Annotated in this window: 42 protein-coding genes; 17 read left to right on the top strand and 25 right to left on the bottom strand. The window is 73.0% G+C overall.

The annotated features are described in order from the left end of the window. Positions 1-62: 62 nt before the first annotated feature. Both BIV04_RS08995 and BIV04_RS08990 read right to left on the bottom strand, forming a co-directional pair. Positions 63-608, bottom strand: coding sequence for a cysteine hydrolase family protein (locus BIV04_RS08995; RefSeq protein ID WP_071255920.1), 546 nt, complete (start codon positions 606-608; stop codon positions 63-65). Between the two features lie 99 nt (positions 609-707). Continuing rightward, a complete protein-coding gene (locus BIV04_RS08990) occupies positions 708-2,012 on the bottom strand; it encodes a PP2C family protein-serine/threonine phosphatase (protein ID WP_071255918.1) in 1,305 nt (434 codons plus the stop codon). A gap of 212 nt (positions 2,013-2,224) precedes the next feature. Here BIV04_RS08990 and BIV04_RS08985 point away from each other — a divergent pair, with 212 nt between their 5' ends. Beyond that, the gene (locus BIV04_RS08985; protein ID WP_071255916.1) at positions 2,225-2,854 is read left to right on the top strand and encodes a bifunctional 4-hydroxy-2-oxoglutarate aldolase/2-dehydro-3-deoxy-phosphogluconate aldolase; all 630 of its coding nucleotides are present in this window, start codon (positions 2,225-2,227) and stop codon (positions 2,852-2,854) included. Further along, entirely contained in the window at positions 2,851-3,900 is a 1,050-nt protein-coding gene (locus BIV04_RS08980; RefSeq protein ID WP_071255915.1) for a sugar kinase, read from the top strand. Before BIV04_RS08985 ends, BIV04_RS08980 begins: the two co-directional genes overlap by 4 nt. 72 nt (positions 3,901-3,972) lie before the next feature. Here BIV04_RS08980 and BIV04_RS08975 read toward each other — a convergent pair whose 3' ends face one another. The 3 genes from BIV04_RS08975 to BIV04_RS08965 form a co-directional block, all read right to left on the bottom strand. After that, complete coding sequence (locus BIV04_RS08975; RefSeq protein ID WP_071255914.1) at positions 3,973-5,064, bottom strand: nuclease-related domain-containing protein; 1,092 nt, start codon at positions 5,062-5,064, stop codon at positions 3,973-3,975. Positions 5,065-5,128: 64 nt separating this feature from the next. Further along, complete coding sequence (chrA, locus tag BIV04_RS08970; RefSeq protein ID WP_071255951.1) at positions 5,129-6,310, bottom strand: chromate efflux transporter; 1,182 nt, start codon at positions 6,308-6,310, stop codon at positions 5,129-5,131. Positions 6,311-6,525: 215 nt separating this feature from the next. Next, positions 6,526-7,164: a GNAT family N-acetyltransferase gene (locus BIV04_RS08965; protein WP_177174797.1), complete on the bottom strand. Its 639-nt coding sequence runs from the start codon at positions 7,162-7,164 to the stop codon at positions 6,526-6,528. A gap of 118 nt (positions 7,165-7,282) precedes the next feature. Here BIV04_RS08965 and BIV04_RS08960 point away from each other — a divergent pair, with 118 nt between their 5' ends. Further along, positions 7,283-8,593, top strand: a complete 1,311-nt coding sequence (locus tag BIV04_RS08960; protein WP_083396310.1) for an amidohydrolase — start codon at positions 7,283-7,285, stop codon at positions 8,591-8,593. 358 nt (positions 8,594-8,951) lie between these two features. Continuing rightward, on the top strand, positions 8,952-9,572 hold the full coding sequence (locus BIV04_RS08955; protein WP_143048639.1) for a hypothetical protein: 621 nt from the start codon (positions 8,952-8,954) through the stop codon (positions 9,570-9,572). Positions 9,573-9,670: 98 nt separating this feature from the next. Here BIV04_RS08955 and BIV04_RS08950 read toward each other — a convergent pair whose 3' ends face one another. Continuing rightward, positions 9,671-10,171 (bottom strand): MarR family winged helix-turn-helix transcriptional regulator, encoded by a 501-nt coding sequence (locus tag BIV04_RS08950; RefSeq protein ID WP_143048638.1) that lies wholly within the window; start codon positions 10,169-10,171, stop codon positions 9,671-9,673. Positions 10,172-10,231: 60 nt separating this feature from the next. On the opposite strand from BIV04_RS08950, the gene BIV04_RS08945 reads away from it, so the two are divergent. Beyond that, complete coding sequence (locus BIV04_RS08945; RefSeq protein ID WP_255364228.1) at positions 10,232-11,587, top strand: FAD-dependent monooxygenase; 1,356 nt, start codon at positions 10,232-10,234, stop codon at positions 11,585-11,587. A 275-nt stretch (positions 11,588-11,862) separates the two neighbouring features. Here BIV04_RS08945 and BIV04_RS08940 read toward each other — a convergent pair whose 3' ends face one another. From BIV04_RS08940 to BIV04_RS08925, 4 genes are all read right to left on the bottom strand, one after another. After that, positions 11,863-13,314, bottom strand: a complete 1,452-nt coding sequence (locus BIV04_RS08940) for a PTS ascorbate transporter subunit IIC (protein ID WP_369825305.1) — start codon at positions 13,312-13,314, stop codon at positions 11,863-11,865. Between the two features lie 8 nt (positions 13,315-13,322). Beyond that, entirely contained in the window at positions 13,323-13,625 is a 303-nt protein-coding gene (locus BIV04_RS08935) for a PTS sugar transporter subunit IIB (protein ID WP_043596598.1), read from the bottom strand. Then, positions 13,622-14,077, bottom strand: a complete 456-nt coding sequence (locus BIV04_RS08930; protein ID WP_143048637.1) for a PTS sugar transporter subunit IIA — start codon at positions 14,075-14,077, stop codon at positions 13,622-13,624. Before BIV04_RS08930 ends, BIV04_RS08935 begins: the two co-directional genes overlap by 4 nt. Before the next feature lie 109 nt (positions 14,078-14,186). Beyond that, positions 14,187-14,918: a GntR family transcriptional regulator gene (locus BIV04_RS08925; RefSeq protein WP_071255908.1), complete on the bottom strand. Its 732-nt coding sequence runs from the start codon at positions 14,916-14,918 to the stop codon at positions 14,187-14,189. A 234-nt stretch (positions 14,919-15,152) separates the two neighbouring features. Between BIV04_RS08925 and BIV04_RS08920 the strand changes: the two genes are divergently transcribed. Further along, positions 15,153-17,219, top strand: a complete 2,067-nt coding sequence (locus BIV04_RS08920; RefSeq protein WP_071255906.1) for a transketolase — start codon at positions 15,153-15,155, stop codon at positions 17,217-17,219. 123 nt (positions 17,220-17,342) lie between these two features. Here the strand turns inward: BIV04_RS08920 and BIV04_RS08915 are convergent, their stop codons facing one another. After that, positions 17,343-18,560 (bottom strand): BMP family protein, encoded by a 1,218-nt coding sequence (locus BIV04_RS08915; RefSeq protein WP_143048636.1) that lies wholly within the window; start codon positions 18,558-18,560, stop codon positions 17,343-17,345. Positions 18,561-19,126: 566 nt separating this feature from the next. Continuing rightward, complete coding sequence (locus BIV04_RS08910) at positions 19,127-20,767, bottom strand: ATP-binding cassette domain-containing protein (protein WP_071255942.1); 1,641 nt, start codon at positions 20,765-20,767, stop codon at positions 19,127-19,129. Between the two features lie 520 nt (positions 20,768-21,287). Here BIV04_RS08910 and BIV04_RS08905 point away from each other — a divergent pair. Next, on the top strand, positions 21,288-21,779 hold the full coding sequence (locus BIV04_RS08905; protein ID WP_071255905.1) for a hypothetical protein: 492 nt from the start codon (positions 21,288-21,290) through the stop codon (positions 21,777-21,779). A gap of 131 nt (positions 21,780-21,910) precedes the next feature. Here the strand turns inward: BIV04_RS08905 and BIV04_RS08900 are convergent, their stop codons facing one another. Next, positions 21,911-22,327: a hypothetical protein gene (locus tag BIV04_RS08900; RefSeq protein WP_071255902.1), complete on the bottom strand. Its 417-nt coding sequence runs from the start codon at positions 22,325-22,327 to the stop codon at positions 21,911-21,913. Between the two features lie 204 nt (positions 22,328-22,531). On the opposite strand from BIV04_RS08900, the gene BIV04_RS08895 reads away from it, so the two are divergent. Further along, a complete protein-coding gene (locus tag BIV04_RS08895; protein ID WP_071255899.1) occupies positions 22,532-23,185 on the top strand; it encodes a DUF1992 domain-containing protein in 654 nt (217 codons plus the stop codon). A gap of 105 nt (positions 23,186-23,290) precedes the next feature. Then, positions 23,291-24,442, top strand: a complete 1,152-nt coding sequence (locus tag BIV04_RS08885; RefSeq protein ID WP_143048635.1) for a C40 family peptidase — start codon at positions 23,291-23,293, stop codon at positions 24,440-24,442. A 509-nt stretch (positions 24,443-24,951) separates the two neighbouring features. Here the strand turns inward: BIV04_RS08885 and BIV04_RS08880 are convergent. Beyond that, on the bottom strand, positions 24,952-26,571 hold the full coding sequence (locus tag BIV04_RS08880; protein ID WP_083396307.1) for a SulP family inorganic anion transporter: 1,620 nt from the start codon (positions 26,569-26,571) through the stop codon (positions 24,952-24,954). 100 nt (positions 26,572-26,671) lie between these two features. Here BIV04_RS08880 and BIV04_RS08875 point away from each other — a divergent pair, with 100 nt between their 5' ends. Further along, entirely contained in the window at positions 26,672-27,106 is a 435-nt protein-coding gene (locus BIV04_RS08875) for a MerR family transcriptional regulator (protein ID WP_143048634.1), read from the top strand. Between the two features lie 10 nt (positions 27,107-27,116). Here the strand turns inward: BIV04_RS08875 and BIV04_RS08870 are convergent, their stop codons facing one another. Beyond that, a complete protein-coding gene (locus BIV04_RS08870) occupies positions 27,117-28,181 on the bottom strand; it encodes a glycoside hydrolase family 6 protein (RefSeq protein ID WP_071255893.1) in 1,065 nt (354 codons plus the stop codon). 372 nt (positions 28,182-28,553) lie between these two features. Between BIV04_RS08870 and BIV04_RS08865 the strand changes: the two genes are divergently transcribed. Further along, positions 28,554-29,852 (top strand): M23 family metallopeptidase, encoded by a 1,299-nt coding sequence (locus BIV04_RS08865; protein ID WP_083396306.1) that lies wholly within the window; start codon positions 28,554-28,556, stop codon positions 29,850-29,852. A gap of 10 nt (positions 29,853-29,862) precedes the next feature. Here the strand turns inward: BIV04_RS08865 and BIV04_RS08860 are convergent, their stop codons facing one another. The 3 genes from BIV04_RS08860 to BIV04_RS08850 form a co-directional block, all read right to left on the bottom strand. Beyond that, entirely contained in the window at positions 29,863-30,123 is a 261-nt protein-coding gene (locus tag BIV04_RS08860) for a Txe/YoeB family addiction module toxin (protein ID WP_071255892.1), read from the bottom strand. Then, a complete protein-coding gene (locus BIV04_RS08855; RefSeq protein ID WP_071255891.1) occupies positions 30,120-30,371 on the bottom strand; it encodes a type II toxin-antitoxin system Phd/YefM family antitoxin in 252 nt (83 codons plus the stop codon). The genes BIV04_RS08860 and BIV04_RS08855 overlap by 4 nt, the downstream gene beginning before the upstream one ends. 89 nt (positions 30,372-30,460) lie before the next feature. Further along, positions 30,461-31,360: a LysR family transcriptional regulator gene (locus BIV04_RS08850; protein WP_071255890.1), complete on the bottom strand. Its 900-nt coding sequence runs from the start codon at positions 31,358-31,360 to the stop codon at positions 30,461-30,463. A 71-nt stretch (positions 31,361-31,431) separates the two neighbouring features. Between BIV04_RS08850 and BIV04_RS08845 the strand changes: the two genes are divergently transcribed. Continuing rightward, complete coding sequence (locus BIV04_RS08845) at positions 31,432-32,403, top strand: EamA family transporter (RefSeq protein ID WP_071255889.1); 972 nt, start codon at positions 31,432-31,434, stop codon at positions 32,401-32,403. Here BIV04_RS08845 and BIV04_RS08840 read toward each other — a convergent pair. Next, a complete protein-coding gene (locus BIV04_RS08840) occupies positions 32,393-32,869 on the bottom strand; it encodes an N-acetyltransferase (protein WP_071255887.1) in 477 nt (158 codons plus the stop codon). The two genes, BIV04_RS08845 and BIV04_RS08840, sit on opposite strands and share 11 nt — an antisense overlap. A gap of 269 nt (positions 32,870-33,138) precedes the next feature. Between BIV04_RS08840 and BIV04_RS08835 the strand changes: the two genes are divergently transcribed. Then, positions 33,139-33,816 carry a ScbR family autoregulator-binding transcription factor gene (locus tag BIV04_RS08835; protein WP_071255885.1) on the top strand — a complete coding sequence of 226 codons (678 nt, stop codon included), beginning with the start codon at positions 33,139-33,141 and terminating at the stop codon, positions 33,814-33,816. A gap of 48 nt (positions 33,817-33,864) precedes the next feature. On the opposite strand, the gene BIV04_RS08830 is transcribed toward BIV04_RS08835, so the two are convergent. The 4 genes from BIV04_RS08830 to BIV04_RS08815 form a co-directional block, all read right to left on the bottom strand. Continuing rightward, the gene (locus tag BIV04_RS08830) at positions 33,865-34,827 is read right to left on the bottom strand and encodes a hypothetical protein (RefSeq protein WP_143048633.1); all 963 of its coding nucleotides are present in this window, start codon (positions 34,825-34,827) and stop codon (positions 33,865-33,867) included. Further along, positions 34,824-35,561 carry a response regulator transcription factor gene (locus BIV04_RS08825; protein ID WP_071255883.1) on the bottom strand — a complete coding sequence of 246 codons (738 nt, stop codon included), beginning with the start codon at positions 35,559-35,561 and terminating at the stop codon, positions 34,824-34,826. The genes BIV04_RS08830 and BIV04_RS08825 overlap by 4 nt, the downstream gene beginning before the upstream one ends. Continuing rightward, positions 35,558-36,817: a sensor histidine kinase gene (locus BIV04_RS08820; RefSeq protein ID WP_071255882.1), complete on the bottom strand. Its 1,260-nt coding sequence runs from the start codon at positions 36,815-36,817 to the stop codon at positions 35,558-35,560. The genes BIV04_RS08825 and BIV04_RS08820 overlap by 4 nt, the downstream gene beginning before the upstream one ends. Before the next feature lie 168 nt (positions 36,818-36,985). Then, positions 36,986-37,606 carry a superoxide dismutase gene (locus tag BIV04_RS08815; protein ID WP_055976080.1) on the bottom strand — a complete coding sequence of 207 codons (621 nt, stop codon included), beginning with the start codon at positions 37,604-37,606 and terminating at the stop codon, positions 36,986-36,988. Positions 37,607-37,781: 175 nt separating this feature from the next. On the opposite strand from BIV04_RS08815, the gene BIV04_RS08810 reads away from it, so the two are divergent. Both BIV04_RS08810 and BIV04_RS08805 read left to right on the top strand, forming a co-directional pair. Next, on the top strand, positions 37,782-38,360 hold the full coding sequence (locus BIV04_RS08810; protein WP_071255881.1) for a molybdopterin-dependent oxidoreductase: 579 nt from the start codon (positions 37,782-37,784) through the stop codon (positions 38,358-38,360). Next, positions 38,357-39,268, top strand: coding sequence for an FAD-binding oxidoreductase (locus BIV04_RS08805; protein ID WP_255364226.1), 912 nt, complete (start codon positions 38,357-38,359; stop codon positions 39,266-39,268). Before BIV04_RS08810 ends, BIV04_RS08805 begins: the two co-directional genes overlap by 4 nt. Positions 39,269-39,507: 239 nt before the next feature. Here BIV04_RS08805 and BIV04_RS08800 read toward each other — a convergent pair whose 3' ends face one another. Together BIV04_RS08800 and BIV04_RS08795 are read right to left on the bottom strand one after the other, a co-directional pair. Continuing rightward, on the bottom strand, positions 39,508-40,185 hold the full coding sequence (locus BIV04_RS08800; protein WP_056044369.1) for an SDR family NAD(P)-dependent oxidoreductase: 678 nt from the start codon (positions 40,183-40,185) through the stop codon (positions 39,508-39,510). Further along, positions 40,182-40,442: a hypothetical protein gene (locus BIV04_RS08795; protein ID WP_071255879.1), complete on the bottom strand. Its 261-nt coding sequence runs from the start codon at positions 40,440-40,442 to the stop codon at positions 40,182-40,184. The genes BIV04_RS08800 and BIV04_RS08795 overlap by 4 nt, the downstream gene beginning before the upstream one ends. Positions 40,443-40,479: 37 nt before the next feature. On the opposite strand from BIV04_RS08795, the gene BIV04_RS08790 reads away from it, so the two are divergent. Both BIV04_RS08790 and BIV04_RS08785 read left to right on the top strand, forming a co-directional pair. After that, positions 40,480-40,941 carry a DUF3817 domain-containing protein gene (locus tag BIV04_RS08790; protein ID WP_255364225.1) on the top strand — a complete coding sequence of 154 codons (462 nt, stop codon included), beginning with the start codon at positions 40,480-40,482 and terminating at the stop codon, positions 40,939-40,941. A gap of 103 nt (positions 40,942-41,044) precedes the next feature. Continuing rightward, on the top strand, positions 41,045-41,890 hold the full coding sequence (locus BIV04_RS08785; RefSeq protein WP_071255876.1) for a TspO/MBR family protein: 846 nt from the start codon (positions 41,045-41,047) through the stop codon (positions 41,888-41,890). Positions 41,891-42,073: the final 183 nt, after the last annotated feature.

Raw genomic sequence — 42,073 nt, 5'->3', positions numbered from 1 at the left:
CATGTTCACTTCGTGGCGGGAAGAGGCGGAGCCAACGTGACGCAGCCCTGCGCGCCGAGCGGTCAGGCCGCGAGCAAGGACTCGCTCGTGACGACGGTCGCGAAGCTGCCGTCGAGGGCGGCCATGAACGCCGCGTGGACGTCGCGGCCGGCGACGGTCGTCCCGGCGTGCACGAGGTCGGGGGCCGCGCAGGCGTCGGCGACGACGGTGCAGGTGAAGCCGAGCTCGTGTGCGGCCCGCGTGGTCGAGTCGACGCACATGCTGCTCATCATCCCGACGATCACGAGGTCGGTCACGTCGCGCTCGCGGAGGCTCGCCTCGAGTCCCGTGCCCACGAAACTGTTCGGCACGTGCTTCTCGACGACCAGCTCGCCGTCACGGGGTTCGACGGACGGGTGGAAGGCGAGGCCGGCCGTCCCCGGTCGGAAGAACGTCGCGCCGGCGCCGGTCGAGACGTGGAAGACGTGCACCACGGGTTCGCCTGACGCCCGGAACGCCTCGAGCACCTCGCCGGCGGCGGCTGCTGCCGCCTCGGGCTCGACGAGGGGGAACGCACCCCCGGGGAAGTAGTCCAGCTGGATGTCGACGATGAGCAGCGCGCGGGTCATCGGGCAAGCATGGCAGGCACCGCGCCCAGGGCGGGGACGAGGAGGCGCGGTGTGCGTCCGACGGGCACCGCGCCTCCCGCGATCCGGTCGCCGCCCGGCTCAGGGGCGCACCGGCACCGAGGTCGGCACGAGCGTCGTCGCGACGACCGTCACGTCGTCGCTGCGCTCGCGCTCGCGGGCCAGACCCTCGACGACCTCGACGATGCGGGCCGGTTCGGGGGTCGCGGCGAGCAGCTGCTCGAGGTCGTACAGCGCCTCGAGCTCGACGGGGAACAGGTCGAGCACCCCGTCGCTGACGCAGACGAACACGTCGCCCTCGTTCAGCTGCGAGCGGTGCCGATGCCAGGCGGTGCCCACGCCGATCGGCAGGTCGGCCGAGTTGAGACGGTCGACGCCGCCCGCCGCGCGCCGGATGAACGCCAGCCCGTGCCCCGCGTCGGCCCAGAGCACGCCGCCGTCGGCGTCGATGCGGGCGTGGAAGGACGTCGTGAACTGCGTCTCGGTGTCGTAGGCGCTCGTCGTCAACCCCACGGAGGCGCGGTGGAAGGCCTCGGCCGGGTCGCCGTCGTCGACGCTGCTGCGGATCACCGAGCGCACCGCGGCCGCGATCATGCCCGCGCCGACGCCCTTGCCCATCACGTCGCCCACGGTCACGGCGATGCCGGATGAGGTCGGGTACCAGTCGAAGAAGTCGCCGCCGACCTCGCGGGCCGGCACGCAGGCCCCGAACACCGCGAACGCGTCGGGCAGGGTCGAGGCGTCCGGAGGCAGCAGCGACTGCTGCACCACGGCCGCCCGATTCAGTTCGCGCTCGACGGCGTGCTGCTGGGCCCGCGCCCGTTCGAGGCGCGCCTTCGCCTGGCGGGCCAGCTCGTTGACCGCCGCGGCCACCGTCGCGTAGACGATCAGGGCGAACGCCAGGCGGATCAGTTCGCTCGGGCCACGACCCTCCGAACTGAACAGGTACGGCAGCAGCAAGGTGACACACGTTCCGACCAGGGGCAGCAGCACGTTGCGCCGGCCGGGCCAGGACGCGACCCAGATGACCGCCAGCAGCACGATCGGCAGGAAGACCGACCGCTGGTCGCCCGTGCCGTAGCGCAGCAGCCCCACGGCGACGAAGTCGGCGGCGGGGACGAGCATCTCCCACCGGCGCAACTCGGCGTGGCGGGCCATCAGGGCGGCGAACACCAGCGCGGCGACGGCGACCGCGACGCCGAGCCACATCGTGATCGCGTCGGTGACGATCAGCCAGGGCAGGGTCGCACTGAGCACCGCGGCCAGCACGATCAGCAGGGCGATGAACGACTGTCGGAACAGCGGCACCTTCTCGAGAGGCACGCGCCGCAGGGCCGTGTTGAGTGCTCGCCCGACCGCGTCGGCACCCTCCGTCACGCGTCCCATGCCGATCCCCTCGCCCCTGGATGGTCCGTCGACCACAGGTGTCGTCTTGCCTCGTCGTCCCCCTGACGCTACAGGGTGCGGCCGACGGAACCGAGGACCCGAGGAGGCGCGGTGAGGGCACGACGCGCACCGCGCCTCCTGGGGGCGAGGCGTCGTCCACAGGCCACGCGGGGTCGTTGTGTGGTGTGGGCGGGCGATGGTTGGGTGGTGGCATGAGCGCCGTCGACGTCCTCATCCGCCTCTCCGAGATCCACGTGCTGCCCGTGGTCGTGATCGACGACCCGGGGCAGGCCGTTCCGCTCGCCCGTGCCCTCGTCGCGGGCGGCGTGCCGTGCGCCGAGGTGACCCTCCGCACCCCGGACGCGATCGAGGCGCTCCGGGCCATGGCGGGGGTGCCCGACTTCGTCGTCGGGTGCGGCACGGCGCTGTCGGCCGAGCAGGTCGACGCGTCCGTCGATGCCGGGGCGACGTTCGTGATCAGCCCCGGGCTCGACGAGTCGGTGGCCGATCGGTGCCGGGCGCTCGGGGTGCCGCACGTCCCGGGCGTGGCCACGGCCACCGAGGTGATGCGGGCACGCGCGGCGGGGTTCACGGTGCAGAAGTTCTTCCCGGCGGCCCAGCTCGGTGGCGCTGCGGCGATCTCGGCGCTCGCCGGGCCGTTCCCCGACCTCCGGTTCGTGCCGAGCGGAGGGGTGGGCCTCGCCGAGGCCGCGTCCTATCGCGGGGACGCCGTGCACTCGATCAGCACGAGCTGGATCACCCCGCGCGACGCCGTCGCCGCCGGCCGCTTCGACCTGGTCACCGACCGTGCCCGGGCGTTCCGTGAGGAGGTGTCGGCGTGAGCGGCGTCCCGAGCGGGTTCGAGGGCCGGGGTCGCGCCCGGGGCTCGTTCGAGCGCGTCGTCACCGTGGGCGAAGGCCTCGCCGTCTTCCGGTCGGGACCCGACGAGCAGCTCTGGCGGGCCGAGCAGGTGGCCGTCGGCACGGGCGGCGCCGAGGCCAACGTCGCCATGACCCTCGCCCACCTGGGCGTCCCGGTCGTCTGGGCCGGCCGGGTGGCCGCCGACTCGCTCGCCCGCCGCATCGTCCGCGAGCTGCGGGCCGAGGGGGTGACGGCCCGCACCGTCGTCGACCCGGACCGCCCCACCGGTCTGCTCGTCAAGGACGTCCGCGCCGACGGTCGCACCGCTGTCTCGTACCATCGCGCCGGCAGCGCGGGCAGCGCCCTCACCGCCGCGGACGTCGACGCGCTCGACCTCGACCTCGCCCCCGGCACCCTGGTGCACGTCACCGGCATCACCGGCTGCCTCTCGGATTCGGCCTCCGAGGCCGTCCGGCATCTCGTCACGCGGGCCCGCGAGGCTGGCGCCCTCGTCTCGTTCGACGTCAACCACCGGCCGCGCCTGTGGGGCGACCGGCCCGCCGCCGAGGCGCACCGGGAGCTCGCCGCGGCGGCCGACCTCGTCGTCGCGAGCGTCGACGAGGTGCCGTTCCTCGTCGGGTCCTCGTTCGAGTTCGACACCCGGGCGTCCGGCCTCGAGCAGGCCGAGCTCGCCGCCGACACGTTGGTCGGGGCGGGCCACCAGCACGTCGTCGTCACGGCGGGAGCGGCCGGCGCGTTCGCGGTCGACGGCGGTGATCGGGCCCCGGTCGTCGCGCACGAGATCGACGTGGTCGACACCGTCGGCGCCGGGGACGCGTTCGTCGGGGGCTACCTCGCGGGGTGGGCCCGCGGCGAGGTGCTGACCGGACGCCTGCGGCTCGCGAGTCTGTCGGGTGCCGCGGCGTGTCGGCACGCGGGCGACTGGGAGGGAGCGCTCGACCTCGACGGGCTCGGCGAGGGCCCCGGGCCGGGGTTGGGGGCCGGCGGCGACCCCGTCATCCGGTGACGGTGCGTCGAGATGTCACGACTGGCCGCTCACCTCCGAAGACGAGCGGCACGTCGTGACATCTCGCCGACCTCACTCGGTCGGGTCGGGCCGCTGGGGGTCCGCGGCCTCCGAGGCCGGCGCGACCCGCGCCTCCGGCACCTGGGGGGCCGACGCGACCCGCGCCTCCTGCGCTTCTGCGACCTCGGGCGTCGACGCGACCCGCGCCTCCTGGGCGTACGCGCCGAAGCGCAGCACGTCGGCGCCGTACGAAGCGAACAGCCGGGCCAGGTCGTCGACCCGGGCCCGGGACAGCTTCTTCGTCGGACGCGAGGTCAGTTCGCGGACGACGCCCGCGAGCTGGGACCGGTGCGACACGATCGCCGTCGCGGCGCCTCCGTCGGTGGCGTCGCGCTCGGTCGCGAAGACCGTCGCGTCGCGGTGCGAGTAGAACACGCAGGTGTCGAACCAGAGCCGGACGCCGGTCTCGGCCTGCACCCGGTCGGACAGTCGCTGCGCCTGCCGCCGCACCTGCGACGCCGGGGCGTCCCGGCCGAGGTGGGTCCGCACGGTGAGCACGGTGGGGGAGTCCTTGACGACCTGCAACGCGAACGGCGGCGTCATCGTGCTCTCGTCGAACAGGCCCGCGAACGCCGGGAACACGCTGCTCGGCGTGAGCCCGTCGAAGACGATGCCGTTCCAGCCCTTGTTCTCGATCACCATCACGCCGGTCTCGCCGAGCAGGACGTGGTCGACCTGCGCGACGAACCGCGAGGAGGCGCTGGTCGCCACGGGCACGAAGACCACGTTGGTCAGCAACACGGCGTCCACGCCCAGCTGACGGCAGGCGTCGGCGATGTCGTCGCGCGAGGTGGCCTCCCACTTGAGGCCGGCCGCGACGAGGTCACGGGCCTGCTTCGCCTCGGTGAGGGCGGCCTGGCGCTCGGCACCCAGGGCGTCGCGCTCGCGGGCGTGGTCGGCGGCTGCCTGGGCGAGGGCGTCGTCGTGGGCCGCGGCGAGGGCCTCGTGCTGCTCGCGGGCGGCCCGGGCCTGCTCGTCGGCGGCGGCCTTCGCGGCGGCCACGGCCCGACGGGCCCGGGTGCGCAGCACGACGGCGACGACGACGAGGGCGACGAGCAGGACGGCGGCGATGATCCACGGGACGAGGCTCTGGTCGAACGGCATGCCCCCAGCAGAACACGGGGTGCCGGTGGGGCGCGGGTGCCTCGCCGGGCGGGCCGGGCGCGGGTCAGCCGGGCAGCACCGCGAGCAGGAGTCCGCCGGCCGCCGCCACCGCGACGACGGCCCACGGCGGAGTCCGCCACGCGACCAGCAGCACGAAGCAGACGAGGGCGAGGCAGAACGACCCCGGACCGGTGATCGCCGTCGTCGCGACCGGGTCGTAGAGGGCGGCGGCGAGCAGGCCGACGACCGCGGCGTTCGCTCCGCGCATCAGGGCTCGGACCGGCGCGCGGTCGCCGAGGGTGTTCCAGAACGGCAGCACCCCGACCAGCAGCAGGAGACCCGGCGCGAAGATCGCGAGGGTCGCGAGCACGGCCCCGAGCGCGCCTCCTGGTCCGATGTCGGCCACGGCGCCGAGGTAGGTGGCGAAGGTGAAGAGCGGGCCCGGGACCGCCTGGGCGGCGGCATAACCGGTCAGGAAGGTGTCGTCGTCGACGAAGCCGGGTTCGACCAAGCCGGCGTGCAGCAGGGGCAGGACGACGTGGCCGCCGCCGAAGACGAGGGCTCCGGCGCGGTAGAAGACGTCGACGAGCGCGACGGTGCCCGAACCGGTGACGGAGGCCAGGGCGGGCAGGCCGACGAGCAACGCCGCGAACACCGCGAGGCAGGTGACGCCGGCGGCCCGGGTCACGGGGAAGCGAAGGGGCGCGGACGGGCTCGCACCGGCGGAGGGCCCGGCCGTCCGACAGAAGACGAGCCCGGCCAGCACTCCCAGCGCGATCGCCGAGAGCTGCCCGGCCGGTCCCGCCAAGGTCAGTGCGAGGACGGCGGCGGCCACCGCGATGCTCGCGCGCGTCCGATCCGGGGCGAGGGTCCGGCACATGCCCATGACGGCATGTGCCACGATCGCGACGGCGCCGATCTTCAGCCCCGCGACGATCGCCGACCCGACGACGCCGTCGAGCAGCCCGACCCCCGTCGCCACGGCGAACATGATCACCGCAGACGGCAGGGTGAACGCGACGAAGGCGACCAGCGCCCCGACCGGACCCGCCCGCAGCAGACCGAGCCCGAACCCGACCTGGCTCGAGGCCGGCCCCGGAAGGAACTGCGCGATCGCGACCAGGTCGCCGTACGGCCCGTCGCCCAGCCAACGTCGACGCGTCACGGCCTCGGCCCGGAAGTACCCGAGGTGGGCGATCGGACCGCCGAACGACGTCACCCCGAGCACCGAGAACGCGGACAGCACCTCGCGGACGCGGCTCGGACTGCGGGCGGGGCCACGAGCCGGGCCACGGGTCGGGCCACGGGCGGGTCGGCCGCCGGGGTCGGGTGCGCGCTCGGTCACGAGGTCATCGTGGCAGGTGGCCGCCCGCGCCGCCGCGAGATGTCACGACTTGCCGCTCATCTACGAAGGTGAGCGGCAAGTCCTGACATCTCGGTGCCCCCAGGAGGCGCGGGTCGTCACCCCGGGAGGCCGCGGCCCCGCCACGTGCCCAGCTCGGCGACCTCGCGCCAGCCGAGGCTCTCGTAGAGGCGGCGACCGTCGGCGCTCGCGAAGAGCAGGCCCGTCGTCGCTCCTCGGGCGGCGGCCCCGTGCTCGAGACCGGCCATGACGCGGCGACCCAGCCCGCGCCTCCGGAAGTCGGGTTCGGTCGCGATGCGGTCGAACACGACGTGCTCGCCGACGATCGCCGCCTGGCCGCGGGCGGCGACGACGCCGTCGACCTCGACCCTCACGTGCACGACCCGGTCGTCGTCGTCGACGATGATCCCCCGGGGCGACGGCGTCGCCGACACGGGGGCCGTCATCATGCGCTCGGCGTGGGTGACCGCCTCGAGTCGGGCCAGGGTCGGGCGGGCGACGTCGTCGAGGGGGCCGACCACCGACAGCCAGACGTCGGGCGTGATCGTCTCGTCGACGAGGCGGGTCAGCTCGGCCAGGGTCGGCCGGGCCACGATCCGTTCGACCGCGCGGGTCGCGGCGGCGACGTCGACCCGCCAGGCGTCGCCGTCGCGGTGACGGGCGGCGCCACGCGAGAGCGCCCAGCCCTCGACCCACCGGTCGACGAGCGGGACGAGGTCGTCGGTCGTCTCGGTCACCCCTCGAGGGTAGGGCTGGTCGACCGTCACGAGGGAGCGGCGGGCACCTGGCGAGTGACGGGGGTGGTGAGTAGCGTCGAGACGACGAACCACCCACGCATCACCAGAGGAGCACCTCATGACCTCGACCGGCATCGACCAGCCGCGCCCCCTTCCCGACGACGCCCGGCCGCCCGCCGTGGGCGCACCGCTCGGCGAGTTGTACCGGCACCTCCACCGACACCCCGAGTTGTCGTTCCACGAGGACGCGACGGCCGCGATCGTCGAAGCCGAGCTCACCGCCCTCGGCTTCGAGGTGCACACCGGCGTCGGCGGCACGGGTGTGGTCGGCGTGCTGCGCCGCGGGCACGGTCCGACCGCGCTGCTGCGGGCCGACATGGACGGCTTGCCCGTCGCCGAGGCCACCGGCCTGGACTACGCCAGCACGGCCCGCGGCACCGACCCCGACGGGCGCGACGTGCCGGTGATGCACGCCTGTGGTCACGACGTGCACGTGACCTGCCTCGTCGGCGCCGCCCGCCGGCTGGCCGGTGACGACACCTGGTCGGGCACCCTCGAGGTGCTCTTCCAGCCCGCCGAAGAGCTCGGTGCCGGCGCCCGGGCGGTCGTGGCCGACGGGTTGTTCGACCGCGTCCCCCTCCCCGACGTCGTCCTCGGCCAGCACGTCGCGCCGTTCCCGGCCGGTTTCGTCGCCCTGCAGTCCGGCCCCGCCTTCGCCGCGCAGGACGGCATCCGCATCACCTTCCACGGCCGGGGCGGCCACGGATCACGCCCCGAGACGACCGTCGACCCCGTCGTGATGGCGGCCGCGACCGTCCTCCGGCTGCAGACCGTCGTGTCGCGTGAGACCTCCGCGGCCGAGCGGCTGGTCGTCACGGTCGGTTCGATCCATGCGGGTACCAAGAACAACGTGATCCCCGACACCGCCGAGATCCTGATCAGCATGCGGTCGTTCGACGAGCACGTCCGCGAGCGGGCGCTCGCCGCCGTCACGCGCATCGCCGAGGGCGAGGCCGCGGCGGCCGGCGCACCGCAGCCGCCCACCGTCGAGCACTACGAGAGCTTCCCGGCCGTCGTGAACGACCCGTCCGCGGCGGACCGCGCCCGCGCCTCCTTGGTGCGTCGTTTCGGCGAGCAACGCGTCATCTCTCCCGGGCCGGTGACGGGCAGCGAAGACATCGGCATCCTCGCCACCGCGGCCGGTGCCCCGTGCAGCTTCTGGCTGCTCGGGGGCGCCGACCCCGCGTCGTTCGCCGAGGCCGAGTCGCCCGCGGACCTCGCCCGCCTCGTCGGACAGCTGCCCTCGAACCACTCGCCGCTCTACGCACCGGTCGTCGAGCCGACCCTGACGAACGGCGTGGACGCACTCGTCGCCGCGGCCCACGAGTGGCTGCTCGACTTCGGGGCGTCAGGAGGCGCGAGACACTGAGCCCACGGCGGCCCGGCTCACGGCCGCCCGGCCTTCCCTGGACGGGAGGATGCTAACTTCCTCGGTACAGACCAGTTGGTTCGCACGGGGGTGTGGTGGGCATGACGAGCACTGTCCGGCGCCGCCGAGCTCGCGTCGTTCCTGGACGGTGTGCACGACGCTCGGGCCGACCACCCGGCATGCTTCGTCACCGTGATGGCGCACTCGTACGGTTCGACGACCTCCACACCGACGACCTCTCCGCGACGCTTGCCGAGGGCAACGGTCTCGCGCCCCTCGGTCTGTTCCTCGGCTCGACATCCCTCAAGACCATCTCGCAGATCGTGGCCAACGGAAGACCGGACTGATGAACGAAGTCATGAACCATCGCCTGCACCACGTCGCTGCTCTCGTGGCGACGATCCTGGTGCTCGTGACGACAGGGTGCGCGTCGAGCGCGGAGAACGGAGACGACGTGGCGGGGCAGGATGCAAGGGACGTGGCGGGGATGACGCAGGCCCAGGTGGCCGAGTCGTCGTTGGAGGACGAGTTCGGTTCGGCGTCGGAGCGGTACGTCGAGATGGAGGGCGTGCTCGAGGAGGCGCAGCTGCAGATCTCGGACGGGCCATGGATCTGGATCGGCGGGGACGTACTCCCCGTGCCGGGTGGGGCGAATGCGTTCGGCGAGGCGCCCGAGGGCGCCACCGAGGAGAACAGCTACTACTTCCGGGCCAGCCGCAACGTCGAGCTCGAGGGGGCGACGGGCGCTCGTGCCGATCTCGACCCGATGATCGAGTACTTCGACGAGAAGGGGTGGGAGTCGGTCAGCAGCGAGATCGGGCAATACACGGTGGACGTGTACAGCGAGGTCTTCTGGACGAACGACTCGGGCGAGTTGGTCTCTGCGATCGCTGATCGTGACCCGGCGGACTTCCCTGAGGAGTCGGTGCCGGGCGAGTACGCGCCGTTCCCGTCGTGGAGCGACCCGGTTCAGCCGTAGGCGCCCTGCTGATCCATCGCCGGCCGGACCGCTCCGAGCCCGCAGCCGCGTCTCATCCCGGCACGTCGTGACATCTCGTCGACGAGCTCCGGACGGCCTCAGGGCGTCGCGTCGTCGTACACGGCGATCAGCCGGTCGAGGAAGCCCTGCACGACCGCCCGCTCGGTCTCGTCCATGCCGTCGACGAGGCGCTCGATGCCGTCGATCATCGGCAGCACCTGCTCGTAGGCCCGGTCGGCCGACGCCTGCTCGGCCGTGACGATCAGCTTGCGGCCGTCGGAGGGGTGTCGCTCGCGCCGCACGTGACCGGCCGACTCGAGGCGGTTCAGCACGAGGGTCATCGCCGCCGTCGACACCTCGACGCGGCGGGCCAGCTCGCTCGGGGTCGCGGGGCCGGTCGTGATCAGGTGGTCCATGGCGTCGAGCCCGGCCCGGTCGACGCCGAGGCGCTCGGCCAGGTGCCGCTCGAACCGTTGCTGTCGGACCGACACCTGCTGCACGCGGGCACGGATGTCGTCCGCGGGCAGCTCGCGACCGTCACGCCGGGCCCGGGTGCGGTCGTCGCGATCGGGGCGGTAGTGGGGGTCGATGTCGGTCACGACTCCACGATAGCCGTGTAGATTGCCAATATCGTTGATAATCAATTCAGGGAGCAACTCGTGACCATCCCCACCACGCGCACCCGCGTCCTCATCTCGGGTGCCAGCATCGCGGGGCCCGCCCTCGCCTACTGGCTCGACCGCTACGGGTTCGAGACGACGATCGTCGAACGAGCCCCCGAGCTGCGGACCGGCGGGCAAAACGTCGACGTCCGTGGTGCTGGCCGCGAGGTCGTACGCCGCATGGGCCTCGAGGACGACGTCCGCGCCGCCACCACGGGCGAGGTCGGCACCCGGTTCGTCGGGCCGACGGGCGGCACGGTCGCCGAGTTCCCCGCCGGAACCTCCGATTCAGGAGGCGCGACCGCCGAACTCGAGATCCTGCGGGGGGACCTCGCGCGGCTCCTCGTCGGGCGTACCAGGGGCGACGGCCGGGGTCATGGCACCACGTACCGCTTCGGCGACCGCATCACCGGCATTCGCGAGGACGACGAGGTCGGGGGCGGGGTGGGGGCCGCCGGCCCCGCAGCCGATGCCGCCACCGGAGGCGACCCGACGACCACCGCGGCCTCCACGCCCGTCGGCACCGCGCCTCCCGGGTCCGGCTCGCGGGGCGTCGTCGTGTCGTTCGAGTACGCTCCCGACGAACGCTTCGACCTCGTGGTCGCCGCCGACGGCATCGGCTCGTCGACGCGGCGCCTGGTGTTCGGCGACGAGCCGACGATCCGGTCGCTGGGGCTCGAGACCTCGTACGCGACGATCCCGCGGACGGCCGCCGACGACGACTGGTGGCGTTGGTACAACGCCGCCGGGGGTCGCTCGATCACCCTGCGGCCCGACGCCCACGGGACGATCCGGGCCGCGATGTCGTTCGTCACCGACCGCACCCGTGAGCGGGGCCGGGCCGAGCGTCGCACCGTCGCAGAACAGCGGGCCCGACTGCACGAGATCTTCGACGACGCGGGTTGGGAGGCCCGACGCGTGCTCGACGGCTTCGACCACGCGGACGACCTCTACTTCGAGTCGATCGGGCAGGTGCGGGCACCGCGCTGGTCGTCGGGCCGGGTCGTGTTGCTCGGTGACGCCGCGTACTGCGCCTCGCCGGTGAGCGGCATGGGCACGAGCCTGTCGCTGGCCGGGGCCTACGTGTTGGCCGGAGAGCTCGCCTCGCACCGTCACCACCGTGACGCCTTCGCCGGGTACGAGCGGCTGATGCGGCCGTACGTCGAGCAGGCACAGCAGCTGCCACCGGGGGTGCCGCGGGTCGCCAACCCGACGTCCCGCGCCGGCGTCGCGCTGTTCCACGCCGGGGTGCGGCTCGCGTCGACCCGGGTCGCGGGTCGGCTCGGGGCGCGCTTCTCCACCCCGCCGGCCGACGCGCTCGAGTTGCCGGACTACGCACACCTCGAGCCCTGACGCCCTGACGCTCCCGTCGAGTGGTCCGGGATCGTCCTCCACCCCGCCGGGAAGGACGATCTCGGACCACTCGACCGAGCAGTCGGGACGAGGAGGCGCGGTGATCGTGATCGACGGACGGCCCGGACACGCAGAACGGGCGGGTCCGGGGGAGGCAGGCGTCCGAAGATGCCCGTTCCCGCCGAACCCGCCCGTCGTCAGCGGGGAGGCCGACCGTCAGCCGGGAGGCCGACCGTCAGCCGGGAGGCCGACCGTCAGCCGGGAGGCCGACCGGCCTAGCGCGCCGAGGCGGTCTGGCCGACGCGCGTGCCGTCGGCGGCCGCCGCCGCATCGCCCGAGCCGGCGTCGCCGTCGGCACCACCGTCGCGGCCACCGTTCCGGCGGGCACGGGCCCGCACGAACAGGCTCGACGCGTACACCAGCACGAGCGACCCGAGGATCGCGACGATCACGGCGATCTGACCGCCGGCCAGGCTGATCTGACCGAACAGGATGCCCACCACGCCGTAGTCCGAGTCGGAGAAGGTCGAGTTCGACAGCCCGATGTCGCCGAGCACCGGCAGCAGGAACAGCGGCAGGAAGGTGATCGCGAGACCGTTGGCGAAGGCACCGAGCACGGCACCGCGTCGACCGCCCGCGGCGTTGCCGATGACGCCCGAGGCGGCTCCGGTCATGAAGTGCGCGACGACGCCCGGGATCACGATGGCGGTGCCGGCGAAGATCATGACCGACATGCCGACGATGCCGCCGACGAAGCTCGCGAGGAACCCGATCAGCACGGCGTTCGGGGCGAAGGTGAAGGTGATCGGCACGTCGAGCGCGGGGATCGCGTTCTTGACGAGGCGCTCGCTGATGCCCTTGAACGCGGGCACGATCTCGGCCAGCACGACGCGCACGCCGGCGAGGATCACGAAGACGCCCGCCGAGAAGGTCGCGGCCTGCATGACGACGTAGACGATGTAGTTCTGGCCGTCGCTCAGCTCGGTCTCGACGAACGAGGCCCCGGCGAACAGCGCGACGATCACGTAGATCACGGCCATCGACAGCGCCACGATCACCGTGGTGTCGCGGAGGAATCCGAGGCCCTTCGGGAACGTGATGTCCTCGGTCGACTTCGACGGCGTCCCCTTGCCCCGGGTCAGCGTGGCGACCAGGCCGCTCAGGGCGACGCCGGCACCGCCGGTGTGGCCGAGGGCTACGTCGTTCGAGCCGGTGACCTTCCGCATGAAGGGCTGCACGATCGCCGGCGACAGCGTCGTGACGAGACCCTGCAGCAGCGCACCCCAGAGCACGACGCCCCAGACCGGGAACCCGGCGACGCCGAGGATCACGGCGATCATCGCGGCCATGTAGAAGGCGACGTGACCCGAGAGGTAGATGTACTTGAAGTGCGTCGTCGCGGCCAGCAGCACGTTGACGATGAACCCGAAGAAGAAGATCAGCGCGGCGGCCGAGCCGTAGTCGAGCAGCACCTGGCCGACGATGGCCTCGTTGTTCGGCACCACTCCCTGCACGTTGAACGCCTGCTGGAACATGGCGCCGAACGGGTCGAGCGAGGCGACGACCACGCCGGCACCGGCGGCCAGCACCAGGAACCCGACGAGCGTGCGCACGGTGCCCTTGAGCACGTCACTGAACGCCTTGCGCTGCAGCAGCAGGCCGACGAGCGAGATCAGCGCGACGATGATCGCGGGCTGGCGGAAGACGTCCAGCAGGACGGAGAGCACGCCCTCCATCAGTTGGCCCCGGCGTCGGGCACGGTCACGCCCTTGCGGATCGCGGTCTCGCGCACCTTGGTGCGCAGCTCGGCCAGGTCGATGATGCTGTCGAGCACCACGACGTCGCCGAGGCCGCCGACCGAGTCGGCCAGGTCGGCGCCCACGAAGATCACGTCGGCGGCACCCGGGCCGACCGAGCCGAGGTCGGCGTGGTCGACGTCGACCCCGGTGATGCCCTGCTCTTTGAGGACCTTCTCGATGTTCATGTGGACCATGAAGCTCGAACCGAGGCCCGAGCTGCAGACGGCGAGGAATTTCATGCGTTCTGTCCGATCTTGGTGAGGACCGCCAGGGTGTCGGCGGGGGTGGAGGAGGCGAGCAGCTCGGCGCGGAGCGTCTCGTCGGAGAGCAGGGTGGCGAGGGCCATCATCGTGTCGAGGTGGCTCTGCGGGTCGGTCGCGGCGAGGCAGAAGAAGAGGTCGATCGGGTGCGCCGCGTCGTCGTTCAGCAGGACGGTCTCGCCGACGCGCAAGCTCGACAGCCCGGTGCGCACGACGCCGTTCTCGGGCCGGCTGTGCGCGAGGGCGATGCCGAAGCCGAGGTCGATGTAGGTGCCGCCCGCCGCGATCGAGTCGGTCATGGCCGCGACGTAGTGGCTGCTGATGGCGCCGCTGTCGAGCAGGGGCTGCGCGACGCGTTCGACGGCGTCGCGCCAGCCGTCGACGCGGTCGGCGAAGAGGATGGTCTCGGGGGTGAGGAGGTCGGTCAGCACTGTCGTTCCTGGTGGGGGTGGGTGACGTCGTCGTCGCGGCGGGCGTCGGGGGCGGTGGTCGGGCGGGGTTCAGGAGGCGCGGCTCGGCGGACGAGGAGCGCCCGGTCGGTCAGCCGTGCAGGCCGAAGAAGATCTCGCTGTTCTGCGGGGTGAAGTGGCTGGTCCCGTAGGCGACGGCACGCTCGTCGCCGTCGAACACGGTCGACGCGATGCGCAGCAACGTCGTGCCGAGGGGCACGTCGAGCTCGTCGGCGTGCAGCGTGCTCGCCGCGTCGAGGGAGACGAGCAGGTCTTGCCGGGCGAGGGTCACGCCGTGCTCGCGGTCGAGGTGCCCGTAGAGCGAGCCGTCGGTGAAGTCGACGGTCGCCGTCTCGGGGAACAGCGAGAACGGCAGCCAGGTCACCACGAGGTGGTGCAGCGACCCGTTGACGAAGCGCAGGCGGGTCAGCTCGACGACTTCGTCGGCCGAGTTGATGTCGAGGTGGCTCGCCACCGTCTCGCCGGCGCGGACGACCTTCTGGCCGAGCACGCGGGTGCTGACCGAGAAGCCCTCGCCGGTCTGCTGGGCGTGGAAGCCCTTGACCTCGTCGGCGAACCGCTCGCGGTAGTGCAGGCGGTACTGCGGCTCGGTGACGAAGGTGCCCCGGCCGTGCTCGCGCACCAGGTGGCCGTCGGCGATCAGGCCGTCGACCGCGTGCCGCAGCGTGATGCGGCTGACGCCGTACTCGTCGCAGAGCACGGGCTCGGCGGGCAGCTGCGACCCGGCCTCGAGCTTCTGGATGCGCGACAGCAGGTGCTCGCGCACGGCCACGTACTTGCTCGTGCCGCTCGTGGTGCTCATCTGGTGCCTCCGCGCCGTTGCTGAAGAAGGGTCTCGCCGAAGTGGGTGGTGCCGGATCGTGCCGACCGCCCTGAGTCGTCAGGTCGTCAAGTCGTCATGATGACTTCGACGAGAGTACGTCGCGTCGACCACGGGTGCAAGTCGGCAGTCGTCTTGATTCATCATGACGTCCTGATGTCTCACGCTACGGTCGTCCAAGACCCAGCCCGCCCCTCCCGAACCGGAGCCCCACACGTGACCCACGACCTCGACCACGCCGCCGTCACCACCGCCCGCCTGCTCGCCCTCGACGCCGTCGAGCGAGCCGGGTCCGGCCACCCGGGGACGGCGGCCGCGCTGGCTCCCGTCGCGCACCTCCTCTTCCAGACGCACCTGCGGCACGACCCGCAGGCACCCGACTGGGCCGGCCGCGACCGGTTCGTGCTGAGCTGCGGGCACGCGAGCATCCTGCTCTACACGCAGCTCTTCCTCACCGGCTACGACGTGTCGCTCGACGACTTGAAGGCGTTCCGGTCGTTCGGGTCGCGCACCCCCGGCCACCCCGAGCTCGGCCACACCCCCGGCGTCGAGACCACGACCGGACCGCTCGGGCAGGGCCTCGCCACGGCCGTCGGCATGGCGATGGCGATGCTGCACGAGCGTGCCGTCAACGACCCCGATGCCGCCCCCGGCGAGTCCGTCTTCGACCGCCGGGTCTTCGTGCTCGCGTCCGACGGCGACCTGCAGGAGGGTCTCTCGTACGAGGCCGGAGCGCTCGCCGGGCGGCACCGCCTCGGCAACCTCACGGTCATCTACGACGACAACGACATCCAGATCGAGGGTGACACGAGCCTCACCTCGAGCGAGAACGTCGGCGCCCGGTTCGCGGCGCAGGGCTGGCGCGTCGACCACGTCGGGCTCGCCTCGGACGGCGACGTCGACGTCGAGGCCCTCGACGAGGTGCTCTCGACCACCGACCGCCGCGGAGACCGCCCCCACCTCGTCGTGCTCAAGTCGCAGATCGCCTGGCCGGCCCCGAACGCCCGCAACACCTCCGCCTCGCACGGCGCCCCGCTCGGTGCCGCCGAGGTCGCCGCCACCCGGGTCGAGCTCGGCGTCGACTCCGAGCCCTTCACCGTCGACGACGCCGTGCTCGCCCACACCCGCTCCGTGCTCGAGCGGGGCCGGGCCGCCCGCGAGGCCTGGCAGGTCGCCGCCGACGCCTGGGAGCTCGCCCACCCCGCCGCGGCCGCCGAACTGCGACGCTCGCGGTCACGGACCCTGCCCGCGGACCTCGCGTCGCGCCTCCCGGTCTTCGCCCCCGGCGACACGCTCGCCACCCGCGACGCGTCGGGCAAGGTCATCCAGGCGCTCGCCGAGGCGCTGCCCGAGCTGTGGGGCGGCTCGGCCGACCTCGCCGAGCCCAACCGCACGGCGATCGCAGGAGGCGCGTCGTACCTCCCCGAGGAGGCCCCCGGCACCGGCCGCGCCGGTCGCAACGTCCACTGGGGCGTGCGCGAGGGGGCGATGGCCTCGGCCATGAACGGCATCGCCCTGATCGAGGGCTCGCGGTTCTTCGCCGGGACGTTCCTCGTGTTCAGCGACTACCAGCGCCCGGCGATCCGGCTGGCGGCGCTCATGCAGCTGCCGGTCACCTACCTTTGGTCGCACGACTCGGTCGCCCTCGGCGCCGACGGACCGACCCACCAGCCGATCGAACACCTGGCGAGCCTGCGGGCGATGCCCGGGTTCTCGGTGGTGCGCCCGGCCGACGGCGCCGAGACCGCCGCGGCGTGGCTGGCGATCCTCGAGAAGGACGGCCCGGCCGGCCTCGTGCTGGCCCGCCAGCCGCTGCCGGTCGCGGCGACGCCCGCCGACGTGGTGCTCGCGGGCGTGCGCCGCGGGGCCTACGTCGTGCAGGACGGCGCTGACGGCGGCACGCCCGACGTGGTCGTCGTCGCCACGGGCAGCGAGGTCGCCCTCGTGTTGGAGGCCGTCGCGCAGATCGACGACCTCGCCGTGCGCGTCGTGTCGATGCCCTGCCGCGAATGGTTCGACGCCGAACCCGCCGAGTACCGCGAGCAGGTGCTGCCCCGCGCGGTGTCGGCCCGGGTCGTCGTCGAGGCCGCCGCGAGCTTCGGCTGGGAGGGCGTCGCCGGTCCCGACGGCGTCGTCGTCGGCATCGACGAGTTCGGCCTCTCGGCCCCCGCGGCCGACGCGCTGCGCGAGCGCGGCATGACGACCGACCGCGTCGTCGCCGCGGTGCGCACTGCGGCCGCGCGGGCCGGGGTCGGCGGCGCCGCGACCTCCGTCGCTTCCTGACCCGCGCCTCCTCGTCCTGGCCCGCGAGTGGGCAGGAGGTGCTGCTCGGCTCGCGCCGACGCGCATCTCCTGCCCACTCGGCGGAGCGGCAGGGGCCGCGGCCGAGCCCCGGGTCGGCCCGGCCTACGGCTGGCTGGGTGAGGTGACCGTGACGGCGCCGCTGGCGATCTGGTCGCGCAGGGTGTCGAGCTCGGCCGACAGCTCGGGGCTGACCGACGACGCCAGGTCGTGGAACGGTGCGAGGTCGACCCCGCCGTTGTCGAGCGTGCCGACGTAGGGGTCGTTGCTGAACGAGCCGTCGGTCGACGAGACCGCGATCTGCTGGACGGCCTTCTCGGTGTCCTTGATGACGCTGGTCAGCACGATCGGGCGGTACTCGGCCGGCAACGTGTCGTAGCCGTCGTTGTCGACCCAGATCACGTCGACGTCGCCCGTGGCGAGTGCGGCCGACGCCGCTCCCTCGCCGACCTGCCCGGCGACCGGCATGATCACGTCGGCGCCCTGGTCGATCAACGCCTGGGCGAGCTGTTTGCCCTTGTTGACGTCCTCGAAGTCGCCGGTGAACGAGCCGTCCTGCGCCTCCTTCGACCAGCCGAGCAGCTGCACGCTCGTGCCGTGCGCGGCGTTGTAGGCGTCGACGCCGTCCGCGAAACCGTCCATGAACAGGGTGACCGGGGGCTGGTTGCCGCCGCCGAAGGTCGCGACCTTGCCCGTCTTGCTCACGCCCGCCGCGAGGTAGCCGGCGAGGTACGAGGCCTGTGCCGTGTCGAACAGGATCGGCTTGACGTTCGGGGCCTCGACGGTCTCGTCGACGATGGCGAAGTCGATGTCGGGGTTGGCCTTCGCCTGCTCCTCGGTGGCGGGGGCGAGCTCGTAGCCGACCGTCAGCACGAAACCGCAGCCCGAGTCGACGGCTTGCGCGACGTTCGGGGCCAGGTCGTTCTCGGTCGTCGAGACGAGCACGCGGGCCTGGATGCCGTCGTCCTTCTCGGCCTTCTGCAGGCCGGCCCAGCTCGACTGGTTGAACGAGCGGTCGTCGAGCCCGCCGGAGTTCGTCACCATGCGGGCGCAGTTCTCTCCCGCGCCGGCGCTGCCCGAGGCGGCCGTGTCGGACGGGGCGCTGGCACAGCCGGCCAGCAGCGCGAGACCGGCGAGGCCGCCGGCGACCCCGAGGAGGCGCGGGTGGCGGAGGCGGGACGACGAGCGGTCCCCGGCGCGGGCGGCCCCGAGGCGGGTGCTGCCGCGGCGGGTGCTGCCGAGGAGGGTGCTCGGGCGGGGTGCGGGTGCTGCGGGGTGCGCGGAGTCGGCGAGACGGGCGGGTGTGGCGGGGTGGACGGACATGAGGCGGGACCTCCGGGAACGGGTGTGCTGTGGGGGTGCCGGCGGTGCGGGCCGGGCGGGTGGACACAGTCAACTGCCTGCGGGGCTCCGTGCCAAGCGTGTGACGGGGGCGGGCTCCGTCGGCGGCCCGCGCCGCGCCTCCTGCGTTCGCCCGTCCGGCCCGCGCCGCGCCTCCTGCTCTCGCCGCCACGAAGTAAACATGCCGCCACTTTTTCTCGTGGCGGGGTGTTTAGTTCGTGGCGGGCTGGCGGCGACGGCGGACTGGCGGGCTCCGTCGGCGGCCCGACCTGCGCCTCCTGCGTTCCCCCGTCCGGCTCGCGCCGCGCCCCCTGCGTTCCTCGCCAGGGGATGGACACAGCGCCAGGACTAGTCGTGGCGTCGTGACCACTTCCTGGCGTCGTACTACGGGGGCGGGCTGCGTCGGCGGCTCGCGCCACACCTCCCTGCCCTCGCCGCCACGAAGTAAACAGGCCGCCACTTTTTCTCGTGGCGGGGTGTTTAGTTCGTGGCGGGTTCGCGCGTTGGCGGCGACGGCGGAGGCCCGGTCCGGCCGCGGCAGGACGGCCTCAGCGGACCTCGACCCGGGCGTCGAGCTCGAGCCGCTCGAGGAAGGCCTCGTCGTGGCTGACGATCACGAGCGCCCCGCGGTAGCCGCGCAACGCCTGGAGCAGGTGGTCGGTGCTCGCCATGTCGAGGTCGTTCGTCGGCTCGTCGAGCACCAGCAGCTCGGGCGGCGGGTCGGCGAGCAGCAGTCCGGCCAGCGCGACCCGGAACCGTTCGCCGCCCGAGAGGGTCCCGGCGAGCCGGTCCACAATGTCTCCCCTGATGAGGAACCGCGCGAGGCGGTTACGCACCTCGCGCGGAGGAACGTCCGGTGCAGCCCGCCGGACGTTCTCGAGCACCGTGAGTCCGTCGTCGAGCGAGTCCTTCTTCTGCCCGAGGTGGGCTACCCGACCGGTCAGCGCGACGGCGTGCGTGTCGGGCAGCGGATGCGGCCGCGCGTCCGGCGCACCGACGAGCTGCTCGAGCAGCGTCGTCTTGCCCGACCCGTTGTCGCCGACGACGGCGACGCGCTCCACCCCCTGGACGACGATGGTGCGTCCCCGCACGGTCAGCTCGGCGAGGCGCCGGGACGCCGGGACCGCCGGGTCCGGCAGGTCGACCACGATCGTGTCGTCACGACGCAGGCGTCGCTCGGCGGTGTCGACCGCTACCCGCGCCTCCTGCTCGGACGACGCGTGCGCCTTGCGCAGCGAGCCCGCCGTCGCCTCGGCCTGGCCACGCAGCTGGTTCGCCATGATCTTCGGCATCGACTCGCCGGCCTTGGCTCCGGCCTTGGCCCGTCGCGCGATGGTCGTCTCGGCCTCGATGCGCTGCCTCCGCTCGGCCTTGAACACCTGCTCGGCGGCCCGGACGTCGCGCTCGGCCGCGGCCTGAAGCACCGCGAGCTGCTGCTCGTAGGCCGACCAGGTGCCGCCGAACACGGTCATCGAGCCGTCGCGCAGCTCGGCGATCTCGTCGACGTGCTCGAGCAGCTCGCGGTCGTGGCTGACGACGACGAGCGTCCCCCGCCAGCGGTCGACCACGTCGAGCAGCAGGCCGCGTGATCGTCGGTCGAGGTCGTTCGAGGGCTCGTCGAACACGGCGATCGGCCGACCCCGCAACCGCACGCCGGCGATGGCGACGAGCACGGCCTGCCCTCCGGACAGCGTCGACACCGGGCGGTCGAGGACGGTGCCGGTGCCGGTGCCGGTGCCGGTGCGGCTGCCGCTGGTGCTGGTGCCGGCACCGCCGTCGAGGTGGCCCAGCCCGACGTCGGCGAGGGCCGCGGCGGCGCGCGACTCGACGTCCCAGTCGTCGGCGAGCAGCTCGAACTGCCGTTCGGTCGCGTCGCCGGCGAGGATCGCCCGCAAGGCGAGGAGGCGCGGGCCGACCCCCAGCAGGTCGGCCACGGTGTCGTCGGCGCGGGACCGCAGCCGTTGCGGCAGCAGGTCGACCTCGCCGGTGGTCGTGAGACGCCCGCCGGTGGGGACGAGGTCGCCGGTGACGAGCCCGACGAGCGTGGACTTGCCCGCGCCGTTCGCGCCGACGAGGCCGGTGCGGCCACGACCGAACGCGGTCGACAGGTGGTCGATCACCCCCGAGCCGTCGGGCCAGGAGAACGAGAGGTCGGACAGGACGATGGAGGGTGTGGTGATGGTGGGCACGAGGGCTCCCGGTGGGTGGTGTCGGAGCACGACGACCACCCGTCCCTCGCCGGCGACGGAGGTCGGCTGCGGCGGGGGAGCGACCCGGCAGGAGGCGCGGCGCCTCGAGCGAGGCGGCGCCCGGTTCACGGGGCGGGCGGGAGTGGCGTCAGTGCGAGGGCGACTGCTGCGCGAGGGGCGCAGTACCGGTGATGAGACGCAACGCTCTGCCTTCTGTGCGGCGGGCCCCCGTGCCCGCGAGGGCGGTTGACCGGCCGGTGTGTCGGCCGCACCGGTGCCTGCTCTCGCGACGGGGTACCCCGCCACGGTAGGTCGTGCCCACGCCGGTCCGCAAGGGGCGGGTGCCGGCCGACCCGCGCCTCCTGCTCTCGCCGCCACGAAGTAAACATGCCGCCACCTTTTTGCGTGGCGGCATGTTTACTTCGTGGCGGGCTGGCGGCGACGCCGGCGACGGCGGCGACGGCGGGTGCGGGGGCCGACGGGTGCGGCGGCGTCCAGGCGGGCGGGGCACACTGTCGGCATGTACCGAGGCCTGCCGACCATCTCGTTGCCCGAACCCGAGCGTCCGCCGTTCGTCGATCGGCTGCGACGGGCGCTCGACCTGGCCGCCGCGGAGGAGAGCGGGCGCCTGCGGGTCGTCCACTCGTGGGTCGGCGACGAGGTGCCCGGCACGACCCTGCGCCGCGTCGGCTGGCAGACGCGCGTCCTGACGGTCACGGGCCCGCGGCGTGCACCCGTCGACGTCTGGTTCGACGCCGACGACGGTGACGTCAGCGTGATCGGCGACGTCTCGGTGCCCGACTGGTCCCTGCACGACGCCGAGGCCGAGTCGGCCTGCCTCGCGGCGTCCGGCCAGTTGCTGCACGACCTCGCCGCCGGCCGTCTGCCCCGCGGTCGCCGCTCGGACTTCGTCCGCTCGAGCACTGTGCTCGCCCTGCTCGGTGCCGGGGCCGTCGTCGGCGCGGTCGTCGTCGACGTGCTGCGCGCCCGGGGTCGGGGCCGCTCGGTCTGACGACCCGCGCCTCCTGACCTGACGACCCGCGCCTCCTGACCCGGCGACTCGCGCCTCCCGGCCTGGCGACCCGCGCCTCCCCGGGGCGTCCCGCAGCGCGGGCGCAGCGAGCGGGCGCGGCGGCCGAGCGTCTAGCGGGTGTGCCGCTCGAAGAACGCCGTCGACGAGGGCAACAGCATCAGCAGGCTGGCGATCAGCGCGCAGATCACGGACGCCCACTCGAGCACCCCGCCGCCGCTCGCCCCGCTCACACCGCCCAGCACCTGCAGGATGGTCAGCACGAGCAACACGGTGCGCGCCCAGCGGCGCCCGTCGCGCATCGACCGGACGACCGCGAGCTGCACCAGGGCGACCACGATCGCGAACACCCCGCCGGCGATGTCGGCCCCGCGGGGATCAGCCAGGGCCCCACCGGACGTCGACACCCGCGCCGGCCCGCCGAACAGCATCAGCAGGACGGCGCCGACGACGCCCAGGCCGACGACGACGATCCACAGGACGTACGCCGCCGAGATCGTGCGGGGAGCGGGTGGGGCGGCGTCGCGCATCGGGCCTCCTCGAGCGGCGGGCAGGGCCTCCAGGGTAGGCCCGGCCACCGTCGGTGGTGCGGCGTACCCTCGATGCCACGAAGCCACAGAGCCCGGACGAGCCGTGCACGATCGAGCAGAGTGCGAACGAGCTGAGCACGGACGAGCAGGGGCGACGGTCGGGCACCGCCCGCCGTCCGACGACGAGCGCAGGAGGCGCGGCGCATGGACCGAGAACCCGAACGACGACCGCAGGGTCGCGACCACCGCGTCGACGCGGCCCGCTACCGGGTCGACGGCGACGTGCCGAGCGACGACGCGCCCCGCGACACCCGCACGGCCGCCGAGATGCGGGCCTGGGCCCGCACCGCCATCGACCTGGCGATCGCCCGCGGCGAGTTCGACGACCTGCCGCTCGCCGGCAAGCCGCTGCCCGGCCTGGCCGGGGGCACGGTCGACCCCGACTGGTGGCTGCGTGGTCTGATCGAGCGCGAGGGGCTCACCGGGCTCGCGCCTCCGGCCCTGTCGTTGCGGGCCGAGAGCACCGGGCTGCACGCCGAGCTCGACCGGTTGCGATCCGAGGCCGCCGTGCGCTCGCACCTCGACGACTTCAACGCGCGCATCGTCGAGGCGAGGCGCCAGCTGTCCGGGGGCCCGCCGGTCGTGACGCCCACGCGGGACGTCGACGGCGAGGTGCTGCTCTGGCACGAGCGGCGTCAGGCGCGACGAGCCGCCGAGGCCGCCGCCGTGCCGCCTCCGCCCCCGAGCTGGCGCGAGCGGCGGGCGCTGCGGCGCGAGCTCAGGCGGCGTCGCGGGGTGCCAGGCCCGTCGTCCGGGCAGGGTGACCCGCACTCACCCGACGAGGGATCACCCGCATGATCCCGTGACCGATTCGTGATCTTTTTCCGGCGACAACTACACCTCGAGGATGATGCGCGCTAGGGTCGAGTGTTCGCACCACCCCCAGACGAGAGGACCGTACGCGTGACGAAGCCCGCCTCCCCGACCTCTCCGGATCAGGGTGGCGCGACGGCTGGTCATGTCGAAAGTGCTGGTCAGAACCCCGCTGGTCACGACGGTGCTCGTCCGCTCGGTGAGCGTTCGGCCCGCCTCGCCCTCGAGCGTCGCGAACGCCGCGCCCGTCGCGACGTGCTGCCGACCTCGCACCGCGAGTCCTTCGTCGAGTGCGCCGCCCTCGTCGGTGCCGCCGAGGCCGCGGTCGCCCCGCGCGTCCGTCCCCGCCGCGCCGAGGCTCCGGTCCAGACCAGCCCGCTGCTCGGTCTCGAGGAGTCCGCCGCGACCGAGGCCGCCCGTCCTGCGGTCGCCGCCCGCGCCTCCTCGGTCGCCGCTCACCCCGCACCTGTCCGTCCCTCGCGTCGCGCTCGCCGTGCCGCAGTCGTGGCCGCTCGTCCCGTGTCGCCGGCCCGTGCTGCCGCCGGTCGTGCCGGTGCGGCGCGCAGCGTCGGCACCGCCGTGAAGAAGCTCTCCATCGTCACCGCGATCGTCGGCTTCGCCGCCAGCGGCGTGCTGCCGCTGCTCGCGACCACCGGTGACGAGGCCCAGGCCGTCGCCGCGGGTGAGTCGTCGCGGTCGTCGCTCGGTTCGCAGACGCTGTCGGTCGACACGGCGTCGCTGACCGACGAGTCCGACGAGACCGCCCGCGACGCCTACTCGGCCACGTCGATGATCGACGTCGCGACGCAGAACCTGCAGAACCGCAAGGCCGCGGCGAACACGACCTACGAGGGGCCGACCACGGCCGACTACCTCGCGAATCCGCTCTACCCCGAACTCGACCGCGACCAGGTGCTCGCCGTGGCGCTGCAGTACATCGGCACGCCGTACGTGCACGGCGGCGAAGACCCCTCGAAGTTCGACTGCTCGGGCCTGATCACCTTCGTCTACGCGCAGTTCGGCATCGAGCTGACCCACTACGTGCCGACGCAGAACACCGAGGGGCGCACGATCCCCGAGTCCGAGGCCGTGCCCGGCGACCTCGTCGTGTTCGACAACCTGGCCCACGACGGCATCTACGCCGGCAACGGAATGATCCTCGACGCCCCGAAGCCCGGCGGCTTCGTCGACGTCCGCCCGATCTGGAACCAGGCGCACCACTTCGTCCGCATCGACGGCTGAGCCGGGCCCTCCGGGTTCGGCCGCGTCAGGACGCCGCGCGCCCAGAGCTGACGACCCGCGCCTCCGCGGGGCGTCGTTCTGCGTTGACGATCCTCACCTCAGGGGTCGTCGTCCTCGGGTGGTGACCCGCGCCTCCGGGGCGCGGTCATCCCGCGGTGGTGATCCGCGCCTCCGGGTGTCGTCGTCCTGATGTGGTGCCCCTCGCCTCCGAGGTGTCGTCGTCCTCGGGTGGTGACCCGCGCCTCCCGGGGTCCGCCTTCCGGCAGGTCCGCCTCCGGCACGTCACCAGCGTGCCGCGTGTGCAATTCGCGACCTGTGACGAGCCATCTCGCGTGCCGAACCCGACAACCGGCCGGAGCCGCGCCGCTCATGTTCGTCCGGGGCCGTTCGTCCGGCCCCGGTTGTCGCGATTTGCACACCGGGGCGGGGGCGGGGCGGGGACGGCAGGCAGGCGGGCGGCGGGCGGGGGCAGGACCAGGAGGCGCGGGTCGCGCCTCCGGGACGACGCTCTACCCGAGGCGGCCGGTGAGACGGCCGTGGAACGCCTCGCTGCGGTCGTCCAGCCCGACGAACGTCGCCGTCACGCCGTGCGCCCGGAACTTCTCGTCGACCGAGTCGAGGGCCGCGACGCTCGACGCGTCCCACACCTGGGCGCGGGACAGGTCGACGGTGACCGCCTCGGGGTCGTCTCCGTAGGAGAAGTGCTCGACGAGGTCGTTGCTGCTGCCGAAGAAGAGGGGGCCGATGACGTCGTACCGCACCGTCTCGGGGGCCGGGGCAGACCCGACGACCGCACCCGCGCCTTCTGCGTTCGAGGCGGCCGTGGCCTCGCCGAGGGTGCCGGTGTCGGCCACGGCGCCCGGCGTCACGTGCCGCTCGACCGTGATCACGTGGGCCACCCGCCGGGCGAACAGCACCATCGCGAGCAGCACGCCGACCGCGACGCCGAGGGCGAGGTTGTTCGTCGCGACGACCACGGCCACCGTGACCACCATGACGAGCGTCTCGGGCACCGGCATGCGCCGCAGGGTCGACGGCTTCAGCGAGTGCCAGTCGACCGTGGTGATCGCGACGATCATCATGACCGCCGCCAGCGCCACCATCGGGATCGCCGACATCACGGCGCTCAGCCCGGTGACCAGCAGCAACAGGAAGAGCCCGGCCGCGATCGTCGACACCCGGGTGCGGGCCCGCCCGATCTTCACGTTGACGACCGTCTGGCCGATCATGGCGCAGCCGGCGATGCCGCCGTAGAAGCCGGCTGCGATGTTCGCGACGCCGAGCGCCCAGGACTCCTTGCCCTTGTGCGACGGGGTCTCGGTGAGGTCGTCGACGAGCTTGGCGGTCAGCAGGGTCTCCATCAGGCCGACGAAGGCGACGCTGAGGGCGGTGGGCCAGATGATCTGCAGCGTCTCGAGCGTGAACGGAGCGAGCCACGGGGTCAGGCCGGGCAGGCCGCCGCCCATCGGTCCCTCGTCGCCGACGGTGTGCACGTCGAGGCGGGCGGCCACGGCGATGACCGTCACGACGACGATGGCGACCAGCGGTGCCGGCACGGCCTTCGTCACCTTCGGCAACAGCACGACGATCGCGATGGTCAGGGCGAACAGCGGGTAGACGACCCACGGCTGGTCGATGATGTGCGGCACCTGCGCCACGAAGATCAGCACGCCGAGTGCGTTGACGAAGCCGATCATGACCGAGCGGGGGATGAACCGCATCAGCCGGGCGAGACCGGCGAGCCCGAACGCGAGTTGCACGAGCCCGGCCAGGACGACCGTCGGCAGCACGTAGTCGGTGCCGTGCTCGCGCACCAGCGGCGCGATCACGAGGGCGACCGACCCCGCGGCGGCGGTGACCATCGCCGGGCGGCCGCCGAGCACCGACATGACGAGCGCCAGCACGATCGACGCGACGAGGCTGACCATCGGGTCGACCCCGGCGATCACCGAGAACGAGATGACCTCGGGCACGAGGGCGAGCGTCGTGACGACGCCGGCCAGGGCCTCGCGGGTCAGGAGGCGCGGGTTGCGCAACACGGACAGCACCGTGTCGGCGGGGCGGGTGGGGCGGACCGACCGCGCGGCGGGTTCAGGGCGCGCGCGGTCGGAGTCGGGGGCAGTGGTCACGGGGGACTCCTGGGGGTGTGCGGAAGAATGGGGGAGCCGGCGACACTGCCGTACGATGCAACCCTACCCTTACGTGAGGGTAGAGATGAAACGAGACCCCATGCCCGACGAGACCGCCACGATGCAGATCGGCGAGCTCGCCGACCGCACCGAGATGTCGCTGCGCACGATCCGCCACTACGACGAGGTCGGTCTGCTGACGCCGTCGGGCCGCAGTGAGGGCGGGTTCCGGCTGTACACGCACGACGACTACCTGCGACTCATGGTGATCCGGCGCATGAAGCCGCTGGGGTTCAGCCTCGACGAGATGGCCGAGCTGCTGCGGGTCGTCGACGCGCTCGACGGCGGGGCGGGCGACGACGGCGGGGCTGCGGGCGAGCCCGGGGCGGGCGACGAGGGCGACGGGCGCGACCAGGCGACCCGCGCCTCCTTGGCGGCGTTCGTCGACGAGACCGTCGAGCGTCGCGCGAAGCTCGAGCGTCAGCTCGCGATGGCCGACGAGTTCCTCGAGCTGTTGCGCGCCCGACTGCGCTAGGCGTCGCCGGTCAGCTGCGCGCCCACTCGGGGCGGCGGTCGACGAGCATCTCGGCGTACGACGGGTACCACTCGCCGGCCGGGGGTCCGTCGTTGCAGGTGCCGTCGCTGATTCCCGGCGTCTTGACCCAGAGCAGGGCGTCGAGGCGGCCGTCGTCGGACACGACGCGGGGGTCCTGGCCGAGGCCGACGTCCTCCGGGTTGCACCAGGTCCCCTTCCAGCCGCGGCCGTTGCGCGACACGTCGATCACGTAGCGGCTGCCGCCCGTCATCGCGGCCACCTCCTCGGCGTACGGTTGCTCGTCGCCCACGGGGTAGAAGCCGGCGACGTTGGTGAAGAAGCCGCGTGCCTGGTCGACGCCCGCCGCCTCCAGTCGTTCGGCCATCACCTCGGGCTGCACCCAGTGCGAGTTGCCGCCGTCGAGGTAGGCGGGCACACCGGCCGCCGCGAAGTCGGCGACGGCCTGCCTCAAGAGCGGGAGGCGCGTGTCGGCCAGCTGCGGACACCGGCTCAGCATGCCGAGCGAATCGGGCTCGACGATGACGACGGCCCGGTGCCCGGCGAGGGTGGCCGCGACGGTCGCGTTCCAGGCGGGGTAGCGCTCGACGGACAGGCCGCCGGCCGAGTAGTTGCCGCAGTCCCGGTCGGGGATCGCGTACGTGACGAAGACCGGCGTCGCACCCTGCTCCTCGGCGGCGGCGAGGTAGTCGGTGATGACCTTCACGAGCTGCGCGTCGTCGTAGCCGTCGCCGATCCACATCGCGACCGGGCGCTTCGCGATCATGGCCGCGGCCCGGGCGGCGTCCGTCTCCCCGTCGGCGCTGAGCGTCGCCTCCGCCCGCACCGCCAGCGAGTTCGGCTCGAGGGCGATGCCGCCGTGGAAGACCGTGCCGGACGGAGCCGTGCGGATCGTCTCGGGCGTCACCCGGGTCGCCTGCGACGTCGGGGTCGGGCTCGCCGACCCGTCGGTCGGCGTCGGGCGGGTGGTGTCACCCGACGAGCACGCGGTCAGCAGGACGACGGCGGCCGCGGCGAGCAGGCCGAGGGTGGTCCGGGCCGGTCGGGACGATGCCATCTGCGCCTCTCTCGGCGCAGTCGGGGATGCTGCTGCCCCGACGGTGGTGGAAGGGACAAGTCGACCACGGATGCACCCTCGCGCACAGGGGCCGAAAGGGGGACACGGCCGTACCTCGGGGGCGCCGGCATCGCCGCCGGGACCGCCGCCGGGACCGCCGCCGGGGTCGGCGCTGGGATCACCGCCGCGTCGACGTCTCCTCCCCAGGGCGTCGGTCACCCCGAGGAGGCGCGGTGCCGGGTGGCCGCGCTGGTTCCGACCCGGCGCATCTCGCTAGGCTGGGTGGTCCGCGAGGCCCGAGCGCGGACGCCCTTGCACCGCGCACCCCCGGCCTCACCGGACGGGTCGTGCGCACCAGACAGACAGAGAGCCATGCCCCACTCCGTCCGCCCCGTTCCCGCCTCGAGCTCACTCCACCGACGGACGTCGGCGTCGACCCTCGTCCTCGCGCTGGTGGTGGCGCTGCTCGCCGTCCTCGTCGTCCCCGACCGGGCGAGCGCCGCCGCCCCGACCTGGCAGGCCGTCCTCGCCGCTCGCGACGACGAGTCCGCCAAGAGAAAGGCGCTGGCCGACCTGCAGACGGCGCTCGACGCCGCCTTGGCCCGTGCCGAAGCCGCCCGCACCTCGGCCGACGAGGCCGGACGCGTGCTGGGCGAGGCCCAGGCGGCCGTCGACGAGGCGACCGCGCGGCACGAGCAGCTCGAGACGCGTCGGGCCGAGGCCCGCGAGACCGCCGACTCCGCACGACAGGTCGTCGGCCAGGCCGCTGCCCTGATGGCCCGCCCCGGCAGCGGGGGCATGGTTGGTGACCTCCTCGCGGCCGGCGACGGCGCCCAAGAGGTCCTCAAAGGCCTGAGCCTGTCGAGCAAGCTCGGTGAGAACGTCGGCCGTCTCCGCGAGCGGGCCCAGGCCGCCGACAACCTCGCGACCTCGTTGGCCGACCAAGCCGCCATGGCGCTCGCCGAACGGGACCGGCTCGCAGCGGACGCGCAGACCGCACTGGACGAGGCGTCCGCCGCCAGCCTGACGGCCGAGGCCGACCTCGCCGCCGTCGACGACGAGAAGGCCACCCTCGCGGCCCAGGTCGCCCTGCTCGAAGACGACCGCATGACGCTCGAGCAGGCCTACGCCCAGGCCCAGGCGGCCGCCGCGGCCGCGGCAGCCGCGGCGGCGCGTCCCGCCCCGGCCGCCGGGGGCGGCACGGGCCCCGTGGCACCAGGTACGGGCGGCCCGGGCCCGGGCGTCACCGTGCCCGACCCGGGCACGGGGTGGGTCGCGGCCATCCGCTCGTACAGCTCGTACCAGGCCTACGGCTACCGCATCCACCCGATTACGGGCGAGTACAAGCTGCACGCGGGCGCCGACTTCGGTGCGGCCTGCGGCACGCCCATCTACTCGGTCTCGGCCGGCCGTGTCAGCTACGCCGGGTCGTCGAGCGGCTACGGCAACCTGATCGTCGTGGACCACGGCGGCGGGGTCAGCAGCGCGTACGCCCACATGGAGCGCAACGGCATCTACGTCTCGGTCGGCCAGCAGGTCCGGGCCGGCCAGAACATCGCCGGCGTCGGCACCTCGGGCGGCTCGACCGGCTGCCACCTGCACCTCGAGGTGCGCCAGGGCGGCGTCGCGACCGACCCCGTCGCCTTCCTCGCGACGAAGGGCGTCCGCTGACCACGCGAGTTCAGCCCGAGTAGTGGTAGCGGCACTGCGCGATCAAGACGTCCGTCTCGGTGACCTTGTAGACGAGCCTGTGCTCGTCGGTGATGCGGCGAGACCAGAAGCCGTGGAATCCGTGCTTGAGGGCCTCGGGCTTCCCGATGCCCTCGTTCCCGTTGCGTTCGATGTCACGGATCAGGGTGTTGATGCGCTTATGCACCTTTCGGTCCTGCGTCTGCCAGTACACGTAGTCGTCCCACGCGTCGTCGTCGAAGACGATCCTCATCCGTGCAGCTCGCGCTCGCTCCCGCCGCCGTCGCTCAAGCGCTCGATGGCCCCCAGGAGTCGCCGGGCGTTCGCCGGGCTGCGCAACAGGTAGGCCGCCTCCTTCAGCGACTCGTAGTCGTCGAGGGCGACGAGCACGACGGGGTCGTGGCCGGCACGGGTGATGACGACCTCTTCGCGATCGTCGGTGACCGAGTCGAGCGTCGCCGCGTAGTTCGCACGGGATTCGGAATAGGTGAGTGTCTTCATGATGCCTCCTGAGTACAGAAAATTGTACGTCCGAGAGCTCGGTGTCACAAGGTGGCGACGAGACTTCGCGCGCCTCACCCATCGGTTCGTCAGATCGACGCGGCCTCGGCCCGGATCTCGTCGACCACGGTGCGGACGGCCGGGCGGGCCGCCCGGTCGGGTCGCAGCAGGGCCTCGAGGTGCCGCCCGGCCCGCACGTTCTCGAGTGTCGCCAGGTGGAACCGGCCGGGCGCCCGCGAGGCCGACGTGTGCCGCGGCACCAGGGCGACCCCGTGACCTGCCGCGACCAGGTTCTCGATCAACGGCAGGTGCACGGTGCGGTGGACGACCTCGGGTGCGACTCCCGACTGCAGGGCCATCGACACCAGCACACGGTCGATCGGGTAGCCCTCGGGGACGCCGATCCACGGTTCGCGGATGACGTCGTCGACGGCCACGCGTCCGCGGTCGGCCAGCCGGTGACCGAGGGGCAGAGCGACCTCGAGCGGTTCGCGCAGCAGTGACACGACGGTCGTCGCCCCCCGGCCCGGCGGCAGCACGCCGTCCGAACGGTGGGCGAGCACCACGTCGAAGTCGGCCGTCAGGGGTGCGAACTCGTCCTCCGAGACGTCCCGGTCGGCCACGTCGAGCTCGACGCCGGGGTGCGACCTCATGCGGTGCAGCAGTCCGGGCAGCAACAACTCGGCCGCCGAGGCGAACATCGACACCCGCACCACGCCGCCCGTGCCTCCGCGGACGGCATCGAACGCCGCCTCGGCCTCGGCGACCGCGGTCGCGACCCCGACCGAGGCCCGGGCCAGCGCGTCACCCTCGTCGGTCAGCACGACGCCCCGGCCGACGCGACGGACGAGCTCGACCCCGAGCTGACGCTGGAGCGTCTTCAGCTGCTGCGACACGGCGCTGGGCGACCGGTGCGTCGCGGCCGCGACGGCGGTGACGCTGCCGCGGTCGGCGAGTTCTCGCAGCAGGTCGAGGTGGGCGAGGTCCATGAAGGCAGCCTACAAAGACCTCGCGGAGATCTGCGCTGGTCCTGAACGGTCCGGCACGCCACGATGGACGGGTGACCGTCCGCGACCGCCTCCTCGCCCTCGTCGTCGCCGTCTGCTGGGGCATCAACTTCCCCGTGACGGCGATCGCCCTCGAACACTTCCCGCCGTTCCTGCTCGTGGCGCTGCGCTTCACCCTGTTGGCGGTGCCGACCGTGCTGTTGGTGCCGCGTCCCGCGATCCCGTGGTCGCGCCTCCTGCTGGTGGGGGCGACGCTCGGCATGCTGCAGTTCGCGTTCCTCTACCTCGGGATCGCGGCGGGCATGCCCTCGGGTCTCGCCTCGCTCGTGCTGCAGGCCTCGGCCCCGTTCACTGTGGTCATCGCGGGCTTCTGGCTCCGTGAACGCATCACGCGTCGGCAGGCGATCGGCATCGGCATCGCCGTGGTCGGGCTCGTCGTCATCGCGGGCCACCGGTCGCAGGTCGCGGCGCTGCTGCCCGTCGTCCTGACGCTGTGCGGCGCGCTCGGCTGGGCGATCGGCAACGTGGCCGTCCGACGGGCCGCGCCGCCGAACCCGATGCGCCTGACGCTGTGGATGTCGATCGTCGCGCCGGTGCCCATGCTCGCGCTGTCGTTCGTCGTCGAGGGGCCGGCCCGCATCGGCGAGAGCCTCGGCACGGTCTTCACGCTCGAGGCGCTGCCGTCGGTGCTCTGCCTGCTCTACCTCGTGCTGATCGCCTCGGTCGTCGGCTACGGCATCTGGACGCGCCTGCTCTCGGTCTACCCCTCGGCGACCGTCGCACCGTTCTCGATGCTGGTGCCCGTGGTCGGCGTGCTGGCCTCGTGGCTGGCGTTCGGCGAGGTGCCCGACCTGGTCGAGCTCGTCGCCGGCGTCGCGGTGGTCGGCGGTGTGCTCTACGCCAGCCGCGTGCCGAGGGCCCGCGCCGGGGACGGCGACCCCGAGGAGGCGCGGGTCGCCTCGCCCGAGCCGGTGCCCGTCCCCGAGTCCGGCACCGCGCCTCCCGGGTCGCCCCTCAGGCGGTGACGGGCTTCTTCATCTGCACGGCGGTCGTCTCGTAGCCGAGCGACTCGTAGAGGTGGCGGGCGACCTCGTTGTAGCCGAACACGTTCAGGCCGAGGGTCTCGGCGCCGTGACGGGCGGCGGCCTGTTCGGCGAGCAGCATCGTTGCCCGCCCGAGTCCGGCGCCGCGGTGGGCCTCGTCGATCTCGACGTCGAAGACCCACCAGTCCGACGAACCGGGCACGCGGGGTGCGATCCAGAGGATGCCGACGGGCTCACCGGGTCGGGCGTCGTCGATGACGTCGTAGACGAGGTGCCCGTCGGCCGGCGACCCGTCGGGGAAGGCCTCGCCGAACGAGCGTCGGGCGGCTTCGGCAGCCTGCTCGGGGGTCTCGCCGGCGAGCACGCGGGATTTCTCGTACTCGTCGCTCGAGCGTCGCATCCAGGGCACGAGACGGGAGGTGGGCATGGGCACGAGGCTGAGCGTCATGCTCGCACGCTAGCCCGCCGACAGCACGAGCGGCTCGAGACGTCACGACGTGCCGCTCGCCCATGACGGTGAGCGGCACGACGTGTCGTCTCGGCGCACGCGAGGCGGCAGGCGGACCGGTCGGTCGTACCCCGAAACGCTTCGCCACGCGTACCCCGGCAGCTGTCGGAGGGCGCAGGTGGCCCCGGTAACGTGTGCAGCGGTCGACGGGGGACGGCCGTGCGGTGCCTCGCAGGGCACCGTCTCGACCCGCAGGAGAGACCCACCCGATGCCCCAGCAGAAACGCGCCCAGGCGACCCGCGCCGCCATCATCCGAGGGGCCGCCGTCGTCTTCGACGAGCACGGCTACAGCGACGCCTCGCTCGACCTCGTCGCCGAGACCGCCAAGGTGACCAAGGGTGCGCTCTACTTCCACTTCCGCTCGAAGGCCGACCTCGCGAACGCGGTCATCGCCGAGCAGCACGCCCTCTCGCGGGCCTACGCCGACCAGGTGTCCGAGACCGCGGGAAGCGGTGCCGAGGCGCTGATGCTCTCGTGCGCGTCGCTCGCGACTCAGCTGACCACCGAGGTGCTCGTGACGGCGGGCATCCGCCTGACCACCCAGTCGCCGAGCCGCGACCTCCGGGTCGAGCATCCGTACCTCGACTGGCAGGCCCAGATCTCGGGACTCGTCGAGCGGGCGGTCGCCGACGGGGACTTCCGTGACGACACCGACGTCGAGAGCGTCGCCCGGTTCGTCGTCGGGTCGTACGCCGGCGTGCACATCGTGTCGCAGGCCCTGACCGGCCGCTCCGACCTCTTCGACCGGCTGCGCGACATGTGGGCGTTCGTGCTGCCCACCGTCGTGGCCCCCGGGCACGAAGGCCTGACCAGCTCGTTGCCCCCGCTGATCAGGCCGTCGGATGTGCCCCCGTCCCCCGACGTGTCCTCTGTGCACCCAGGTTAGATACTGCACGACCGGTTTTCCAGTCCCCTCAAGGAGGGGGCCCCGCGGTCAGGAGGGCGGACGAGGCGGCGTGAGTTCGGTCAGCACCTGCCGGATCGTGGCGTTGTCGGCCGCGAGGGCCGCGGTGTCGATCTGGGCCAAGAGCTCACCGTCGTCGTGCGGCACGGTGAGCTGGCGCTGCCACTCGGCCTCGTAGAGGGCGTCGCGGTAGCCGGAGGACTCGCGGCAGCGGGCGTCAGCCGTCGCGATCTCGATCTCGTCGGCGGTCGGCGACGTGCTCGAGTCGAGCGTCTCGAACCGGTCGGCCATCTCGCGGGTCGGCATGCCCGACGGGTCGGAGGCCACGTCGCCGACCCGGGCGTCCTGCATGCACCCGCGCCAGTCGTCCCAGGTCGCGGTCACCGTAGGGTCGTCGCGAGCCCCCTCGAACGCCGCGTTGTTGAGGCGTACGAGTGACTGGGTCCGGTTGTAGTAGTCGTCCAACGACGGCACGGTCTTGCGGGCCCGCTGCACGCAGGTGTCGAACCGGTCGGATCTGCCGGTGGTCCAGGGCTGCGCCGAGAACTCCGACCAGGCCGCGGCCCCCGCGTCGATCACCGAGGCGGCGTGGTAGCCCCGGGTCTCGGCCGTCGCCAGGTCGAAGGCCCGCAGGCGGAGCGAACCGTTCGTCGACAGCTCGCCCGCCCGGTCGCCCGCCGCCACGTCCCGCCAGGGCACCACGTAGTCGTCGTAGCCCGCCCCCACCATGCACTGCTGGGCCACGAGGAGCAAGGCGTAGGCCGACGAGGTCTCGCCGACCGGCACGTACCGGTCGAGCGGCATCGTCCACGCGTCGATGTCCTTCGCCGGCAGGTCGGGCAACGCGTAGGCCGCGTTCGCGGGGATGCCGTAGGCGACGACGCCGGCGACCACCGCGACCACGGCGGCGAGCGTCACCCGTTTCGCTCGTCGTCGAGGCGGAACGCTGCCGGACGGAACGCTGCCGGGTGGAACGCTCTTCTCGTCGGTCATCGCGTTCCCCCCTCGTCGTCACGCGCCGGGCCCACCAGGTCGTTCTCGTAGGCGAAGACGACGATCTGCACGCGGTTGCGCATGCCGAGCTTCTGCAGCACCGCCCGGACGTGGCTCTTGACCGTCGCCTCGCTCAGCCACGCGCTCTCGGCGATCTCGGCGTTGCTCAGGCCCCTCGCCACGAGCAGGAAGATCTCGCGCTCGCGAGGTGAGAGCACCTCGAGCGGCTCGCTCCGCCGTTTCGGCGACGGCGTCGGTACGGCGAACGCGTGCACGACGTCGAGCGCGGCGGCCGTGGTCGGCACGGGCTCGCCGGCCGCGGCGGCGCGGATCGTGGTCAACACCTCGTCGGGCGTCGCGTCCTTCGTCAGGAACGCGTAGGCCCCGGCCTTCAAGGCGCTGAACACGGCCTCGTCGCGCTGGATCGTGGTCAGGGCCACGACGCGCGGGGTCGAGTCGGGGTCGGTGTTCGCCGCCGCGACGATGCGCGTGGTGGCCTCGAGGCCGTTCATCACGGGCATGCGCAGGTCCATCAGCACGACGTCGGGCCGCTCACGCTCGACCAGGGCCACGCCGGCGGCCCCGTCGACGGCCGTGCCCACGCAGATCAGGTCGGACTGCGCCTCGATCAGCATCTGCAGCCCCGAGGCGAACAACGGCTGGTCGTCGACGACGACCACCCTCACGAGGGCAGGAGGCGCGGTGCCCGTCGTCACGGTCGTCACGTCGGTCATGCGGGTTGCTCCGTCCAGGACTGCAGGAGTCCGATCGGTTCGGGTGTCGGCAGGAAGGCGGTGACGACGAAGACGCCGTCGTCGCCGAGCTCGGCCGTCAGCCAGCCACCGGCGAGCCGGGCCCGTTCGGTCATGCTGGCGATGCCGGTGCCCCGGCCCGTGCCGCGGCGGGCGGCGACCAGCGGGTCGTCGCCCGACGACGTCACGAGCAGGGCGAGACCGGGACCACGCCAGTCGAGCGCGACGTCGACGGTGCTCGACGAGCCCGAGTGCTTGAGGGCGTTGGTCAGGCACTCCTGCACGATGCGGAAGACTGCGAGCTCTTGCGAGGGCAACAGCTCGGCGGAGTCGCCGAGATGACGCAGGGTCACGGTCATGCCCACGTCGCGCATCGTCGTCGCCAGCCGGTCGAGGTCGACGATGGTCTCCCGGGGCGTCGCGTCGTCGGCGTCCTGCTGGATGCGCTCGACCAGGTGTCGCACGTCGACCAGCGAGGTGCGGCCGACGTCGGCGATCGTGCGCAGCGCCTGCTCGACGACCTCGGGACGGGTCGCCGACAGGGCGAGGGCGCCCTGCGCCTGCGACACGACCACCGCGAGCGAGTGGGCGAGGGCGTCGTGCACGTCCCGCGAGATGCGGGCTCGGTCGTGGGCGAGGCGCAGCTCGAAGTCCGTCTCGTGGAAGCGCGTCTCGGTCAGCTCGAGCACCTGCCCGATGCGGCGCACGCGCAGCACGCTCGACAGGAAGATGCCGACCGCCCAGGCCGCGGCCGCGGCACCGAAGAGCGAGGCCGCCAGGGTGATGACGTCGGTCTTCGTGCCCTGGCCGCCGCCCACCCACGACGACCAGACGTACGGCCGCGCGAGGGTGGGCACGGCCATGGCGATCGCGGCCAGCCCCGAGGCGAGGCCGGCGGCGGCCAGTGCGACCAACCGCACGGCGACCGACCGGGCGAAGGCCGCGAAGAACGCCACGAACGCGATGGCGAGGTACGTCGGCCACGTCGTCGCCCCTGGCGCCTCGACCCAGCCGGCCAGCTGCAGGGCCGGCACGACCGTCAGCACCCCGACGGAGGTCCACGGCATCCAGACCGAGAGGCCGATGGCGATGCCGAACAGGCCGAACACGACGACGTTCTCGACGAGATCGCCCCGGCCGGCCTCGGCGATCGTCCAGAGCATCACGAAGACCGCGGCGGATACGGGGGCCGCGAGGCGCGGCACCCAGGTGCGCAGGTCGTCGGGGATGGTGTCCATGTCGACGACCGTAAGGCGTCGTCGTCGGGCCGCGCGCGCCTCCTGCGGGTTTTCATCCTTCAGGACGAACGGGCCGGCGGAGGGGACGAGTCGTCGCGGGCCGAGGGGACGCGGCGACGGCGCGCCCCCGGGTGGGGACGCGCCGTCGGCGTGGTGCAGGTGGAGCGACTAGAGCGTGATCAGACCGTCGGTCTTGGTCGTCGCGGCGGCGAGGCGGGCCTCGACGTTGCTCCAGTTGACGATGTTCCAGAAGGCCTTGACGTAGTCGGCGCGCACGTTCTGGTAGTCGAGGTAGTAGGCGTGCTCCCAGACGTCGAGCATCAGCAGGGGGACGAGGCCGAACGGCACGTTGCCCTGCTGGTCGAAGAGCTGGAAGACGCTGAGGCGCTGGCCGAGCACGTCGTAGGCGAGCACCGACCAACCCGAGCCCTGCACGCCGAGCGCGGTGGCGGTGAAGTGGGCCTTGAACTTCTCGAGGTCGCCGAAGTCGCGGCCGATGGCCTCGAGCAGGTCGCCGGTGGGCTCGCTGGTCTCGGGGGTGAGGTTCGTCCAGAAGATCGAGTGGTTGACGTGGCCGCCGAGGTTGAAGGCGAGGTCCTTCTCGAGCTTGTTGACGTTCGCCAGGTCACCCGTCGAGCGGGCCTCGGCGAGGGCGGCGTTGGCCGTGTTCGCGCCGGTGACGTACGTGTTGTGGTGCTTCGAGTGGTGCAGCTCCATGATCTTCGCGCTGATGTGCGGCGCCAGAGCGGAGTAGTCGTAGGGCAGATCGGGCAGGGTGTACTCAGCCATGTGGGGTCCTTTCGAATTGACCTGCATCCACCGTACGACCTCCACCCATGCCGGGGTCAACGTTCTCCCAGCGCGGACGCAGCCTCGGGGCCCTGCGACGTCGGGGGTCGTGCGTAGGCTGACGGGCGCGGGACGCGCCCGCGAACGACCCCGCTCCACCCCGAGGAGGCGCACCATGGCAGGATTCACCGGCTTCGGCAGGCGGCGCGCGGCCGACCCGCGACTGCCCCCGGGGCAGTACCTCGAGAGCGGGTTCCCGGTCCTCTCGGCCGGCCCCACGCCGAACATCAAGCGGTGGGAGCTCCAGGTCGCGACCGAGACCGGGCAGCGCTCGCTGAGCTGGGCCGACTTCCAGGCACTTCCGCACGAGGCGATCGAGACCGACATCCACTGCGTCACGAGCTGGTCGAAGCTCGGCACGCACTGGCGGGGCGTCTCGCTCGACACGCTCTTCGACGGCCTCGAGACGACGCACGAGTTCGCGATGGCGACCAGCCACGGCGGGTACACGACCAACCTGCCGCTCGACGAGCTGCTGGGGGGCAAGGCCTGGGTGGTCGACACCTACGAGGGGCAGCCGTTGCACGCCGAGCACGGCGGGCCCGCGCGCCTCTTCGTGCCCGGGCTCTACTTCTGGAAGAGCGCGAAGTGGTTGCAGGGCATCCAGACCATGGCCACCGACCGCCGCGGCTTCTGGGAGAGCATGGGCTACCACCCGCACGGCGACCCGTGGAAGGAAGAACGGTACGCGTGAGCGAGCCCGTCGCCGGGGCCGGGGCCGGGGCCGGTGGGGCTGGCGGGACCGACCCCGTGGGTGACCCGTACGACTGGCTGCCCGCCACGATCATCTCGTCGGTCGCGCAGACGCCGCGAGCCCGCTCCCTGACCCTCGCGGTGCCCGGCCTCCGTCCCGCGCGAGCCGGCCAGCACGTCGACCTGCGCCTGACCGCCGACGACGGTTACACGGCCGTGCGGTCGTACTCGCTGAGCGACGTCCGGGCCTCCGACGGCGCGCGAGGCGCAGGAGGCGCGGGTCCGGTCCCGCAGATCGAGGTCACCGTCGAGCGCCTCGACGACGGCGAGGTCTCGCCCTACCTGGTCGACGCGGCCGAACCCGGCGACCCGATCGAGGTGCGCGGCCCGATCGGCGGGTGGTTCGTCTGGCCGCCGACCGAGTTCGAACCCGAGTCGGCCGTGCACGCGGTGCTGCCCGAGCCCGAGGGGGCCACCCCGCCGACGTCGGCCCCCGTGCAGTTGATCGGCGGGGGGTCGGGCGTCGCACCCCTGATGGCGATGGTGCGGGCACGAGGCCGGGACGCACCCCCGATGCGGCTGCTCGCCTCGGTGCGCGACCCGGGTTCACGGTGGTACGTGGCGGAGCTCGACGAGGCCGCACGCGCCTCCTCGGATCACGACGCGACCGGGCCTCGGGTGCCCCTCGTCGTCGACTGGGTCTTCAGTCGCACCGCTCCCGAGGGGCACGGCAGGCAGGCAGGCCGACTCACCCGCGACGAGCTCAAGCGTCTCGTGCTGCCCGCCTCCGAGCACCCGCTGGTCTACGTCTGCGGGGCCAACTCGTTCGTGGCGGTCGTCGCCGGGTGGCTGGTCGAGCTCGGGCACGCGCCGACCCGCGTCCGCACCGAGCGCTTCGGCGGCGTCTGAGCCTGCCCGCTACGATTCCGGGCCCGGGCCCGGGCCCGGGCCCGGGCCCGCACCCGCGCTGTGCTGACCCGGGTCCGCGCCGTGCTGACCCGGGCCCGAGCCGTGCCGATCCGGTACGAACCGGATCAGCGAAGAACCCCGTTCCGAACGATGAACCCAGAAGAAAACGGGTGCATCGTTCGAAACGGGGTTCATGGCCGGCCGGCGGAGGGATCAGCCCTCCGCCCGCGCTCTCGACGTCAGGCGGGCGTGCCCTTCTCGGGCGCCGTGGTGCGGAAGTCGCCGCGAGTGACGTGCTGCTGCCAGAGCAGCTCGGCCAGCGCCTCCGGGCTCTTGTCGCTGCTCTCGGGCTCGATGCCGCCGGGGATGATCAGCTGACCGACGTGGATGCCCTCGCCGGCGAGCTCGTCGTGGAGCAGCTGCGCGTAGGCGGTCAACCCCGCGAAGGCGATGGACGTGCCGGTGACCTTCGCCCCGGGCGTGACGGCCGAGCCGCCGTTGACGAAGAGGATGGTGCCGCCACCGTCGGGCAGGAACCGCATGCCGGGCAGCACCTGGTGCACCGCCGCGACCGGCCCGTAGATCGAGAACTCGACCGGACCGACCAGGTCGGCGGGCATGGTCTCGAGCACCGGGCGCATGAAGTCCTTCTGCGGCAGCGGGCTGTACTGCATCACCTGGATCGGCCCGAGCTGCTCGGTGGCCTGCTCGAGCGCAGCCGCGATGCTCGCCGGGTCGCGCACGTCGGCGGTGAAGCCCTGCGCGGTGACGCCGTCGGCCTCGAGCTCGGCCGCGAGGGCGTCGAGCCGGCCCTGGTGCCGTGAGATGAGTGCGACGCTGAAGCCCTCCGCGCCGAATCGTCGGGCCACGGCAGCGCCGAGCCCCTTGCCTGCTCCGATGATCGCGAGTGTCGTCATGCACCCCATCCAACCGAGGAGGCGCGGGTCGGCACCCAGCCAGAGGGGTACGCACGTTGCGTGGTCGCCTCGCCCCGCGCCTCCTGCACGCTCGCACCCGTCCGCCCCCGGGGCCGTCGTGACGTCTCGCCGAGCCCGAGCCCGAGCCCGAGCCCGAGCCCGAGCCCGAGCCCGAGCCCGAGCGCGAGCAGGAGCCCGAGCCCGAGCCCGAGCCCGGGCAGGGGCAGGGGCGGTGCCCAGGCGGGGGCTGCGAGCATGGGTGGGTCCCCGTCGGCCCCTCACCAGGAGCAGCTCGTGTCGCCTCGCACCCTCTTCCGTTCGTTCGCCGTCGCCGAGGTGGTGACCTGGTCGCTGCTGATTGCGGGCATGGTCCTGAAGTACGGGGTGGGGGTGGGCGACTGGCCGGTCAGCGTGGCCGGGCCGATCCACGGCTTCGTGTTCCTCGCCTACCTCGTGGCAGGGGTCGTCGTCGCGGTGAACCAGCGCTGGTCGGGCGGCGTGACCCTGGCCGCCCTCGCCAGCGCCGTGGTGCCGTTCGCCTCCCTGCCCGTCGAGCGCTGGATCGACCGCCGCGGCCTCCTCGCCGGTGCCTGGCGCCGCACGGCGACCGACGACCCGCGCGACCGACGTCCGCTCGACCGCCTGTTGCGCTGGATGCTCGGGCACCTCGTCCTCGCCCTCGTGCTGCTGGTCGTCGCGGTGGTCGTCGTCTTCGTGGTGCTGCTGATCGCGGGGCCGCCCGTCCAGGTGGGCTGACCGCCCGCCGGCACCGCGCCTCCTCGGGTGTGCGGACCGCCTTCCCTGGCAATCCTCTTAGCAACTAAGAGATCGGCGGGCGGGCGCGACTAGCGTCCACGGCATGACCACCGACACGAGCACCCGAGCCCCTGCCGACCCCGCGACGTCGCGCGACGTCGTCCGCCAGATCGTCGTGGTCGTCACTGCCGTGCTCGCGATCGTGCTGGCCGCCTACGGTTCGGGCGCCTTCGGCGGCGTCTCGGTCTCCGACGCGGCGGGCGGCGCCCTCAGTGCGACCGCCACCACCGTCGCTCCCGCGACCACGGCCTTCAGCATCTGGAGCGTCATCTACCTCGGCCTCGTCGCCTACGCGATCTACCAGGCCCTCCCTGGTCAGCGCGCCGTCACCCGGCACCGCCGCCTGGGTTACTGGGTCGCGGCCTCGCTGCTGCTCAACGCGGCCTGGCTGTTCGCCGCCGTGCAGCTCGGCAGCGTGTGGCTCGGTGCCGCCGTGATCGTCGCGCTGCTGCTCGTGCTCGCACGCATCTTCGTCATCCTGTTCCACACCGCGTCGAGCGGATGGGTCGACGCGATCGTCACCGACGGCACGCTCGGCCTCTACCTCGGGTGGGTCAGCGTCGCGACCGTGGCCAACATCGCCGCCGGCCTGGTCGACGCGGGCTTCGACGGCTTCGGTTTCGCGGCCGGGTTCTGGTCGTCGGTGGTCCTCGGCGTGGCCGCTCTCGTCGGCGTCGTGCTGGCCTTCGCCGGCCGCGGCCGCATCGCTCCGGCCCTGTCGCTGTCGTGGGGACTCGCCTGGATCGCCGTCGGCCGCCTGACCGGCGAACCCGAGAACGTCGTCGCCGGTGTGGCCGCGATCGTCGCCGCCGTCGTCGTGCTGGTCGTCACGATCGCCGTGCGGGCAGCCCGCGGCCGCGTCGGCGCCACCGCGTCGCTGCAGCGCTGAGCCCCCGCCCGCTGAACCCCCGTCCACCGGGCCGCCTTGCTCGGGGAGGGCACGCCGCCACGAAGTAAACATCCCGCCACACGATTGCGTGGCGGGATGTTTACTTCGTGGCGGGATGCTCGGTCACGCGTGCCGCCGCACCACGCTGCACCCCACAGCACCGCGAGATGGTCACCGCGCCAG

This window comes from Frigoribacterium sp. MCBA15_019 (assembly GCF_001864945.1).
GTDB lineage: Bacteria > Actinomycetota > Actinomycetes > Actinomycetales > Microbacteriaceae > Frigoribacterium.
Note: the sequence above shows the minus strand (reverse complement) of the source record. Positions and strands in the feature narration are given on the sequence as shown.

Coding starts and splice junctions, on each gene's coding strand:
- BIV04_RS08995 (WP_071255920.1), bottom strand. CDS start 608: ATGACCCGCGCGCTGCTCATCGTCGACATCCAGCTGGACTACTTCCCC.
- BIV04_RS08990 (WP_071255918.1), bottom strand. CDS start 2,012: ATGGGACGCGTGACGGAGGGTGCCGACGCGGTCGGGCGAGCACTCAAC.
- BIV04_RS08985 (WP_071255916.1), top strand. CDS start 2,225: ATGAGCGCCGTCGACGTCCTCATCCGCCTCTCCGAGATCCACGTGCTG.
- BIV04_RS08975 (WP_071255914.1), bottom strand. CDS start 5,064: ATGCCGTTCGACCAGAGCCTCGTCCCGTGGATCATCGCCGCCGTCCTG.
- BIV04_RS08960 (WP_083396310.1), top strand. CDS start 7,283: ATGACCTCGACCGGCATCGACCAGCCGCGCCCCCTTCCCGACGACGCC.
- BIV04_RS08955 (WP_143048639.1), top strand. CDS start 8,952: ATGAACCATCGCCTGCACCACGTCGCTGCTCTCGTGGCGACGATCCTG.
- BIV04_RS08935 (WP_043596598.1), bottom strand. CDS start 13,625: ATGAAATTCCTCGCCGTCTGCAGCTCGGGCCTCGGTTCGAGCTTCATG.
- BIV04_RS08925 (WP_071255908.1), bottom strand. CDS start 14,918: ATGAGCACCACGAGCGGCACGAGCAAGTACGTGGCCGTGCGCGAGCAC.
- BIV04_RS08915 (WP_143048636.1), bottom strand. CDS start 18,560: ATGTCCGTCCACCCCGCCACACCCGCCCGTCTCGCCGACTCCGCGCAC.
- BIV04_RS08905 (WP_071255905.1), top strand. CDS start 21,288: ATGTACCGAGGCCTGCCGACCATCTCGTTGCCCGAACCCGAGCGTCCG.
- BIV04_RS08900 (WP_071255902.1), bottom strand. CDS start 22,327: ATGCGCGACGCCGCCCCACCCGCTCCCCGCACGATCTCGGCGGCGTAC.
- BIV04_RS08895 (WP_071255899.1), top strand. CDS start 22,532: ATGGACCGAGAACCCGAACGACGACCGCAGGGTCGCGACCACCGCGTC.
- BIV04_RS08875 (WP_143048634.1), top strand. CDS start 26,672: ATGCCCGACGAGACCGCCACGATGCAGATCGGCGAGCTCGCCGACCGC.
- BIV04_RS08870 (WP_071255893.1), bottom strand. CDS start 28,181: ATGGCATCGTCCCGACCGGCCCGGACCACCCTCGGCCTGCTCGCCGCG.
- BIV04_RS08865 (WP_083396306.1), top strand. CDS start 28,554: ATGCCCCACTCCGTCCGCCCCGTTCCCGCCTCGAGCTCACTCCACCGA.
- BIV04_RS08860 (WP_071255892.1), bottom strand. CDS start 30,123: ATGAGGATCGTCTTCGACGACGACGCGTGGGACGACTACGTGTACTGG.
- BIV04_RS08855 (WP_071255891.1), bottom strand. CDS start 30,371: ATGAAGACACTCACCTATTCCGAATCCCGTGCGAACTACGCGGCGACG.
- BIV04_RS08850 (WP_071255890.1), bottom strand. CDS start 31,360: ATGGACCTCGCCCACCTCGACCTGCTGCGAGAACTCGCCGACCGCGGC.
- BIV04_RS08840 (WP_071255887.1), bottom strand. CDS start 32,869: ATGACGCTCAGCCTCGTGCCCATGCCCACCTCCCGTCTCGTGCCCTGG.
- BIV04_RS08835 (WP_071255885.1), top strand. CDS start 33,139: ATGCCCCAGCAGAAACGCGCCCAGGCGACCCGCGCCGCCATCATCCGA.
- BIV04_RS08830 (WP_143048633.1), bottom strand. CDS start 34,827: ATGACCGACGAGAAGAGCGTTCCACCCGGCAGCGTTCCGTCCGGCAGC.
- BIV04_RS08825 (WP_071255883.1), bottom strand. CDS start 35,561: ATGACCGACGTGACGACCGTGACGACGGGCACCGCGCCTCCTGCCCTC.
- BIV04_RS08820 (WP_071255882.1), bottom strand. CDS start 36,817: ATGGACACCATCCCCGACGACCTGCGCACCTGGGTGCCGCGCCTCGCG.
- BIV04_RS08815 (WP_055976080.1), bottom strand. CDS start 37,606: ATGGCTGAGTACACCCTGCCCGATCTGCCCTACGACTACTCCGCTCTG.
- BIV04_RS08810 (WP_071255881.1), top strand. CDS start 37,782: ATGGCAGGATTCACCGGCTTCGGCAGGCGGCGCGCGGCCGACCCGCGA.
- BIV04_RS08800 (WP_056044369.1), bottom strand. CDS start 40,185: ATGACGACACTCGCGATCATCGGAGCAGGCAAGGGGCTCGGCGCTGCC.
- BIV04_RS08795 (WP_071255879.1), bottom strand. CDS start 40,442: ATGCTCGCAGCCCCCGCCTGGGCACCGCCCCTGCCCCTGCCCGGGCTC.
- BIV04_RS08785 (WP_071255876.1), top strand. CDS start 41,045: ATGACCACCGACACGAGCACCCGAGCCCCTGCCGACCCCGCGACGTCG.